37 protein-coding genes (1 of these 37 running past the window's edge) are annotated in these 57,671 nt (G+C 69.8%); 18 read left to right on the top strand and 19 right to left on the bottom strand.

The annotated features are described in order from the left end of the window. Positions 1-118, bottom strand: partial view of a TetR/AcrR family transcriptional regulator gene (locus ACIBJG_RS19540; protein WP_399308760.1) — the 5' end (the start) only. The gene continues 485 nt to the left of window position 1, outside the view; the window shows 118 of its 603 coding nt (coding positions 1-118); it begins with the start codon at positions 116-118; its stop codon lies beyond the left edge, outside the window. 177 nt (positions 119-295) lie between these two features. Here ACIBJG_RS19540 and ACIBJG_RS19535 point away from each other — a divergent pair, with 177 nt between their 5' ends. Beyond that, on the top strand, positions 296-982 hold the full coding sequence (locus ACIBJG_RS19535; protein WP_399308759.1) for an aldo/keto reductase: 687 nt from the start codon (positions 296-298) through the stop codon (positions 980-982). 656 nt (positions 983-1,638) lie between these two features. On the opposite strand, the gene ACIBJG_RS19530 is transcribed toward ACIBJG_RS19535, so the two are convergent. Next, a complete protein-coding gene (locus tag ACIBJG_RS19530) occupies positions 1,639-2,112 on the bottom strand; it encodes a MarR family winged helix-turn-helix transcriptional regulator (protein ID WP_399308758.1) in 474 nt (157 codons plus the stop codon). Positions 2,113-2,153: 41 nt separating this feature from the next. On the opposite strand from ACIBJG_RS19530, the gene ACIBJG_RS19525 reads away from it, so the two are divergent. Beyond that, positions 2,154-3,056 carry an alpha/beta hydrolase gene (locus tag ACIBJG_RS19525; RefSeq protein ID WP_399308757.1) on the top strand — a complete coding sequence of 301 codons (903 nt, stop codon included), beginning with the start codon at positions 2,154-2,156 and terminating at the stop codon, positions 3,054-3,056. Between the two features lie 51 nt (positions 3,057-3,107). Here the strand turns inward: ACIBJG_RS19525 and ACIBJG_RS19520 are convergent, their stop codons facing one another. The 4 genes from ACIBJG_RS19520 to ACIBJG_RS19505 all read right to left on the bottom strand — a co-directional run bounded on the left by ACIBJG_RS19520 (position 3,108) and on the right by ACIBJG_RS19505 (position 8,624). Beyond that, entirely contained in the window at positions 3,108-3,473 is a 366-nt protein-coding gene (locus ACIBJG_RS19520) for a KR domain-containing protein (protein WP_399308889.1), read from the bottom strand. 256 nt (positions 3,474-3,729) lie between these two features. Next, positions 3,730-7,632 carry an Ig-like domain-containing protein gene (locus ACIBJG_RS19515; RefSeq protein ID WP_399308887.1) on the bottom strand — a complete coding sequence of 1,301 codons (3,903 nt, stop codon included), beginning with the start codon at positions 7,630-7,632 and terminating at the stop codon, positions 3,730-3,732. Positions 7,633-8,303: 671 nt separating this feature from the next. Further along, positions 8,304-8,468: a hypothetical protein gene (locus ACIBJG_RS19510; protein WP_399308756.1), complete on the bottom strand. Its 165-nt coding sequence runs from the start codon at positions 8,466-8,468 to the stop codon at positions 8,304-8,306. 12 nt (positions 8,469-8,480) lie between these two features. Beyond that, positions 8,481-8,624 (bottom strand): hypothetical protein, encoded by a 144-nt coding sequence (locus ACIBJG_RS19505; protein ID WP_399308755.1) that lies wholly within the window; start codon positions 8,622-8,624, stop codon positions 8,481-8,483. A gap of 47 nt (positions 8,625-8,671) precedes the next feature. Between ACIBJG_RS19505 and ACIBJG_RS19500 the strand changes: the two genes are divergently transcribed. After that, positions 8,672-9,025 carry a phosphotyrosine protein phosphatase gene (locus tag ACIBJG_RS19500; RefSeq protein ID WP_399308885.1) on the top strand — a complete coding sequence of 118 codons (354 nt, stop codon included), beginning with the start codon at positions 8,672-8,674 and terminating at the stop codon, positions 9,023-9,025. Between the two features lie 206 nt (positions 9,026-9,231). Here ACIBJG_RS19500 and ACIBJG_RS19495 read toward each other — a convergent pair whose 3' ends face one another. From ACIBJG_RS19495 to ACIBJG_RS19460, 8 genes are all read right to left on the bottom strand, one after another. After that, positions 9,232-12,471 (bottom strand): S8 family peptidase, encoded by a 3,240-nt coding sequence (locus ACIBJG_RS19495; protein WP_399308754.1) that lies wholly within the window; start codon positions 12,469-12,471, stop codon positions 9,232-9,234. Positions 12,472-12,885: 414 nt separating this feature from the next. After that, positions 12,886-14,148 carry a nitrate/nitrite transporter gene (locus tag ACIBJG_RS19490; protein WP_399308883.1) on the bottom strand — a complete coding sequence of 421 codons (1,263 nt, stop codon included), beginning with the start codon at positions 14,146-14,148 and terminating at the stop codon, positions 12,886-12,888. Positions 14,149-14,204: 56 nt separating this feature from the next. Beyond that, on the bottom strand, positions 14,205-15,800 hold the full coding sequence (locus tag ACIBJG_RS19485) for a DUF5010 domain-containing protein (protein WP_399308753.1): 1,596 nt from the start codon (positions 15,798-15,800) through the stop codon (positions 14,205-14,207). A gap of 263 nt (positions 15,801-16,063) precedes the next feature. Beyond that, the gene (locus ACIBJG_RS19480) at positions 16,064-19,960 is read right to left on the bottom strand and encodes a discoidin domain-containing protein (RefSeq protein ID WP_399308752.1); all 3,897 of its coding nucleotides are present in this window, start codon (positions 19,958-19,960) and stop codon (positions 16,064-16,066) included. An 8-nt stretch (positions 19,961-19,968) separates the two neighbouring features. Further along, the gene (locus ACIBJG_RS19475) at positions 19,969-20,802 is read right to left on the bottom strand and encodes an NAD-dependent epimerase/dehydratase family protein (protein WP_399308751.1); all 834 of its coding nucleotides are present in this window, start codon (positions 20,800-20,802) and stop codon (positions 19,969-19,971) included. Further along, positions 20,802-21,677 (bottom strand): carbohydrate ABC transporter permease, encoded by an 876-nt coding sequence (locus tag ACIBJG_RS19470; protein ID WP_399308750.1) that lies wholly within the window; start codon positions 21,675-21,677, stop codon positions 20,802-20,804. Before ACIBJG_RS19470 ends, ACIBJG_RS19475 begins: the two co-directional genes overlap by 1 nt. Then, positions 21,674-22,672, bottom strand: a complete 999-nt coding sequence (locus tag ACIBJG_RS19465; RefSeq protein ID WP_399308749.1) for a carbohydrate ABC transporter permease — start codon at positions 22,670-22,672, stop codon at positions 21,674-21,676. Before ACIBJG_RS19465 ends, ACIBJG_RS19470 begins: the two co-directional genes overlap by 4 nt. After that, a complete protein-coding gene (locus tag ACIBJG_RS19460) occupies positions 22,669-24,024 on the bottom strand; it encodes an ABC transporter substrate-binding protein (RefSeq protein ID WP_399308748.1) in 1,356 nt (451 codons plus the stop codon). The genes ACIBJG_RS19465 and ACIBJG_RS19460 overlap by 4 nt, the downstream gene beginning before the upstream one ends. Positions 24,025-24,206: 182 nt before the next feature. Between ACIBJG_RS19460 and ACIBJG_RS19455 the strand changes: the two genes are divergently transcribed. The 4 genes from ACIBJG_RS19455 to ACIBJG_RS19440 all read left to right on the top strand — a co-directional run bounded on the left by ACIBJG_RS19455 (position 24,207) and on the right by ACIBJG_RS19440 (position 31,889). Then, the gene (locus ACIBJG_RS19455) at positions 24,207-25,001 is read left to right on the top strand and encodes an IclR family transcriptional regulator (protein ID WP_399308747.1); all 795 of its coding nucleotides are present in this window, start codon (positions 24,207-24,209) and stop codon (positions 24,999-25,001) included. 104 nt (positions 25,002-25,105) lie between these two features. Further along, positions 25,106-26,377 carry an enolase C-terminal domain-like protein gene (locus ACIBJG_RS19450; protein ID WP_399308746.1) on the top strand — a complete coding sequence of 424 codons (1,272 nt, stop codon included), beginning with the start codon at positions 25,106-25,108 and terminating at the stop codon, positions 26,375-26,377. A 225-nt stretch (positions 26,378-26,602) separates the two neighbouring features. Further along, positions 26,603-29,728, top strand: a complete 3,126-nt coding sequence (locus ACIBJG_RS19445) for an alpha-mannosidase (RefSeq protein ID WP_399308745.1) — start codon at positions 26,603-26,605, stop codon at positions 29,726-29,728. Continuing rightward, a complete protein-coding gene (locus tag ACIBJG_RS19440) occupies positions 29,721-31,889 on the top strand; it encodes an ROK family protein (protein ID WP_399308744.1) in 2,169 nt (722 codons plus the stop codon). The genes ACIBJG_RS19445 and ACIBJG_RS19440 overlap by 8 nt, the downstream gene beginning before the upstream one ends. A gap of 44 nt (positions 31,890-31,933) precedes the next feature. Here ACIBJG_RS19440 and ACIBJG_RS19435 read toward each other — a convergent pair whose 3' ends face one another. After that, positions 31,934-33,196 (bottom strand): glycoside hydrolase family 71/99-like protein, encoded by a 1,263-nt coding sequence (locus tag ACIBJG_RS19435; RefSeq protein ID WP_399308743.1) that lies wholly within the window; start codon positions 33,194-33,196, stop codon positions 31,934-31,936. A gap of 417 nt (positions 33,197-33,613) precedes the next feature. On the opposite strand from ACIBJG_RS19435, the gene ACIBJG_RS19430 reads away from it, so the two are divergent. The 5 genes from ACIBJG_RS19430 (at position 33,614) to ACIBJG_RS19410 (ending at position 41,636) form a co-directional block, all read left to right on the top strand. Continuing rightward, positions 33,614-34,291 (top strand): ThuA domain-containing protein, encoded by a 678-nt coding sequence (locus ACIBJG_RS19430; protein WP_399308881.1) that lies wholly within the window; start codon positions 33,614-33,616, stop codon positions 34,289-34,291. Beyond that, positions 34,276-35,364, top strand: coding sequence for a Gfo/Idh/MocA family protein (locus ACIBJG_RS19425; protein ID WP_399308742.1), 1,089 nt, complete (start codon positions 34,276-34,278; stop codon positions 35,362-35,364). Before ACIBJG_RS19430 ends, ACIBJG_RS19425 begins: the two co-directional genes overlap by 16 nt. A gap of 167 nt (positions 35,365-35,531) precedes the next feature. Then, positions 35,532-38,558 carry an alpha-mannosidase gene (locus ACIBJG_RS19420; RefSeq protein ID WP_399308741.1) on the top strand — a complete coding sequence of 1,009 codons (3,027 nt, stop codon included), beginning with the start codon at positions 35,532-35,534 and terminating at the stop codon, positions 38,556-38,558. A gap of 160 nt (positions 38,559-38,718) precedes the next feature. Then, positions 38,719-39,687, top strand: a complete 969-nt coding sequence (locus ACIBJG_RS19415; RefSeq protein WP_399308879.1) for a hydroxyacid dehydrogenase — start codon at positions 38,719-38,721, stop codon at positions 39,685-39,687. Between the two features lie 128 nt (positions 39,688-39,815). After that, positions 39,816-41,636 carry a glycosyl hydrolase family 28-related protein gene (locus ACIBJG_RS19410; RefSeq protein ID WP_399308740.1) on the top strand — a complete coding sequence of 607 codons (1,821 nt, stop codon included), beginning with the start codon at positions 39,816-39,818 and terminating at the stop codon, positions 41,634-41,636. 185 nt (positions 41,637-41,821) lie between these two features. Here the strand turns inward: ACIBJG_RS19410 and ACIBJG_RS19405 are convergent, their stop codons facing one another. Continuing rightward, a complete protein-coding gene (locus ACIBJG_RS19405; protein ID WP_399308739.1) occupies positions 41,822-44,002 on the bottom strand; it encodes an ROK family protein in 2,181 nt (726 codons plus the stop codon). A 286-nt stretch (positions 44,003-44,288) separates the two neighbouring features. On the opposite strand from ACIBJG_RS19405, the gene ACIBJG_RS19400 reads away from it, so the two are divergent. The 6 genes from ACIBJG_RS19400 to ACIBJG_RS19375 all read left to right on the top strand — a co-directional run bounded on the left by ACIBJG_RS19400 (position 44,289) and on the right by ACIBJG_RS19375 (position 54,260). Continuing rightward, the gene (locus tag ACIBJG_RS19400; RefSeq protein WP_399308738.1) at positions 44,289-45,266 is read left to right on the top strand and encodes an ABC transporter permease; all 978 of its coding nucleotides are present in this window, start codon (positions 44,289-44,291) and stop codon (positions 45,264-45,266) included. Further along, positions 45,263-46,204: a carbohydrate ABC transporter permease gene (locus ACIBJG_RS19395; RefSeq protein ID WP_399308737.1), complete on the top strand. Its 942-nt coding sequence runs from the start codon at positions 45,263-45,265 to the stop codon at positions 46,202-46,204. Before ACIBJG_RS19400 ends, ACIBJG_RS19395 begins: the two co-directional genes overlap by 4 nt. 73 nt (positions 46,205-46,277) lie before the next feature. Beyond that, positions 46,278-47,897: a substrate-binding domain-containing protein gene (locus ACIBJG_RS19390; protein WP_399308736.1), complete on the top strand. Its 1,620-nt coding sequence runs from the start codon at positions 46,278-46,280 to the stop codon at positions 47,895-47,897. Further along, entirely contained in the window at positions 47,897-49,885 is a 1,989-nt protein-coding gene (locus ACIBJG_RS19385; protein WP_399308735.1) for a DUF2264 domain-containing protein, read from the top strand. Before ACIBJG_RS19390 ends, ACIBJG_RS19385 begins: the two co-directional genes overlap by 1 nt. Continuing rightward, the gene (locus tag ACIBJG_RS19380; protein ID WP_399308734.1) at positions 49,878-52,976 is read left to right on the top strand and encodes an alpha-mannosidase; all 3,099 of its coding nucleotides are present in this window, start codon (positions 49,878-49,880) and stop codon (positions 52,974-52,976) included. The genes ACIBJG_RS19385 and ACIBJG_RS19380 overlap by 8 nt, the downstream gene beginning before the upstream one ends. Positions 52,977-53,126: 150 nt before the next feature. After that, a complete protein-coding gene (locus ACIBJG_RS19375; protein ID WP_399308733.1) occupies positions 53,127-54,260 on the top strand; it encodes a LacI family DNA-binding transcriptional regulator in 1,134 nt (377 codons plus the stop codon). A 43-nt stretch (positions 54,261-54,303) separates the two neighbouring features. On the opposite strand, the gene ACIBJG_RS19370 is transcribed toward ACIBJG_RS19375, so the two are convergent. Genes ACIBJG_RS19370 through ACIBJG_RS19360 form a run of 3 tightly spaced genes read right to left on the bottom strand, consistent with a single transcriptional unit; the run spans position 54,304 to position 57,529 of the window. Continuing rightward, on the bottom strand, positions 54,304-55,218 hold the full coding sequence (locus ACIBJG_RS19370; protein ID WP_399308732.1) for a carbohydrate ABC transporter permease: 915 nt from the start codon (positions 55,216-55,218) through the stop codon (positions 54,304-54,306). Next, a complete protein-coding gene (locus ACIBJG_RS19365) occupies positions 55,215-56,147 on the bottom strand; it encodes a carbohydrate ABC transporter permease (RefSeq protein WP_399308731.1) in 933 nt (310 codons plus the stop codon). Before ACIBJG_RS19365 ends, ACIBJG_RS19370 begins: the two co-directional genes overlap by 4 nt. Beyond that, a complete protein-coding gene (locus ACIBJG_RS19360; RefSeq protein ID WP_399308730.1) occupies positions 56,144-57,529 on the bottom strand; it encodes an ABC transporter substrate-binding protein in 1,386 nt (461 codons plus the stop codon). The genes ACIBJG_RS19365 and ACIBJG_RS19360 overlap by 4 nt, the downstream gene beginning before the upstream one ends. Between the last annotated feature and the right edge of the window lie 142 nt (positions 57,530-57,671).

Genomic DNA, 57,671 nt, shown 5'->3' with positions numbered 1-57,671 from the left:
GCGCCTCGTAGCCCACCTCCCGCAGCACATCGAGTGCTGCGGTCAGCAGCTCCACCTCCCGGTCCGGCGTCATCCGGGGACGTCGAACCGGGGTGCCGTCGGCGGTGTCCGCAGCCATCAAGACCTCCATATGGAACGAAACCGTTTCGTACTCTTACGATAAGTCGAGCTCGGGAGAAACGCAACCGTACTATTTGAACCAAGCCCCGTATGGTCGTTCACTTGCACGGCGGCAGGAACCGGCCCGACATGGACGGTCACCTGGAGGACACCCGCCTGCCCGGCGAGACCAACGTTGACCGGGACGATCCATCCGTTCGCCGACGCCGCCGGGCATGCGGGTTTCAGCGCGTACGACACGGCCAACACCACGGTCTACCGCAACGGGAAGAAGTACGCCTCGTACAACGACGAGCTCGACGCCGCTCGGTTCGAGCTGCCGGCGGGCCGTGCGTACTACCGGCTGGAGACCACCGTGGACCGCTCCGCGTCCGGTGTGGCGACGGCCAGTCCGAAGATCACCTGGCAGACGGAATTCGTTTCGGCCCGTACCGCCGGGGCGACCCCCGTACCGACCAGTGTGGTCCGGTACGCCCCTGAACTCGACCTCGACTCGACGGCGGAACAGGTCGCCGAGGCACAGGCGATGGCGCCGATCGTGTGCGTGCAGAACATGTACAACCTCGCCTACCGTCAGGACGACGAGCTGATCGACGATCTCGCCGACAAGGGCATTGCCTATGTGCCCTTCTTCCCGCTCGGCGGCTTCACCCCGCTGCAGTCCACGGCGCTTTCTGCCGTGGCCACCCGGCTGGAAGCGACGTCGATGTCGGTCGCCCTGTCCTGGCTGCTGCGGCGATCGCCGAACATCCTGCTTATCCCCGGCACCTCGTCGGTGGCGCACCTGCGCGAAAACGTCGCCGGCGCGGGACTCCCGCTCTCCGACGAGGACCTCGCCGAGTTGGACAAGATCGGCCAATAGGAGGACGGAGCACGGTCCCCAGCATCCTGGCCCATGGAGGTGCACGGGGCAGCGCGACCCTGACCGATGTGACCATCACCGGTTCGGCCGACGGCGATGTCGTCGTCGAACCCGGATCACAGTTCGTCATCAACGGCAGCGCCGGTACGGCGTCCGCCCGGAAGTAGCTCCGGTCCCCGCACCGGACACGACCCACCCCCGGCCGGCCCGCCATCGGAGCGCGCCGGCCGGGGCCGTCACCCGTCCTCGTGTTCGGCGACGCTCCTATTGCTGGGCAGTACGGAGTCCCGGCGCGGTCGTCGGGTTCTCCGGGGCTTTCGGGTCGTGGGCGGACGGGGGATTTCCGGTCAGCCGGCGGGTCGGGTCGGGTCGGGGCGGCGAGGCGAGGCGGTGGAAGGCCGGAGTGCGGGGTATCGGTGAGGAACACCTGATGCCGTAGGCCCTTGTCCTGGTCGAACAGGGACAGCCGTGGCGCCGGGGTGCGGACGCTCTCGGCGCACGGCGATGCGGGTGGCGCCGGTTAGCCGTCCAGATCGACTATGCCGGTGAGCTCGGTGAGCTCGGCGCCGGCGCGCAGTTCCTGGTCGCAGGGCGGTGCGGTCGGCGACCGGCTCGGTCGGCGGCCGGGCGTCGAGCCGTTGGCCGGGCTGGCGTTTTCAGCCGGTGGGGGTGCCGACCTGGTCGCGTTCGAGAGCGGAGCGCAGCTGGCGGAGGGCCTTGGCGGCGGCTGCCGTCGTGGACTGGTCGAGGGCGCCTCCGACCAGCTCGCTCAGGCCTTCGGTGAAAGTGGTCTCGGCGGCATCGAGGAGCTGTGAGCCGTCGTCGGTCAGCGCCAGGAGTGAGGACCTGCGGTCCGTCGGGTTGGTCTGGCGGACGATCCACCCCTGCTTCTCCAGGCGGTCGGCGCCCTTGCTGGTCGCGCCGGCGCCGATGGCGAATTCCGCGGCGAGGTCGGCCACCCGGGACCCCGGGTGCTCGCGCAGGAACCGCAGGAACTCGAACTGCGACGTCACGATCCCGTGCCGCTCGCGCAGGCGGTCGTTCAGCGCGTTGTACAGGCGCGTCTCGCAGCGGACAAGATCCGCGAAGAATCCCTGGAGGTCGGCGATGCCAACCGAGTTATATGCCACGGCATATAGTGTAGAGGAAGCCATTCCACAGGAGGAAGCACATGAGCAAGGAACAGCTCGCCAAGGTCGAAGCGATGCTCCGCCAGCCCCGGCCCGAGGGCCCGCGCTCCGTCGCGGAGCTGCGCGCCGGGTTCAAGGCACTCATGGACACGATGATCGTGCCGGACGACGTCCGCACCACTCAGACCACGCTCGGCGGACGACCCGCCCTGCACGTCACACCGGACAACGGCGCGCGCCCGGGCACGATCCTGTACTTCCACGGTGGCGGCTTCGTCTTCGGCTCCCCCGAGACCGCGCTGTCGCTGACCGCGCAGCTCGTCTCGAAGACCGGGTTCGACTCGTACTCGGTGGACTACCGGCTGGCCCCCGAGCACCCGTTCCCGGCTGGCCTGGAAGACAACCTGAGCGCTTACCGCGCCCTCCTCGACAGCGGCCTGGACCCGTCCGCCATCGCGTTCGCCGGGGACTCCGCCGGCGGCGGCTACTCGGTCACCACCGCCCTGGCCGCCCGCGACGCGGGGCTCCCGCTGCCCGCCGCGATCGTGGCCTTCTCCCCGGGCCTGGACGCCACCCGGACCGGGGAGAGCATGACGACCAAGGACGGCATCGATCCGATCTTCACCCGCGAGGCCGTGATGCACACCGGGGCCATGTACCTCGCCGGCCAAGACCCCGAGCAGCCCCTGCTCAGTCCGGCCCTCTTTGCCGACCTGACCGGGTTCCCCCCGCTTCTCATCCAGGTGGGCACCAACGAGATCCTCCTCGACGATTCCACCCGCCTCGCCGCCCGCGCCCGCGACGCCGGAGTCGACGTCATCCTCGACATCACCGCCGACGCCCCCCACGTCTTCCAGGCCTTCGCTGGCGGCACCCTCGACGAAGCCGACCAGGCACTCGACCGCGCCGCCCTCTTCCTCACCCAGCACATCTCCACCCCCTGACGCCCCAACCGCACCAGTGCGACGGGGCATCACCCCGAGACCATGGCCGTGTCATCGGCGAGCGGGCGCGGGCCCATGGATATGCCACGCCGCATCCGCCCTGGCGCGCAGCATGGCGGCCGGCCGCTCGGGGGTGAGTGCCGCGACCGTCGCGTCGTCGAGGATCGTGGCAGAGTGGACGACGCCGGTCAGCGGGCGCTCGGCGGGAACGCTCGCCAACAGGGCGGCGAGCGCGTCGGGCCGGCGGTGTCGCAGTCCTCGATCCGGACCTCGGCTCCGAGGCCGGTCAGCTCGGCGGCGAGGGCGTCCGTGGCGGGGCCGCCGGACCGCGGCGGCGGGCAGCAGACTGCGGACGCCGTGCCGGGCCACGAGGTGGCGTGCCACGTCGGAGCCGACGGCCCCGGTGCCACCGGTGATCAGGGCACTGCCGTCGGGAGTGAAAGCGGGGCGGACGTAGCCAGCGGCATCGCACCGGCGGGGCCAGGAGCGCCCCGTCCCGTACCGTGAACTCGGCTTCGTCAGCGGCCGGCGCGGCGGCCACGATATCGGCCGGGAGCTCTGGCGTGGCCGCTGGCACGTCGGTCAGAACGGACTTTGCCTGGCCGGTTCCCCGGCCCACGACGCAGCCGCCGAAACGTCCGACGGCCGCGTCAGTTGGCTCCGGGCCAGGGCGTCAGCCCACTGACACTCGCACCGTCGCCTCGTCGGCGTCGGTGCCGGTGAAGTCCTTCGCGATGGCGGTGAGCGTGCGCGCCCCGGCGGCCAGGGGGGTGGTCGCGGTGCAGGTCCACGCACCGTCATGGCCGGCAGTAGTGGAGCACATAGCCGTACCCTCGACCACTACGGTCACTTTCGCGTCCGGCTCGGCGGTGCCGGAGACGGTGGGCGACGTGCCGACGGTCGTGTCCGCGGCGGGGGAGGCGATCTTCACCGGCGGGGCGAAGCGCCGGGCGTCCGGAACACCGTCACCGCTGATCTCCACCGCGATGCTGTGCACAGTGACATTGCCTCCGCCGTTGCGAAGCCGGAAGTCGCCCTTGGCGTGCTGGGAGCTGCCGAAGTAGGCGTCCTGTGCTCTGAATGTCGCTGTCTTCCAGGTGTGGGTACCGGTGAGCGGGACAGCTGCCGTCGACTTGTACGGATTGGAGCTGCCGTCGTCGTACTGAACGCCGAAGGAGCCCGATCCCTGATCATAGAAGGAGACGGTGACGGCAGCCGTGTAGTAGCCCGCGGACGCGACGGAGTCGTCGATGTCGAAGTAGATGTTGCCCGAGGTGCCGGTCCGCGCCGTCACTCCGTCGATCACCGAGGCGGTGGTCGGCCCGTCGAAGCCACCCGAGGCGTCCTCGGCCTGGGTCATGCCGTACGCGTGGTTGTCCGAGCCGAGCACGGCACCGACCACCGATGTGCCGGGTGGCTGATCGGACGCGGTGAACGTAAGCCCCGGAGAGGGCAGGCTCTGGAGCCCGCCGAGATCGGTGGCCGAAACCGTGACGGTCTGCCGGCCTCTGGTGAGGCCGCCGGAGGGTGAACAGCTCCAGGAACCCCCGCTGTCCGCGGTGGTGTCGCACAGGGGGTCCGATCCCTTGCGTACGCTCACCGCACCATCCGGTACGGCTGTTCCGGAGAACGCCGAAGCGAGCTTGACGGTGGCATCGCTCGCCGGCGTGGTGAGGGCGGGAGTGGGCGGGAAGGGGTGACTGTCGACGACCCATGGACCGGTCACCGCCAGTCCTGCACTGTGCACGCTGAACGGGTTGGCCGAGTGCAGCCGAAGATCCGCGCCTGCGTTCTGGAGACCGCCGAAGTATGCCTTCTTGAGGTCGATCCGGGCCGTCTTCCACGTCCGGCTGCCGTTGAGTGTGATGGTGCCCGCAGAGTGATAGCGGTCCTGTGGACCCGCGTCGTACTGCACTGCGATCGAACCCGCGGCGGAGTCGTAGTAGGACAGGGTCAGCTCGGCGTCGTAGGCTCCGGTGGCCGCGGTGCCGTTGCCGACGTCGAAGTACATGTCACTGCCCGTACCGCCTGTTCCGGTACCGGTGGTGCGGGCGCTGTGTCCGCCCACGACACCGGCCGTGGTACGCGCACCTGACGAGCCCGCAAAGTCGAACTGGGTAAGCCCGTAACTGTGGTTGGAGGCCGCGAGCGTCGTGCCGACAGTGGCCGTACCGGACTTGACCCCGGCGTCGAGCCCGATCTGTACGCCACCGAGATGACGCGCGGCGGTCGGCGCGCTGCCGGTCACCCGGGCGAAGGGACGATCCATGGTGGGCGCGGACACCTGCTGCACGAGGTACGTGCTCCCGGCCTTCACCGGAACACTGAACAGGCCCGCGGTACCGGGCTGCACCACAGGCTTGCCGGTCTTCCCGTCGACCACCTCCACCTGCTTGCCGGGCCAGGGGCTCTTCACCTTCACGGTTCCGGTGCTGCCGGCCTCGATGGCCGCGGTGGCCAGCTGGCCGTCCTGCACCTGGACGTCGGCCTTGTTCTTCTGCTGGAGGTACACGGTGCCGCTGACGTCCCAGTCGGCAGGCCAGGCCGGCGCGAACCGCAGGATGCCGTCGAAGTCCTGCGCAAGGGCCTCGTTGACAGCCGTGGCCACGCCGGACATCTGCTCGATGTAGGGCTGATATCCGACCTTGTCGCCGATGTCGGCGAAGCCGTTCGGGTAGACCTGGTGGGCCTTGGTGATGGAGATCAGTCTGTCTCGCACTTCGGAGGGATTCTGCAGCCTGGCAGCCTGGATCGCGTCCATCGACCAGTCGTTGCCCGTGGTCACGGGCCGGTGGGCGTAGCTGCGCTTTTCAACCTCGAACAGGTTGGTGTCCTGGTCGGTCACCGTGTTCCAGGGCCAGAGCGGTTCGAGTTCGACGTTCTCGCTGTTGCGCCGCTGGGCGGTGGGCTCGTAGGACACCGCGATCATGTCCGATCCCGTCTTGTCCGCGGCGTCGGTCTCGGCCTTGGTGTAGTTCGGGTTCAGCAGCTTGGTCCGGGTGGCGGCGTCGGTGCGCGGGTACGGGGGGATCTGTTTCTCGGCCTTCGCGACCTGGGCGACGAGCGCGGCATCGGTGGTCTTGGCCGTGCCGAGCACGGCGGCGGCCTGCTGGATGACCGGAAAGAGCGCGCGGGCGGCGGCGATGTTGGTGGTGGGGTCCTTGACGTCCCACTGGGTCTCGTGGGCATTGGCGGTGGAGTGCAGGAGCCCGTCGTCACCGGGCTTCTGGTAGGCCAGCTGGAATACGGCGGTGGACTTCATGAACGGGAAGTACTTCTTCAGCGTGGCCACGTCGTTGGTGGCTTTGAACTGCTGCCACATGTACAGCGCGATCTCGGGCCCGCTGGAGATGTTGAGCGCGTTCCAGTTCGGGGCGCCGGGCGCGCTGCATGCCGCGTTGGCTCCCGCTGCCGGGTCTCCGCCGTTGCCGTTGAACCGCATGACCTCCGGAACGCACGCTCCGGGGAGGCCGCCCATTTGGGCCTTCGTCCATGTCTCGATGGCCGAAAGGTTGTCCGCGTACATGTCGAAGATCGGAGTGTTGAGGGCATAGTTGCCCGAGCTCATGTTGGCGGATATCTGGGTCCGCAGATTCCACAGCCAGAACGAGGACGGCGTCCAGGTCTGCTTGTCCTTGTTCCAGGCGAACATGTCGGCCTCACCTGCCTGGCTGCCCGGGTTGACGCCCTTGCGCATGGACGCGGCCTCCGCGTAGAGGTACAGCGTGCGCAGGTTCTCCATGTACTGGGCGCTGCCGTCGGAGGAGGCCATCGCAATCAGGCCGGAGTTCTTCCAGAAGCGGTTCCACCAGGCATCCTGATCCGCCATCAGGGCCGAGGTGGCGGCAGTGGCGTCGCCGCCGATCACGGCCGACGCAGTCTTGGCGGCGTCGCCGCCCGTCCACGTGGGGGACGCGACCACGACACGGAAGGATCCGTCGGCGTGGGGCTTGAAGGCGACTTTGATCTGGGTCGGGGAAGCTACGGTCGCCTTCACCTCACGCCCGGCGGCCGTGACGGCCGCGAGTGATCCGAAGGTCTTGCCGGTGCCGCCTGGCGGTGCCGTGTCCGGCCAGGTCTCGGCGAGGGTGCCAACGGTGCCCGAAACCGCGGCGGCCGGTTTACGCCCGGACCACAGGTTGATGGTGGCGCTCTGGGCGACATCCGGGTTTGCCCCGGACACGTCGACGATGAGTTCGTCCTTGGCGCCGGCGACCCACGCTTTCATGGACACGCCGCCGCCGGACTGCCGGAGGACACCGTCGGTGAGGTCCAGCACACCCTTGTAGTCGGCGGCGTGTGAGATCACCGACAGACCTGGGATGTTGAGCTGGCCGGGGGACTTGCGGTTCGGCAGGGTGTCGGAGCGGTTCAGCTGGGCCGTGAAACCGTCAGCTGCCCAGGCTGACACACCGAGTGATCCGTTGCCCATCGGCATGGATGCGATGGGGTCGTTGTTGGGGGCGCCGAGCACGATGTTGGACCGGCTGACGACGCCCGCCGTATCGAGCTGGAACGCACCGTTCTGCCAGGCGGTGGCAGGGGTTTCCGCGGCCTGAGCGCCGCTGGGGGCCACCAGCGCCAAGGCGGCCACTGTGGCCAGAACGGCTGGCCAGAGGGACAGGGATCGCCTGAGCGAAGATGGCCGAGCGGGGGAGGATCTTTGCATGGTGCCCTCCGTGGGGGGTGTGCGGCTTGCGTGCAGGTAGCGACGTCGAGTTACGCCATCGACCCGATGAATATGGTTGATTCTCTACTCAACTCGCCTGAATCTGGCGAGTGTTGAGTCGAGTTCCCGGGTAACATCGGATGACTGTCGTTTCTAGGGCATGTGTGGTCACGTTGTAAAGGCAAGCGGCGCAGATTGTGCCGGACTCTTGGGCCTCGGTCGACGATCCCCCGGCCCTTCGGCAGCCGTGACCAGCGGTCCTGGCTCGATGGCAGCGCTGGGGGCGTGAATCCCCTGGGGGTGGTTCTGGGATTGACCGGTACAACCGGCCAAGGTTGAAGGGCAGTTGTCCGCTTCCGGGCGTTGCGATCCGGTCGGGTCCGCTTCCGGGGCCTGCGATCCGGTCGCCGTCGAGCAGAAGGGCTTCTGGGCCGTGTCCGACAAAGCGTCAAGCCGCGGGCTCGCGCAGGTACGGGTCATCCGCGAGGTGATGGCGGTGTGTCCGGTGCCCTCCTCCGCCTTGCGATGCAGGGCACCGGACCCCGCTCCCTGATCCGGCCTGATCCAAACGAAAGAACCTAGGTGTCGGTGATGAGCGGGGCGTGCCCGAACCGGGTCGCGTCGTGGGCCTGCTGCAGGAAGAAGGTGGCGGCGTTGGCCCGGGAGAGGCGGATGCCGCCCTCGGCACCAAGGGCGCGGGCGTTGATCTGTTCGGCGCGCGGTCCGTCGGTCAGGAGCGGCACCTGGACGATCGTTCAGTCCAGGTCCGATGCGTGCATGATCTCGCCGATGCCGATGCCGATGCCGATGCCGATGCCGATGCCGACCATGGTCTGGTAGGCGTCGGGTTTGATCCACTTGCCGAGCGCGACCGGCCGCCTGACGCCGTGGGCATGCATGGGAGGGGTCGACAGACCACCACAACGGTCCGTTCCGGCGCTCCGCCCTGCCTGAGCAGGTGTGGAGAGCCCGGACGGCCGATGGGCGGGGTCGGGCTACTGTGCCGCGTAGACGTAGATCTCGTGCACGGACAGGTACTTCCCGGCCGGCCGAGGTCGGCATCGACATCTCCGCCGAGACCCCGAAGGTGCTCACCGTCGACGCGGTCCGCGAGTCCGACGTGTGCATCACGATGGGTTGCGGCGACACCTGCCCCGTCTTCCCCGGCAAGCGATACCTCGACTGGAAGCTGGACGACCCGGCCGGTCAGGGCGTGGAAGCCGTCCGCCCGATCCGCGACGAGATCAAGACTCTCGTCGAGGGCCTGATCAAGGAGGTCGCCCCCGAGGTGACGGCATGAGCGAGGTACGAGACGTCGTCATCATCGGCTCCGGACCCGCCGGCTGCACCACCGCCCTGTGTGCCACCCGCGCACAGCGTGAAGCCGCTTCTGTTCGGCGGTGGCATTCTCGTCGGCGGCTCGGAGGACGCGCCGGCTCGGCCCCGGAATTCCAGTGTGCCGTGGCGCCCGTACGGCCGAGCGGGCTCGGCCGTACGGGCGGTGGATCACTTGGTGCGGTAGGCATCGATGATGGTCTGAGAGAAGGCTGAGCCCTTCGGGCCGACGCCTTCCGCGCGGAAGGAGACCGAGCCACCTGCCGGCGGATTGGTCACCGTCACCGCACCATCTCGCGGAGAGAGGCGCCGCCAGGTCGCGCCGCCGTTGTAGGAGACGGACACCTTCAGCGCAGCGAGGTTGCGGCCCGCAGCGGAGCCCTGGATTCTGATCGGGACCGACTGCCGGGCACCGGCGGCCGCTGTGGAGTCGAGCGCGAGTTCCGGGGAATAGCGGACCACGCTCGCCGGCAGGGCGGTGGGGGAGCCGGTGTGGGACGAGGTGAACTCCGCCTGCCAGGTGACGGTCGGGCTGACCGTCGCGACGCCGGACGCGGCCCGGCTCACGGTGGTCACCAGGCGGTATCGGTCCTTGCCCGGCGGGAGTTGGAACGCGGACGTGTCCAGGATGCCGTCGGCCGTCGCGTACTTCTGGCCGTTGCGGTACAGCGTGGTGGACGCTGTCCCCTCGTCGTAGAGGCTGCCGCCGTTGTGCCCGGCGCCGTCGGCGAAGGGGCGGATCGCACCGGTCAGCTTGTTGCCGTCCCGGACCAGTCCGTCGGCGCTGCCGAGTGCGGGGCCGAACACCCCGGTGTTGAAGGTCTCGGTGGAGACGTCGCCTCCCTTGTACGTGCGCTCGGGCGTCGTGTACTGGGTCTCCACCGTACGTTGGTCGGGCCCGACCTGCTGGGTGTACTCGGCCCAGGCGTAACCGCCCTGCAGATACACCGTCCGGGTGCTCGGCAGCGCGGTGTTGTACGCCACCGCCCCGGCGCCGGTGCTGGGTGCCACGGTCCAGTTGTACCCGGTGGCACCGTCGACCGACGCGCCATTGCGCACGGTCATCCTGGCCAGGTCACCCAGGGCCACGTGCTGGGTGTGGCCGGTGTAGAACGCGTCCTTGAGCGTGTCGGCGATGTGGTACTCGGTGTCGCCGTCGTCGTCCCAGTGCGAGATGAAGTGCGACGTCAGCTCGCCCGCCGGCACCGGCTCACCGAACTGCGCGGTGCGGGCACGGTTCGGATTCGCGCCGAGACCGAGCGTGGTGTCCGCCTCTCCGGCCTTCGTCTTCACGGCGGCAGTGATGAAGGAGACGAAACCGGTGGCTTTCGGGTCCGGCACCGATACGTCGATCGGCTTCGCCCTGCGCGCGTCGACCTCGATGGTCATGTCGTGGTCGACCGTCACCTTGGGCCCGAACAGCAGGTCCAGGCTGACTCCGCCGGGCGAGGTCCGGTCGAAGTTCTTGCCGACGATCGAGTAGTCGCCCTTGGGGACGCGGACCTTCATGATGCCGTCGTCGCTGTTCCCCTGGATCACCTCGAAGATGTCGTTGCCGATGCCGTCCATGGTGGCGGCCCAGCTGTAGGGGCCCGGAACCTGGCCGTTGCGGTCGGTGGCCTTGAAGGTGACCTCGTAGGTCTCGCCCGCGCGGTCGAGTCCTCCGACGCTGCGGATGCTCGTACCACCACCGGTCGCGGTGAGGACGATGCTGAAGGCGCCGACGCTGTCACCGCCGACCCGGGTGTCCACGACGACGTCGACCGATGCCTTGCCGCCCGCCGGGACGGTGAGCTGCTCGGCGCCGAGGGTGAACAGGCCCTCGGGGGCCGCCGATCCGCCGGGACCGCTGGTGGTGGTGGCCAGGTCGAGCGTGACCGCCTGGGCACCGTCGTTGCGGTAGGTGACGGTCCGGGTCACCGGCTTGTCGTCGTTGTGGGGCCAGGACGTGTGACCGAAGTTCAGCGAGACCGGCTCGGCGACCACGGTCTGCGTCGACGCCCGGACCAGGTCGATGCGCCCGGTGCCCTGCTCGTACGGGCTGTACGCGCCGGGCTTCGTCGTGCCGACCAGTGCGGCCTTGAGCTGCCGGCCGGTCCAGTCCGGGTGCTCCTGGGCGAGAAGTGCTGCCGCGCCCGCGACGTGCGGCGTGGCCATCGACGTACCGCTCATCGCGACGTATCCGGGCACGGGGTGCGGGGAATCCGGCATCGTGCCGGCGGCCGACGCCGCGGTGATGTCGACGCCGGGGGCGGTCACGTCGGGCTTGACGCCGCCGTCCTCCGGACGTGGGCCCCGGGAGGAGAACGACGCGAGCGCGTCCTTCTTGTCCACGGCGCCCACGGTCAGCGCGCTCTCGGCGACGCCGGGGGTGCCGATGGTGGATTCGCCGCCCGCGTTGCCTGCGGCGATGACGAAGAGCGCCTTGTCGGACAGCGCCTCGACCGCCTCCTCCAGCGGGTCGTTGCCCGGCCGGTCCGTGCCGCCGAGGGACATGCTCACGATGTTGGCGCCCTGGTCGACCGCCCACTCCATGCCGGCGATGATGCCGGAATCCAGGCCGGATCCCGCGTTGTTGAGCACCTTGCCGACGAGCAGGTCAGCGCCGGGCGCAACACCCTTGAACCGGCCGTCGGACTTCGCGCCGGTTCCCGCCACGGTCGAGGCCACGTGGGTGCCGTGTCCGTGGTGGTCCTGGGCGTCCTCCTCCTCGGTGAAGTTCTGCTGGGCGACTACCTTTCCGCCCACATCGGGGTGTCCCGTGTCGATGCCGGTGTCGAGCACCGCGACCTTCACGCCCGTGCCGTCGTACCCCGCCTTCCAGACCTCGGGGGCCCCGATCTGCGGCACGCTCACGTCCAGCGTGGCCTTCGCCACCCGGTCGAGCTGCACGGACTCCACGCCCGACGCCAGTTCGCCCACACCGGACGAGCCGGCGGCCAGCGACGACCACGCCCCTGCGGCCTCCTTCGGGGTGACGACCAGCGCCTCCCCGCCCACTGCGTCGAGCCGGCGGACCGAGGTACTGGTCCGCTCGTGCAGCCGGGTCCGCGCGACCGGGCTCTTCGCGGTGTACTTCACGATGACCGGGGTCCCGCCACCCGCCAGATCGGCGTACTCGGAACGGCTCAACTCCTCGGCGTCGAACAGCGACAGGTCCAGCCGCCCGTCCGCGATGAGCGGTTCGACATCGGCGGGAATCACATACGCGTGCCCCTCGCCCTGACTGATCTGGATCGGCACCGCGGCGCGCCCCTTGCCGGGGGTCGACCCGACGACCTTGCCGCCCTTGTCCAACAACACCCGGTCACCGGTGATGAGCGTGATCGTCCGGAACGCATGTGCCGCGCCGGACGTCGCCGTGGCTGCGTCGGCGGCGTTGGACGAAGGATGAGTGAAGCCTCCGGTCACCCCTGTCGCCAGTATTGCGGCTGCTGCAATTGCAGCAGGTCTTATTCGTGTCTTTTTCAGCACTATGGGCCCTGTCTGTGGGTGTGGGGGCGAGCAGACATTCTCAGTTGGCGCGTGCGGATCTTGGGAGCATTCCATGGATGTTATGTGCATGTCAATCACATGCAAATGGCACATGGTGATGGGAAGTTCATGCAGGTCAGCGGCAAAACCCGGACGCCGCGACGTGGCAGGAAAGTACTTTTACAGGAGCTCGAATTCTTTGCATACCACCAGAAATTCCGCGGTGGGACTCCGGGCGGCAGGGCGGGAATTCGGGAGATTCGGCAACGGGCGCGGCCGAAACCCTGCCGGGGGCCGTTGGCATGGAATCCGCTGTTGTCGACCTCGCTCGGCGGGACCGGCGGTCCACCCTCAGGTCCGCATCTCCCGCGCGGTGGAGCCACCGGGCGACAGGTCGCCTTCCCGCACGTGACGTTCGCGGACCGCCGTCGCGTGCCGGAGCGTGAGCATCCGGGTCACCCCGAGCGCCTGGAGCACGAACACGGCCGCGAAGGCGATGCGGTAGTCGTCCCCCGTGACATCGAGCAGTACACCGACGGCCAGGAGCATGATCATGGACGCCGTGAAGCCTCCGATGTTCACGATGCCCGAGGCCGTTCCCTGCCGGTCTGCTGGATTCGCCGGGCGCGCGAATTCGAATCCGATCATCGACGCCGGGCCGCAGGCGCCCAGCACCAGGCAGAGCGCGACGAGCAGGGCTGTTGGCGCTCTGCCCGGCCAGAGGAGCACGGCAGCCCAGAAGGTCGCCGTGACTCCCACCGTCGCCAGCGCCAGGGCGAGCCGCACTCCCGGCCGGCGGGCGATCATCTGCCCGTAGACGAGCCCGACACACAGATTGGAGAGGACCGAGAGCGTCAGCAGTCCACCCGCCCCCGCCGCGGAGACGCCTTGTGCCTCCGTCAGGAACGGCATACCCCACAACAGCAGGAACACCGTCATCGGGAACTGCGTCGTGAAGTGGGTCCACATGCCGAGCCGGGTGCCCGGCTCCCGCCAGGCCGCAGCGACCTGCCGGCGTACGAATCCGGCACCCGCCGGACGCTGCGCGCCGGGCGGGGGTTCATGCCCCTTCGGGTGGTTGCGCAGGAAGGCCAGGACGAGCACGAAGACGACCACACCCGCGAGCGAGGAGCCGGCGAACGTCGTGGTCCACCCCCACGTGCCGAGGACCCGCACGATGACGACCGTGGCGACAAGGTTCCCGCCCAGCCCGATCAACGAAGCGGCCTGGGCTATCAGCGGCCCGCGGCGGACAGGAAACCAGACCGTTCCCAGCCGCAGCACACTGATGAAGGTCATCGCGTCGCCGCACCCGAGCAGAGCTCGGGCGGCGAGCGCGGTCCCGTAGGTCTGCGACAGTGCGAAGGCCAGTTGACCGCACGTGAACAGTGCGCTGCCGGCGACGAGTACGTGCTTGGTGCCGAACCGGTCGACGAGCAGTCCCACGGGTATCTGCATCCCTGCGTACACCAGCAGTTGCAGGATCGAGAAGGCGGACAGTGCGGACGCACCCACTTCGAAGCGGTCCTGTGCCTGCAGGCCGGCGACCCCCAGTGACGTGCGGAAGATGACTGCGACGAAGTAGACGGCGACGCCGATGCCCCACATGGACATCGCGCGCCGTCCTCCGGGACCGCTCAACGCATTCCTTTCCGCTCCGGGCGGGTGGATCAGTTGGACCAGTTGTCGAGGTTCACGCCTCCGTCGAGGAAGGTGATCCGCACGGTGTGCCGGCTGTTGTCCGCCAGCTTGTACGTGCCGGCGGGCACAGTCCGGTACGTGCCGTAGCCGCCGGTGGCGGGCACCGTGACCGTGGGGCCGGTCTTGCCGTCGATGTCGATCCGGATCCGGTGTCCGGCTGTCGCGGACGACACGCGCAGCTTCAGCGCGGTGGTGCCGCTGAGCGGGACCTCCTGCCACTGGAGCCACTCACCGGCGGCGGTCGAGCCCACCGCGTAGCCGGAGCCTCCGGCCCTGGTGATGTCGATGTCACCTGCGCGGTAGAGGTTGTTGATGTTGCCCGTGGTGGTGTCGTGGAAGGTGTCGGCTCCCTCCGCCTCGACGCGCTGTCCCTTGGGGAAGGGGTTGCGGGAGTACTGCCGCAGGATGTTGATCATCTGGTTCGGGTAGTCGTAGCGCGTCTTGTCATAGGTGTCGTTGCGCCCGCGCCATGTGGCAGCGTTCTCCGACCAGTCACTGAAGCCCTCGACCAGTGTGATGTCGGCGCCCGCTCCCACGGTGGCGTCGAGGTTCTTCCTGAACGTCTTGCCGTGGTCGGGATCGATGTCCATGTGGGTGGTGTCGCTGGAGAAGTGGAACGCAGGCACCGTCGTGCCGAACTTGCTGCCCTTGAACGGCTCGACTGTGTACGGCTCGGTCATGGAGAACCACCCGTGCACACCGTCGGCCACCTCCGCGACCGCCGGGTCGTTCTTGATCCAGCTGTCGCCGACGATGAAGTACGGGTCGACGCCGAACTCCGCCTTCGCCCTTTCCTTCACGTACGTGAGCAGGGCGGCCGAGTTGCCGTTCCCCTGGTTGACGAAGAAGCTGCTGGAGGTCGACCACTCGTAGATGACCGGCCGGCCGTTCATGGTGAAGCGCATGTCCGCCGGCACGGCCTGGAAGAACTCACGCAGGTTGTAGTCCCACATGTACTGGTAGCCGCCCTCGCCGGCACCGGTTTTGTCGGCGAGGTCGAACTTGGGGTCGTATCCACCCGCGTTGTGCTTGTTCAGGTTCTTCTTGTCGGTCAGCGACGCGGGAATGTCGTCCAGGGCGCTGATCTTGATATGGGCACCGCGCCGTTTGATGGCTGCGACCAGGTCGGCGAGCTTGGTCGTGTCGCCGCCCTTGTTGTACTGCGGCTTTCCCGGTATCGAGCCACGGATGGTCGGAGCCACGAAGTCGACGCCGGAGGCCTCCAGCTGTTCTACGTACGCGTCCCAGAAATGGGCCTCGTCACCGTCGACCTCGAACATGGGGAGGTTGTAGATGGGGTTGGTCCGGTTCTCGTACCGGCCCTCAAGGGTGCGGTCCGAGAAGCCGAACGTCACGCCGAGGAAGCCGCCGGCCCGTACGGCGCCGGCGGTGGCGGCCCGCCCGTTTGCTGCGCCGGCCTTGGCCGCGTCCTGCGCGGAGGAGGCATCCGGTGAGCCGAAGGCGAGGTGGGGGGTCAGGGTCACGGCGAGGGCGAGCGCCGCAGCCCCGCCGAGCCGGAGTGCCGGACGGCGGAGAACGCGCTTACTTCTGAATGATGTGGTCATGCCGATGAGGCCTTCCTGGCTGCGGTGTGGGGGTGCGTCATGGAAGTGCGCTGGTGATGGCGGGTCGAGTGTCGGTGCCGCCGGGAGCGCGATGTTTTACTCAAACGTTTGCGCTACGTTGAGTTCTATACGGAAATCCAGGCAACACGCAAGGGCTTGTGCTCAGTTGGTCTCTCGCGGACGGCGCGGGCACGCAGCCGGAACGACCACGCCGAATCCTCCGCTGAGGGACTCGGCGTGGCCGTCGGAGCGGACTCGGGCCGTCAGTCGAAGTGGGCCGTCACCGTCCTGTCCTGGGTGACCGAGAGAGTCAACGACGGCTCGGTGGAGATCACGCTGCCGTCCACAGTCCAGCTCACGAAACGGTGGCCGGGGCGCGGGTGCGCCTCGGCGGTGACGGTGGAGCCGCGCTCGTAGCGGCCCGGTTCCGTCTCGTTACCAGTGAGGGTTACGGTGCCGTATCCGGCCGGTTCGGCCTCGGCGGTCAGGCTGTTCTGGAGCATGTTGATCGCCATGATGTTGTACGCACGCGCCGGGCCGGCGACCGAAGCGCCGTTGTAGCGAAGGAGGTTGACCACCCTGACGTTGCCTCCGTCCGCCTTCACCGTGAAGCCGTCGGTACCCAGGTTGTCGGTGCCCAGGTTGTACGCGGTCACCTCGCCGGAGTGGACCACCAGACCGTGGTGGAAGCCGTAGGCGAAGGCGTTGAGCACCGTCAGCCGGGTGGCACCGTCGACCGTGACGATCTGCGACTGCTTGCGCATCGGGTCGTCGATGACCTGCGGGAAGATGTTCGACTCCAGGACCCAGTCCGGCAGGGCGTAGGCGACCCGCGCGACCGCGTTCCCGTTGTTGAGGACCCCCTCGATCCGGCCGCTGTCGCTGTGGCCGACCGTGATCGCCCGGTTGAAGACGGCGCCGGCCAGCTTGCGGACGGTGAAGCCGTCATTGCGGTGCGCGGCCATGTCGACGCCGTTCCAGGCGTTGGGCAGGCCCAGGTCGACGGCGTAGGTGCCCGGACCGTCGCCTCGGACGGCGAAGGGGTACGGGACCGGGCCGTCCGTGGCCGCCGGGTTGTTCTCCGGGTACAGGACCCGCAGGCCGCGTACGCCTGCCGCCTTGCCGTTCAGCGTGATCAGTGCGGTCGCTGTGTCGGGACGGGCGGTGCCGCGGCCCTCGTAGGCCATCAGCACGGTGCCGCCGCTCGCACCGACGAGGTCGCGGTTCGGCACGGACGAGGCGCCGCGCAGTTCCACCCCGGCGGGCACGTCGAGGTGGCCGTTGACGCGGTACCAGCCGGCCGGGAGGTAGACGGTCCCGCCGCCCTCGCGGCCCGCCCGGTCCAGGGTCTGCTGGATGGCCGCCGTGGCGTCCCGCTGCGGCATGATGCCGGTCTCGTGCGGCGCCCGGTCCGCGACGTACAGTGCGGACCGTGCGGGCCGGGGCAGAGGCTTCTGGTCGTAGCGGGGGACCGTGCCGGACATGCGGTGGACGATGCCCGAGACCGCTCCGGACACCTTGGTGTCGGTGAGCTTCACATACGCCTCGGACCCGTTCCGGACGGCCGCCTCGCTGCCTTCCAGGACGCTGGAGGCGAAGGACATACCCCAGCGCGAGTCGAAGCTGTCCGCCAGCAGCGCGACGTTCGTGCGGCGGATCTCGCTCTGCACGAAGCTGCCCGTGAACGACGCCCGTTGGCCGGCCACGATGTGGATGCCGGTGCGGTAGTCGGCCGCCTTGATCCGGTAGAACTGGTCCCATTCCAGGTCACCGAGGACGAAGCCGGTGCCGTGGGTGCGGGTCCAGGTGTCGAGCGCGGCCCGCTTCGGCGGGTGGTACGCCGCCGGGGCGTCCGCCCAGTAGCCGTTGTCCAGGGTGATGTTCTCCCAGGTGCCCACATCCGCGCCGTTGAAGGCGCGGAAGCCCTCGGCCAGGACGGTCCCCTTGATGTTGCGGAGCGTCGCCGACTCGTGGACCTGCCCGGAGGAGGCGGCCACGCCCTGGTCGTTGGGCATGGTGCTGATGCCCACGCCCTTGTACGAGTTGAGCATCGTAACGTCCGAGACGGTGGCCATCATGTAGTTCTCGTTGCCGATCCACGCACCGCCGGGGATCTCGAACGTCGAGTTGTACGCGACGGGCGAGGCCGCACTCTGGCGCGGGTAGTACGTGGTGAGCCCCATGACGCCCGCGCTGCCGCCGATCCGGAACAGGACCGGCCCGTCCGCGCCGGCGGGCAGGTCGGCGGAGATCACCGTGCCGTACCCGCCGCTGCCGCGGTCGGGGTCGCGCCGGTCACCGCGCACCGTGCAGAACGAGTGCACCTCGACGGTGTCGGTCACCCGGTACGTTCCCGAGGGCAGCCAGACCGCGCCGCCGCCCGCGTCGTAGCAGTCGTAGAGGGCCTGTTGGATCGCGTGGGTGGAGTCCTTGCGGCCGCTCGGGTCGGCGCCGTAGTCGCGGGCGTCGAAGTCGGCGACGACCGGGGACTCCACCGGGAAGTCCGTCTTCACCAGGTGCGGCTTCGGCTGTACCGCCCGTTCCTTGCGTACCTCCAGCTCGCGGATCGTGACGTTCTTGGCGCCCGACGCGTAGTCCTTGATAGCGACCCGCACGTAGCGCGCTGTCGTGGTGGCGAAGCGGGAGCGGATCGTCTTGGTGGCGATGGCGCCGTTGCGGCCCACCGTCGTGAAGTCCCGGCCGTTGCGGGACACCTGAACCGTGTAGTCCAGGGAGAAGGACGAACCCCACTGGATCCGGACGTCGTTGACGGGTTTCGCGGTCCCCAGGTCCGTCTGGATCCACTCGCCCGTGCCGCCTTCTCCGCTGGTCCAGGCCGTTGAGGCGTCCCCGTCGACTGCCGCCGCGGGCACTCCGCTGCTCGCGGTAACCTTCTTGCCCCGGGCCAGGTTGGTATTGACCGCCGACTTCCGGAAGTCCTGGAGTGACGTGGCGAGTGCCTCCAGGGCCGACTTCAGCTGTGCCTCCGTCGCTCCGGAGGTGTCGGCGGTTTTCTGCGCGGCGGTGATCGAGTCCAGCAGCACGGCCTTCGCGCCCGGCGGGTACTGCCCGTCGCGCTCGCCCTCACGCGCGGCCGTCCAGGCCCGGCGGGCGTCCGCGACGAGGAGTCGCAGGCCCTCGGCGGGCTTCAGCTCGGCCGGGACGACCGTGATCCGCACAGCGGCGACCTTCAGTTCGGCGGTCCCGCCGTCCGTCGTGATGCGGAAGTCGGAGCCGTTGGAGCGGTTGGTCATGATCGCGTCGTCGAGGGCGAAGGTGTGGGTCTTCCATGTCTTCGTGTCCCCGTTGGCGAAGACCTCGGAGGGCTTGAACATGTCGCTCGTCGCGCTGCCCGGCGAGTCGTAGTGCAGGCCGAACTTCCCGTTGCCGGCGTCGAAGTAGTCGACGCTGACGAGCACCTTGTCCCGGGTGTCGTAGAGGAAGGTGTCGGAGACGTTCATGTAGAAGAAGTTCAGGCCGGGGGCCGGGGCGGTCCGGTCGGTTCCCCAGTAGCCGCGGCCGGCCTCCACACCGGTGACGAGGCCGCTGCCGGCGTCACCCGCACGCGGGGTGATCCCCGAGGGCTGCGGCGCTTCACCGAGCGTCACGGAGGCGCCCGAGGTGCCGACGCGTACGGCAGCGACCGTGATGTCGGCCGGCTCCGTGCCGTCCGTGCCGTCCGTGCCGTCCGTGCCGGAAAGGCGCAGCACGGCGGCGTCGGCCGTGGCCACGTCGAAGCTGCCGGTCTTCCAGGTGTCGCTGTCGGTGAGCCGCAGCGGGGTGGCGCCGCCGAGCACGAGCGAGCCGGTGCCCGTGTCCCGGTAGGTGACGCTGACGGTCACCCCGCTGTCGTCGATCCCCTTCAGATAGTCCGCGTCGAGGGTGAGGTCGAGGTGGCCGGTGCCCTTCGCGACGTCCGTCCGCCAGTACGTGCGGCCGTCGAGTTCACCGGTGCGGAGCCCGGCGGGGTCGTCGCCGGCGCTCGGTCGGATGCCGAGCGTCTTCGGGGTGGGGCCGAGATCGGCCCCGACCCCGTGCGGGTACATGCCGGGCGTCGCGGCGAACGCGGCGGGGGCGGGGGCGAGGAGTGCGGCTAACAGGAGCAGGACGAGAACGGCGAGCCGTCCGCGTCTGCTGCCGGCGGGATCTCTGCGGGGCATGAGGGCCTCTATTGGGGTCGGTGGGGCGGATGGAATCCGAGCAGCTCGAAGCACGCCCGGGTGTCGAACAGGGAGGTGCGGCCGGAGAGTTCGGAGAAGGCCGGCACGCCGGGGTGGAAGCGCTCCATGAGTTCGGCGGTGGGCAGCGGGGAGGAGGTGTCGGGCGCGGCGACGTTGATGATGTGGCAGCCGGCCAGATCCCGCTCCAGGGCCAGACGTACGGCGGTTGCCGCGTCCCGGGTGTCCAGCCAGCCCCAGAGGTCCATGCGGTGGCCGCCGGGGTCCTCGCGCACGGCGGCCAGCTGCCCGGCCAGCCGCTCGCCGGTGCCGGTGAACGGGAAGCGCATGCAGACGATGCCGGTGCCCCAGCGCCGGTGGGCCGCGCGCGCGGCCTCTTCCAGGGCCAGCTTGGACAGCCCGTACGGGTCCTGGACGAGGGTCGGATGCTCCTCGTCCAGGGGCACGTACCGCGGGGACTGGGGTACGGGCGACCAGGCCAGCCCGATCGCGGCCGCGCTGGACGCGGCGACGACCCGGCCGACTCCGGTGCGGCCCGCCTCGTCCAGCACGCGGTGCGCCGTGAGGCAGTTGGTGGCGTACAGGGCGCTGGGGTCGGGGCCGTTGGGGTGCGGGATCGCCCCGAGGTGGACGACGGCCTCCACGCCGTCCATGGCCTTGCGGACCACCTCCGGATCGCGGAGGTCGCCGGTGTGCACCCCGTCCAGGCGCGTATCGTCCACCGGGGTCAGATCCGTGGCGACCACCTGGTGCCCGTGTGCCAGCAGGTCGTCCAGGACATGGCTGCCGATGTGCCCGGCGGCACCGGTGACCAGGGCGCGCATCAGCCCTTCACCGCCCCGACCAGACCGTTGACGAAGTAGCGCTGGAGGCTCAGGAAGAGCACGACCACCGGGATGACCACGATCAGGGATCCCGCCATCAGGTTGTTGTAGTGCGGGACGTTCTCCGCCGACAGCGTCTGGAGGCCGAGCGGGAGGGTGTACGTCGAGGGGGCGTTCAGGGAGACCCGGGTCAGGAGGTACTCGTTCCAGGTAGGGATGGCCGTCAGCAGGGCCACGGTGATCAGGGCGGGCCGGGCGAGCGGGACGTAGATGCCGGTGAAGATGCGCAGCTCGCTCGCACCGTCGACCCGTGCCGAGTCCCGCAGCTCGGTCGGCACCGCCATGAACGCGCCGGTCATCAGCAGGATGGACAGGGGCGCGCCGCCGTTGACGAACGGCAGGACCAGCCCCCAGTGACTGCCCAGGATGCCGAGCTTGTTCTCCAGCAGCACGATCGGCAGCATCACCGTGACCCCCGGCACGAACAGCAGGGAGACGAAGAGCTTCTGGAGCAGGCCGCGGCCCGGGAAGCGGAGCACGGCGAAGGCGTAGCCGGCGGCCGCGTACACGATCAGGGTCAGCACCACCGTGTACAGGGTCACCAGCAGGCTGTTCATGAAGAAGTCGAAGAAGTGCAGCTTGTTCCAGGTGTCGACGAGCGTCTGGAACGTCGGGTTCTCGGGAATCAGATGACCGCCGCGCACGACTTCGACCTGGTCCTTGAAGGCCGCCGACACCATCCACAGGAACGGGTAGACACTGACCAGCCCGTAGATCAGCAGCAGCGCTCCGACGACCAGGCGCGCGGCGGTCCTGCCCGCCGCCGTCCTGCGGGGTGTTCCGGCTGTGCCGCCACCGAGGGAAATCGTTGTCATGTCTTGCTCCGCAGCGCTCGCAGGTTGATCAGGGCCAGGACGAGGGCCAGGGCGAAGAGGATCCAGCCCAGTGCGCTGGCCAGGCCCAGGGTGGGCGAGAGGTTCTTGAGGAAGGCCAGCCGGTAGGCCTCAAGACCCAGCACGTTGGTGTGGTCGCCCGGTCCGCCGTTGGTCATCACCAGGAAGGTCTGGAAGCCCTGCAGCGACTCACGGAGGTTGAGCAGCACCACGATGGCGGTGATCGGACGTACGAGCGGCCAGATCACCGACGCGTTGGTGCGCCACCAGCCCGCGCCGTCCAGTTGCGCGGCCTCCAGCACACTGCGGTCGATGCCCTGCAGCCCCGTCAGGTACAGCAGCATCGCCACCGGGACATGGCTCCACACCGTCACCATGATCATGGTGGGCATCGCGGTGGTGGGATTGCCCAGCCAGCCCTGCGGCTGGGCGAGCGAGCCGAGCCCGAGTGAGTCGAGCAGGGAGTTGATGGCGCCGTCCGGCTGGAGGATGTACTGCCAGGCGAAGAAGACCGCGATGCCACTGGTGACGTACGGCAGGAAGTACACCGAACGCAGCACGGTCTGCATCCGCTTGACCTGGTTGAGCAGGACGGCCAGCGGGAACGACACCAGGACGGTCAGGGCCGGGGCGGCGAGCATCACGTACAGGGTGTTGAGGGCTGCGTGGCGCAGCCGCGGGGCGTAGACCGGATCCCGCCACAGCAGGTCGGCGTAGTTGTCCAGGCCGACCCAGGTCCAGTTCGGGGTGAAGCCGTTCCAAGTGGCGAAGGAGAGCAGGAAGCCGTAGCCGACGGTGTACAGGCCCAGTACGCAGAACAGGATCACGGCGGGCGCGACGAACAGATAGCCGCTGATCGCCTCGGTGCCGATCCGGCGACGCCTCGTGCGGAGCGGTGCCGGTGCCCCGGCCGGGAGCGGGCTCCTGCTGCCGCCCCCGGCCGTTTTCGGTGCCGCCGGTCGGGAAGCGGTCGTCACTGGCCGGCCGCTTTCCAGTACGCCGCGTTGAGTTCACTGAGCTTCTTCGCGGTCTCCGGGACCGTGAACTGTCCCAGTGGGGTCAGGTCGGCGAGGATGGTGCCCGCGTCGTCCTGCTCGTAGCCGGGCGCGCGGAACTCGTTGCCCCGGGCGGGGTCGTAGGTGTTCTGCGGGGTGCCCTTGGTGCTTTCGACCAGAGCGGTGAGTGTGGGGCCCAGCACCTTGGCGGAATCAGCGCCCAGTTCGGTGGCGGGAATGTCGGAGGCGTCCTTGGCGAAGTCCGCCGCGACCTTCGGGTCGGAGAGGAACTGCATCCACTTCTTGGCGTTGTCCGGCTGCTTGCTGGTAGCTGTGACGCTGAGCCCGGTCAGGGCGAGGGCGCCCAGGGCCCGGTCGGGTACGGCGCCGTTCTTCGGAGCGGGCAGCCCGAACGCGAGAACATCCTCCGGCTTCATGCCGTTCTCCTTGAGGAAGGCGAGCGTGAACGTACCGCCGATGTTGAAGGCGGACTTCCCCTGGGCGAACGCCTGATCGGCCTGGTCGATGGTCAGGCTCTGGCTGCCGGCCATCCAGTAGGGCGTGAGCTCGTTGTACATCGACAGGACCTTGAGGCCGTTCGGGGAGCCGAAGTCGGCGCTCTTGTCCTTGCCGAACAGCTTCTCGTAACCCTGCTGGCCGAGCTGGGCGAAGGCGAGCGGCTGAAGCACCCAAGTAAGCCCGGTGGACTGCACCTTGAGGCCGAGTGAGAGCCCTCCGGCCGTGCTGTCCTTGGCCTTGGTCGCCTTCAGCGCGGCGAGGAACTCCTCCCAGGTGGCCGGGGCCTTCGTGATTCCGGCGGCGGCGAGCTTCTTCTTGTTGGCGTAGACGGTGCCGAAGGTGCCGACGGTGAGGGGCACGCTGTAGCGGGCGCCCTTCACGATGCCGTGGTCCTTGGCGGTCTTGGGCTCGGCGTCCTTGAACCGGGCCTCGGTGATGAGCCCCGACTCCTTGACGGCCGGCTGGATGCGGTCGGCCCAGGCGCCCTTGAAGTCGCCGGCGAAGTCGGAGACGATCCCGGCCGCACCGAAGACCCGTTCCTCGCCGTCGGAGTGGATCTCCAGTACGTCGGGCAGGTTCCCGGTCTTCGCCGAACTCTGGATCTTCGTGGCGTACGCGTCGTCCGGCGTGTACGCCTGGATCTTCACGTCGATACCGGTCTGCTTCTTGAACTCCGATGCCGCGTGCCGGAGTCCGGCCACATGCGACTGCTTGAACGTCCACATGGTGAGGGACTTGGAGTCACCGGAGCCGGAGGAACCGCCACAGGCGGCGAGGGAGCCGACCGAGAGCACGGTGGCTGTGGCAAGGGCCACAAAGCGGATATTTCTGGAGAATGACGTACGCATGAGCCCTACCTAGGGGTTCGACCGTTCAGATAGCCGAATGGCGTTGGAGTGACCGAACTTAGGCTCGACGTGATATAGCGTCAAGAGACAGTTGAGAATTGGTGGTCGTCCGGAGGGCCGTAGGGCGCCGGTGCGGGAGCGGAGGTTCTGTGGAATCGGTGGCGGGAACGGCGCGGGCGCGCAAGCCGGAAGAGGTCAAGTCCGCGGCTCGGGTACTGGAGGTCCTGGAACTTCTCGGAGCGGAAGGCGCGTTGCTCTCCCTGGCGGAGATGGCCCAGACCATGGCGGTGCCGAAGAGCAGCTTGCACGCGATTCTGCGGACGATGGAGGCGCACCGCTGGGTGGACGTCGATCCCTCGGGCACGCGCTACAGCCTCGGTCTCAAGGCGCTGTTGACGGGCACCGCCTATCTGGAGGGCGACGACGTCGCGAGCCTTGCGGGGCCGGTGCTCGACAGTCTCGCGGAGGAGACGGGCGAGACCGTGCACCTCGGCAGGCTCGACGGCACGGACATCGTCTACCTGGCCAAACGCGAGTCCCGGCACGCTCTTCGGATGCACTCGGCGGTCGGTCGCCGACTGCCGGCCCACGCCACGGCGCTGGGCAAGGCCGTGCTCTCGCAGTACGACGCCGTGGAGGTCCAGCGCAGGCTCAGCTGGCCGCTGGACCAGCTGACTCCGGACACCGTGACCGACCCCGACGCGCTCGTCGCCCAGCTCGCCGAGGCGCGGCTGCGCGGCTGGGCGAGCGACGACGGTGAGAACTCGGTGGACATCCGCTGCGTGGCCGTCGCGCTGGATGCGGCGCACGGCGGTGGCGACGCGATCTCCTGCTCCGCGCCCCGCAGCAGGATGGACGATGTGCGGATGGCCGAGATCGCCCGGACCGTCACTGATGCGGCCCATTCGCTGCGGACGCTGATCAAGAGACTCGGGCAGCACTGAGGGGCGTGCGGACCGGATTCATCAGTTCCGTTGACAAACGTGTGCGGCTCTCCGTACGTTCGAATGGCTGTACATCATTCGGCTATCTGCATGCGGGAGTTCGCATGGCCCCGTCCGATGCCCGTACCGGCACCCTGCTCGCCCCGGCCCCCTGGGTCGACGGGCGGGGTGACCGGATCCGCATCACGGCCGTCCGCACCTTTCTGACGGCCCCTCACGGTTGCCCCCACCTCATCGTCCGCGTCGAGACCAGCGATCCAGGACTCTACGGCCTCGGCTGCGCGAGCGATCCGCAGCGTACCCTCGCGGTCCGTTCGGTCCTCGACGACTACCTCGCCCCCATGCTCGTCGGCCGCGATCCGGACGACATCGAGGACATCCACCGGCTGATGCTCAACAGCGCCTACTGGCGGGGCGGTTCGGTCACGGGAAACGCTCTGGGCGGGATCGACGTGGCGCTCTGGGACCTCAAGGCGAAGCGGCTCAGGGCGCCGCTGCACTCCCTGTTCGGCGGCCGGGTCCGCGCCTTCGCCGAGGCATACACCCACGTCGATGGCGCCGACGCGCACGAGATCGCCGACAAGGTGACAGCGGCCCGGGAGCGCGGATACCGGCATGTGCGCATCCAGGCGGCCGTCCCCGGATCGGACACCTACGGTGCCGCCGGCGTCGGATCGCCCGACCGCTCGGTTCCATGGAACTCCGCTGCCTACCTCAAGACCGTGCCCGGAGTGCTCACACGGGTACGTGAACGCGTGGGTGACGAGGTGGAGTTGCTCCACGACGTCCATGAGCGACTCGATCCGCGGCAGGCCAGGGACTTCCTGCGCCGGGTCGAGGGCGCCGCGCTGTACTTCGTCGAGGACCTTCTCGCCCCCGAGGACGCCGGACACTTCCGCCGCCTGCACGCGAGCAGCCCCGTGCCGCTCGCCGTCGGCGAACTCTTCCATGACCTGCGCCAGTTCATGGAGGTGCTGGAGGGCCCGTCCATCGACTTCGCCCGCATCCGCGTCCCCACCCTCGGTGGCCTCACCCCCGCACGCAAGCTGGCAGCCGTCTGCGAACTGCGCGGTGTGCGCCTCGCTCCGCACGGGCCCGCCGATGTCAGCCCGGTCGCCCAGGCCGCGACCCTCGCCCTGGACATCAGCAGCCACGCCTTCGGCGTACAGGAGGCGGCGGTCTTCAAGCCGGCCGTCCATGAGGTCTTCCCGGGCACCGTCGTGGCACACGACGGCGGACTCGTGCCGAACGAGGCGCCCGGGCACGGCGTCGACTTCGACGAGGTGGCGGCGCGCCGCCACCCGGTACCGGAGCCGGGCGTGCACGACCGGTGGGCGCTGCTGCGCCACACCGACGGGAGCGTGGGCCGGCCCTGACCAGGAGGACCCGGCGTTGAAGGGGCGGCTCCCGGCCGCCCCTTTTTCCGTTCGGAATGGTCAAGTGAATTAGTTTCCGAAATGAGCCGGAGATGTTTATTTAATTGCCTGACAAAGCCTCCTCCGCAGGTCAGGACCAGGCACGGGAATGTCAGGGGAGGAAGCGTTGACTTGATAACACACATGGTTTTACATGGCTGTTACGCCTGGACAGGGAGGGCAGTCATGCATGATCGATGGACAGCCGAAGAGGACCGCATTTACCGGTTCCTCGACGGAATCCTGCGCCCCGCACTGCACCCGCAGCGGATTCCCCTGGAAATCAGCGCATGGCATGCGCCGGGGGAGCCCGTTCCTGTACGGATCGCGCTGCGGGCCGACTATGCGCCCTTTCTGACCGGCGACGCCTGGGGGCGCCCCTGGTCCACCACCTGGTTCCGGCTCGAAGCCCGCGTACCCGAACGCTGGGCCGGCCGGCGCGTCGAAGCGCTCGTCGACCTCGGCTCGGTCGACTCCGGCACCGGCCCCGCCCGCCCGGCCGAGGCCCTGGTCCACGACGCCTCCGGCATCCCGCTCCAAGGACTGCACGGCGCGGGAGAACCCGTCACCATCAGCGCCGCGGCAGACAGCGGAGAACACGTACGTCTCCTCGTCGAGGCCGCCGCCACACCGTTCGTGGACACCCGCACCGGCCCTGTCGCCAGGTTCGGGAACCCGGCCACCGCCGGAGGCGAACCGCTGTACCGCTTCCGGGCCGCCGACCTCGCCGTACGGGACGAGGGTGTCTGGCAGCTCATCCACGACATCGAGACCCTCGGCCGGCTCATGCGAGAGCTCCCGACGGCCGAGCCGCGCCGCCACCGCATCCGCACCGCTCTCCTCCGGGCCGTCGACGCGGTCGACCCCCACGACATCGCGGGAACCGCGCACCGCGCACGTACTCTCCTGGCACCCGAACTGGCACGTCGGGCCCATGAGTCGGCGCTCCGGGTGATCGCCTTCGGTCACGCCCGCATCGACACCGGCCGGCTGCCGGTTCATGAGTCGGTCCGCCGGGCCGCCCGGGCGTTCGCCACCGCGGTCAGCCTCGCCGAGGAGTACCCGGAACTGGTCTTCGCCGCCTCTTCGGCCCAGCACTACGCATGGATGCGCGACCATCAGCCGCACATCTTCGAACGGATACGCAAGGCGGTCGCCGACGGCAACTGGGCCCCGGTCGGCGGGATGTGGGTCGAGGCCGACCCCGGCGTCCCGGGCGGCGAGTCACTGGTGCGGCAGTTCGTCCACGGACACCGCTTCTTCCGGGACGAGTTCGCCGTGGAAACCGACGGTGTCTGGCTGCCCGCCGCGCCGGAGCTGAGCGGCGCTCTCCCGCAGCTCGCAGCCCTCGCCGGGGCCCGCTGGCTCCTCGCCCCGTCTCCGGGCACCGGGGACGGGACGCCCGAAGGATCTGCTGCACCGCCCGGCTCCGCCTTCCGCTGGGAGGGCATCGACGGGACCCGCATCCTGTGCCGCCTCGCACCCACCGGCCCGGACGGCGCCGGGCCGGCCGCTCTCGGGCCCGCCCTCGGATCCGCAGCCGTCCCGGCCGTTGAAGCCGGAGCCGACGCCCCCGCGCTGCTGCCCCTCGGCGCGTCCGGGGCGGGTGGGGCGCTCCCCACCCGCGAGTTGCTGGAGGCGGTCCGCAGGCTCCACGACCTCGAAGGATCACCGCGCGTCACCATGGGCCGTCCGGCAGACGCCTTCAGGCATCCCTGCGGCAACGACAACAGGGGCAGCAGTGACGGCCCCGAAGCTGCCGCAGACGACGGATCCGCCCCGACGCACCGCGGAGTGCTCCGCCTCGCGGCGCACCACGGCACCTACTCCGCGCAGGCCCGGACCAAGCGGGGCAACCGCCGGGCGGAGGCGCTGCTGCGCGAGGCCGAACTGTGGTCGGTGACAGCGGCCGTCCATGGCGGTGTGCCCTATCCGTACCAGGAGCTCGACACCCTCTGGCGGCGGGTCCTGCTCCATCAGGCGCAGGACACCGCCGCCGGGACGGGCATCTCCTGGGTCCACCAGGAGACCGAACAGGAGCACCGCGACATCCACCGCCGCCTGGAGGCCCTGATCAGTCGCGTCAACGGAGCCGCCGACGGACCGACGGTGCTCAACGCGGCCCCGTACGACCGCCGCGAAGTCGTCGTCCTCGACGCCGACCCCCTGATCCCGCACGGTCAGGACATGGCCGACGGGCGCCGGGCCGTCCTCGCCGAGGCTCCCGCACTCGGGGCCGGCCGGGCGGGGCTGCCGTTCGACGGCACCGCACCGGTCACCGTCCGGCGCACGCCGGACGGCGGGCACCTTCTGGAGAACGGGCTGACAGCGGTCCGCATCGACGCCCGGGGCCTGGTCGGCTCCGTGTGTGAACTCGCCACCGGCCGCGAGGCCATCGCCCCCGGCCGCTTCGGCAATCTCCTCCAGCTCCGGCCGGACGATTCGGCGGAGCTGCGGCCCGAACCGGGCGGCGCCCGCCGGGAGCTCACCGAGGCGCTGAGCGTACGGCTCGCCGACGAGGGCCCGCTGCTGGTGCGGCTCCGGGTCGAACGGAGCACGGGGCGCTCCACCGTCGTACAGGAACTGTCCCTGGCCGCGGGAAGTCACGCCCTCGCGATCGACACCACCATCGACTGGCGGGAACGGGACACCGCACTGGAGGCGCTCTGGCCCCTCGACGTCCACGCGGAACACGTCCTGGGAGACATCGCGTTCGGACTCGCCGGTCACCCCACCGACGTCGCCACCGCGCCCCCGACGCACCGTTGGCTCCACGTCGGTGAGCACGGCTGGGGCGTCGCCCTCGCCTCGGACACCGGTCATGGATACGCCGTCGTACGGCAGCCGCGCGACGGCGGCGGCTCCACCACCGTCCTCCGGCTCACCCTGCTCGGAGCCGCGCACGGCCGGGACCCGCACGCCGACCGGGGCCCGCAGCACTTCCGCCACACCCTCAGGCCCGGCGCGGACCCCGGCGACGCGATCACCGAGGGCTACCGCCTCGATCTCCCCCTCAGACCCGGCCGGTCCGCCCGTCCCCTGCTCGCGGTCGATCACCCCGACGTCGTCGTCGAGGCGGTCAAACTGGCGGACGACCGCTCCGGCGACGTCGTGGTGCGGCTCTACGAGGCACGCGGCGGACGGGCCCGTGCCACGCTGACCGCGGGCTTTGCCCTGGCATCCGTGCGCGAGACGGATCTCCTGGAGAGGCCACTTGCCGAACACCCCCACCACGACGGCGACGTCACCGTGTGCCTGCGCCCCTTCCAGATCCTCACGCTGCGCCTGACCGTCGGAGGTACCGGTGCCTGACCTCGAGCCCGAAACCCGGGCCGTCCTGCGCCGCTGGGAGAGCAGCAGCGGCCCCCTCGCCATCCGCGCACGGGTGGTCCTGCTGGTCGCCGGCGGGCTGCGGGACGCCGAGATATCGCGGCGGCTCGGGGTGTCGAGGCAGACCGTGGGCACATGGCGCCACCGCTGGCAGATCGCGGGGCTCGACGGGCTGGAACAACGTCCGCGTACCGGAAGGCCGGTCACGGTGGACGAGGGGGAGGTCGTCAGCCGCGCACTGCTGGCGCCCGGATCCAGTGGCGCCACCCGGGCCGTCGCCCGAGAACTCGGCCTGTCGCACGCCACCGTGGCTGCCGTCCGCCGGCGTTGGCGGCTGAACCCGGACGATTCCCCGGCACCGCAGGTGCCGACGAGACCGCCCCTGCCCTGCGCCGAGGTGTGGGTGATGGGGCTGTACGTCGACTCGGTGCGGGCGCTCCTGCTCATCGGGACCCGTCCGCCCGCCACGGCGGCGGTCGCGGACACCCCCATCGGTCAGGACGTGCTGGACGGACTGGACCGGGCGCTCGTCACCGCACACGACACTCCGGCGCCGCCGGCCGCCGGCTCACCGGACACCGACGCTTCCGTGCGGGCCCTCACCGACTATCTCGCTGCGGCCGCCGAGAGCCATCCGGACATCGGCCTGCACGCCGTGATGCTCTGGGACCGGGGGGAGGAGCCACCTGCGGCCGGTCCGCACGGGCGGGCCGTGACCTGGCATCAGCCACCTGCCCGCTCCACCTGGCGAAGCTTCGTGGGCGCCATGGCCGCACTCGACTCCACCCGGCACCCCGAGTCGTCCCGGCGCGTCTACCTCGACCTGGTCGCGGCCCTGGAGCGGTACGGCCGGCCGGTGCCCGTCACCTGGCTGCGGGAGACGGTAGCGGGGCGCCTGCGTGGCGGGCCCGCCACCCAGGGCCTTGCGCAGCCCGCACAGTCGGCGAGCGGCGTCAACCAGATCGACCTCGGCTCGTTCAACGAGTGCGTGGTCATCGAGGCGGTACGGCTCGCGGGGACCATCACCCGCGGTGAGATCGCCCACCGCACGGGCCTGACCCAGCAGTCCGTCTCCCGCATCGCCCGCTCCCTCCTCGACCGCGGCATCCTCATCGAGGACGCCCAGCGCCGCGGCACGTCCGGCAAGCCGCGCACCCCCGTCCGCCTGCGGGGAAGCGCGGCCCACGCGCTGGGCATGCACATCGACCCCGAGGTGATCACCGCCGTCGTCATCGACCTCGACGGAGCGATCGTCTGCACCCGCAGCCGGCCCGTGGCCCCGGACACCGCGCCCGGCGAGTTCGTCGAGCAGGTGGCGGAGCTGGGCCGCCGGACGCTGGAGCAGGCACAGGGGGCGGTACGTGGCGACGGATTCCTCGGCGTGGGGGTCGCCGTCCCGGGGCCCGTGGACATCGCCTCGGGCACAGTCCTCGCGCCACCCCTGATGTCCGCCTGGCAGGATCTCCCCCTGCAGTACCTCCTCCAGGAACGGTTCCCCTGTCCGGTCATCATCGAGAAGGACTCCACCGCGGCCGCCGCGGGGGAGCGCTGGACCGGCCGGGACCGCAGGGCCAGGGACTTCGCGTACATCTACCTCGGTACGGGAGTCGGTACGGGCCTCTATCTCAACGGCGACCTCTACCGGGGGGTCAGCGCGAACGCGGGTGAGTTCGGCCAGCTCTGTGCGATCACCCTGGGGCGGGTCGACGCGCAGGGGTGTCCGGAGATCCTGCCCGAATGCAACCCGCCGTTCTCGGTCCCGGATCTCGCGGTGCGCGGCGGCCTGGACCGGGAGAACGCCACCTACCGCACGGTCGCGGCCGCGGCGGCCGCCGGTGACCCGGCTGCGACCGCGGCGGTCCGGGCGGTGGCCAGGGCCGTCGGGCAGGGCGCGCTCGGACTCGTCGACCTGCTGGACATCGACCTCCTGGTGCTCGGCGGCCCCTTCTTCACGGACGACGTCGCGGGCTTCTACCTCGAGGAGATCAGCCGTATGGTCAACGACTTCCCCACCGCCCGGCGGCTGCGCCGGGTCGACGTCGAACCGTCCGTGCTGAGCGCCGAGGCGGCGGCCGTGGGCGCCGCCTCGACCATCTTCCACGCCACCTTCACCCCGCGGCTGCGCGGACGGGAGGGCCAGTAGTGGGCGCCCATGCGCAGCCACGGGGGACCGTGACGGGACCGGGATCAGACCTGCGGCGGCGTGGGGCGGGTGGCCGTCAGGGCGATCTCCTTCTTCAGCATCCGGCCGCCGTCGCCGGTCAGCCGCAGGTAGTAGTCGGCGGAACACCTGGTGCCGTCCTCGTCGAGGGCCCAGATGCCGGAGCCGGCGGGCACCTGGGCGGAACTCTCGGCGGTCTTGGCGATCTGGTTCCCCTCGTTGTACTCGTCGAACATCGAGATATAGATGCCTTGGGCGCCTACCCGCACCATGTTGTAGAACTGCCGCCACATGAAGTCGCCGTGCGCCCGGTGCCGTTCCTGGAGGTCACCGGGCATGACACAGGGCTGGTAGTCGATGCCATGGGCGTCGCAGTCCGCCTGGTCGGGCGTGTTGACGTTGGTGAAGAACTCGTCGGACTGCGCGGCGCTGCCGATGCGCCCCACCATCCAGGGGGAGATCATGTCGAACGAGTGGTACACGTCGGAGAACCCGGGCCTGGAGTCCCCTTCGCCCTTGCGCCAGTGGGTGGGGACGCCGCCGATGACGTAACAGCCTTGATTCTTGAACCAGTTGATGACATCCAGACAGGGGGCCGGCGCGAAAGGCCGCTTGTCGTCGTTGAAGCCGAAGCCCCAGATGCACACGACGGGCTTGCCGTTCTGGTGCGCGTACGCGCCGGAGGCCGTGTGCGTCTCCATCTTGGACGTCCAGTCGTCCTTGATCTGCGACTGCATGGACGCCCAGTCGGTGACGTCGTACATGATGTAGAACTTCCGGCCGGTGGCCTCCGCCGACTGACGCACCTTCTGCGCCATGGCATCGCGGGTGGGGCCCTCGGAGCCGAAGGGGTTGAAGCGCTGGAGGGCGGCCGTGTCGATGGCGTTGTCGCGCATCCAGGCGAAATGGGTGTCGACGCTCTGCTGGTCGTACGACGAGAACAGTGCCGCGGGCCGCCCGTCGTTGAGGTTCGGGAGGTCCGTCGGATAGGTGCGGGAGTAATCCCGCGCATCGGGCCACGACTTGATGCCCGTGTTCGTCGGAGAGGGCGCCTTCTTCGAGTCGGGGGACCAGTGCCACCAGGCGTTGATCGGTGCACCGTCGCCGATGCACGCGAACCAGCCCTGGTAGCCGACCGTGATCTTCCCGACGACGTCGCCGGGACCGCTCGCGGAGACCGGCGGGGCGGAGGGTGCCGCGCCGTAGGCGGCGCGGCCTCCGGCGATCACGCCGGCACCCGCGGTGGTGGCGAGGGCGGACCGTATGAGGGCACGTCTGGAGAGGGTCATGGGGGGACTCCTTCTGAGTGGGTCTGCCTCGGTGCGTGGGGGTGCGTGTGGGGGTGGGCGGCAGGAGCCCGCACCGCTCCAACGGGCCCGTGCCGCAACGTAGTCGTGCCTTCATCAACGCGCAAGAGGTGATATGTCAGGCTATTTACTTTCCGAAATAGGCCGATTGGGGCGGTCCGTTCCGCTGTGACGGAAGGCGGGGAGATTCCTGTCGGGCCAATTCGTATGGCCCCTTGACGAATTGGTCCGAAGCTTCGTAGGTTCGAGTGGCGCTTCGCCGCAGCGCCCCGTGCAGAGGAATTCACCTGCGACGGTCCCATGCCTGGCCGGCTCCCCGGCCCACGGCTCAGCGCGGCCTCCACCACCACCTTGGTCATCATCCGACAGCCGACCGCTGCGCCCTGCCGCGTGGCGTCGATAGGAGTGTGCAGAACCTTGACCACCGATACCCGAAGGGCGCTTGTCGTCCGTGGTGGCTGGGACGGGCATCAGCCCGTCACGATCACCGACATGTTCCTTCCGTTCCTCAAGGAACAAGGCTTTGCCGTCGAGACCGCCGAGGATCTCGCGGTCTACGAGGACGCCGAACTCCTCGCCGCCACCGACCTGGTGGTGCAGTGCTGGACCATGGGCACCATCACCCGCGAGCAGACCGCGGGACTGTCCGCGGCAGTCCGTGCCGGCACCGGACTCGCCGGATGGCACGGCGGCATCGTCGACTCCTTCCGCGGCGAGCTCGACTACCAGAGGCTGACCGGCGGCCAGTTCCTCATGCACCCGCCCGGCTATCACGACCACACGGTGCGGTTGCTCCCTGAGCACGCGAGCCACCCGGTCATCGCCGGCCTCCAGGACTTCACCGTCCACACCGAGCAGTACTGGATGTCCACCGACCCGCTCGTCGAGGTCCTGGCCACCACGACCTTCCCGGCCGACGAGATCCACGACCGCCCGGCCGTGATGCCCGCCGTATGGACCCGGACCTGGGGCCGGGGCCGCGTCTTCGTATCGACGATCGGCCACAAGCCGGACGACTTCGATGTGCCGGAAGTCCGGACACTCACCGAGAGGGGACTGCTGTGGGCGAGCCGTTGAGGATCGGCATGGTCGGCGCGGGAAAGATCAGCGGCGCCTACCTCTCTACGCTGGCGCGACTGCCCGGCCTACGGCTGACAGCCGTCACGGACCTCGACCGGGGCCGCGCCGAGACGGCCGCCGCCGAGGCCGGGGGAGAGGTGGCCGTGGTCCCGACCGTGGCCGACCTGGTGGCGCGGGACGATGTGGACGCGGTCCTCAACCTCACCGTGCCCGCCGTCCACGCGGAGGTCGCCCTGGCCGCGCTCCGGGCGGGGAAGCACGTATACGGCGAGAAGCCGCTCGCCGCCGACCGCAAGGAGGCCGAGAGCGTGCTGGCGGCGGCGCGCGCGGCCGGGCTGCGCGTGGGCTGCGCGCCCGACACCGTCCTCGGCACCGGAACCCAGACCGCGCGCAAGGCCGTCGACGACGGACTCATCGGCACCCCGGTCGCGGCCACCGCCTTCATGACGACCGCGGGCCACGAGGCCTGGCATCCGGACCCGGAGTTCTACTATCGGCCGGGCGGCGGGCCCCTGCTCGACATGGGCCCCTACTACCTGTCCGCGCTGGTGCATCTGCTGGGCCCGGTCGTCCGGGTGACCGGTGCCTCCTCACGGCCCCGGGCCGAACGGGAGATCGGCAGCGGCCCGCGTGCCGGGCAGCGCTTCCGGGTCGAGGTGGACACTCACATCACCGGCGTCCTCGAACACGCCGGCGGCGCCCTGTCCACGCTCGTGATGAGCTTCGACATCCGTGCCGCACGGCTGCCGCGCATCGAGGTGCACGGCACCGCGGCCTCGCTGTCGGTGCCTGACCCGAACGGCTTCGACGGCCCCGTCGAGATCCACCGCAACGGCGCGTGGGAGACGCTGCCCGTCTCGGCGGGCTACCCGGACGGGGGACGCGGAACGGGTCTCGCCGACCTCGCCGACGCGCTGGTGGCCGGACGGCCGCACCGGGCCTCCGCCGAGCTCTCCGCCCACGTCCTGGACGTCATGCTGACGCTCATGGACGCGGCGGACCAGGGGGCCGCACGTGCCGTGACGAGCACCTGCGAGCGCCCCGCCCCCGTGGAGCCCGCCGGCAACTGACCCGGCCGGCGGCCCGCCGCCCGCCCACCGCAGCCCCACAGGGCATTAACCGCTCGCGCGATTCGGAGTATCCGACGCGGGAGAGACTCTCTCTCGTCTCCATCAGGCCACCACCACCCGGCCGTCAGACTCACCACGCATGTCTGCAGCTACAGGAGACTGTCCTCATGCACGATGACCGCAATCTGGTCGAAGCACGTCTGGAGCGCGTCCTCAGGGAGCGCATCCGCCCCGCAATCCACCCCCGGACCACGCCATTGGACGTGGAGATCTGGTCCACCACAGGTGAGCCGGTTCCCGTCCAGGAGGGGCTCGCGGCCCCCACCCGTCCCATCGCCCCGGGCACGCCGTGGGGCGCGCCCTGGGGAACGAGCTGGTTCAAGGTCAGCGGCAAGGTCCCCGTGGAGTGGGCAGGCCTCACCGTCGAGGCCGTGCTCGACCTCGGATTCTCCCCACGCACCCCGGGCTTCCAGTGCGAGGGGCTCGTCTACCGGCCCGACGGCACGCCGGTCAAGGGGCTCCACCCCCGAAACTCCTATGTCCGTGTCGGCTCCCCGGCCGTCGGTGGGGAGCAGATCCGCTGGCACGTCGAGGCGGCCTCCAACCCCGATCTCGAAGTGGGCGGGGTGCCGTTCCAGCCGACGCTCATGGGTGACCGGCTCACCGCCGGCGACGCCCCGCAGTACGTGCTCGGCCGGATGGAACTGGCCGTACGCGACGAGACCGTGTGGAACCTCGTCATGGACCTGGAGGTGCTGGGCGAGCTCATGGTCGAGCTTCCCGTGGACGGCGCACGCCGCTGGGAGATCCTGCGGGCCGTCAGCAACGCCCTGGACGCCGTGGACCTCCAGGACGTCAACGGCACCGCCGCCGCCGCCCGGCAGGAACTGGCCGGGGTGCTCGCAGCCCCCGCCCCGGCGACGGCCCACCGCATCAGCGCCGTCGGCCACGCCCACATCGACTCGGCCTGGCTCTGGCCCTTGCGCGAGACCGTACGGAAGGTGGCCCGTACCACCTCCAACATGACGGCCCTGCTGGAGGAGGAGCCCGACTTCGTGTTCACGATGTCCCAGGCCCAGCAGTTCGCCTGGATCAAGGAACACCGCCCCGAGGTGTACGCCCGGGTGAAGAAGGCGGTCGCGGAAGGCAGGTTCGTGCCCGCCGGAGGTATGTGGGTGGAGTCCGACACCAACATGCCGGGCTCCGAGGCCATGTCCCGGCAGTTCGTGCACGGCAAGCGCTTCTTCCTCGACGAGTTCGGCGTGGAGAACGACGAGGCGTGGCTGCCCGACACGTTCGGTTTCGCCGCGGGTCTGCCGCAGATCATCAAGGCGGCGGGCTCCAAGTGGCTGCTCACCCAGAAGATCTCGTGGAACCGGACCAACAAGTTCCCGCACCACACCTTCGACTGGGAGGGCATCGACGGCACCCGGATCTTCACCCACTTCCCACCCGTCGACAGCTACAACTGCGAGATGTCGGGACGTCAGATCGCGCACGCAGCAAGGAACTTCAAGGAGAAGGGTGCCGCCACCCGCTCCCTCGCGCCGACGGGCTTCGGCGACGGAGGCGGCGGTACGACGCGGGAGATGGTCGCCAAGGCGGCCAGGATGCGCAGCCTCGACGGATCGGCCATGGTCGAGTGGGAGGAGCCGGCTGCCTTCTTCGCGAAGGCCGAGGCCGAATACCCGAACCCGCCCGTCTGGGTGGGCGAGCTCTACCTCGAACTGCACCGCGCCACGTTCACCAGCCAGGCACAGACGAAGCAGGGCAACCGGCGCAGCGAGCACCTGCTGGTGGAGGCCGAACTGTGGGCGGCCACGGCGACCGTACGGACCGGGGCCCCCTACCCGTACGAGCAACTGGACCGGATCTGGAAGACGGTGCTGCTGCACCAGTTCCACGACATCCTGCCCGGCTCGTCGACCTCGTGGGTCCACCGGGAGGCACGGGCGACGTACGCACGTGTGGCCGAGGAGCTCGACGCGATCATCGCCGCCGCGCAGGGCGCGCTCGCCGGTGATGCCCCGGGCACCACCGAGCTGGTGTTCAACGCTGCCCCGCACACCCGCGGGGGAGTCCCGTCCGGCGGTGCGTCCGGCGTGTCCGGCCCGGGCGGGCCGGTCGCCCCCACCGCACGCGACGGCGGCGGCTACGTCCTCGACAACGGCCTCCTGCGGGTCGAGATCGACGCGCGGGGACTGGTGGTGTCCGCCTATGACGTCGCGGCGGGCCGGGAAACGGTCGCACCGGGGCAGGCGGCCAACCTGCTCCAGCTCCACCCGGACTTCCCGAACCAGTGGGACGCGTGGGACGTCGACGCCTTCTACCGGAACGTCGGCAGCGACCTCACCGACGTTGCCGAACTGACCGTCGACGCGGACGCGGTGCGAGTGGTCCGTGTCTTCGGCGACTCCCGGGTCACCCAGCACCTGTCGCTTCCGGCGGGCGTCAAGCGGCTCGACATCGACACCGAGGTGGACTGGCACGAGACGGAGAAGTTCCTGAAGCTGGCCTTCCCGCTGGACGTGAAGGCCGACCGGTACGCCTCCGAGACCCAGTTCGGCCACGCCTACCGGCCCACCCACCAGAACACCAGCTGGGAGTGGGCCAAGTTCGAGGCCTGCAACCACCGCTTCGTCCACTTCGACGAGCCGGGCTGGGGCGTGGCCCTCGTCAACGACGCCACCTACGGCCACGACGTCAGCCGTTCGGTGCGCACTGCCGACGCGGGCACCACGACGACCGTGCGGGCGTCGCTGCTGCGCGCCCCGCGCTATCCCGACCCTGAGACCGACCAGGGCGTCCACCGCTTCCGGCACGCGCTCGTGCCGGGCGCCACGATCGGTGACGCCGTGCGCGAGGGCTTCCGGGTGAACGTGCCCGAGCGGCGGGTTTCCGGATCCACCGTGGTGGTCCCGCTGGTGACCGTGGACAACGACGCCGTGGTGGTCAGCGCGGTGAAGCTGGCCGACGACCGCAGCGGCGACCTCGTCGTCCGGGTCTACGAGGCGAACGGCGGGCGTGCCCGGGCCACCGTCACGGCCGACGGATTCTCCGCCGGGCGGGCCGCTGCAACGGATCTGCTGGAGCGCCCCCTCGCCGACGCCGGGCAGCCCCGGTTGGCGGGGGACGGCGTCGAGCTGTCCCTCCGGCCTTTCCAGATGGTGACGTTGCGCCTGCCGCGCGTCTGAGCCTCATGGCCGGCCACCGCTCGCGCCGCTCCTGCCCCCGGCACACGGGGACAGGAGCGGCGCCATGGGGCGGGGCCGGCTGCCCTCCGCCCGCAGTGCCTACCGAAAGAGGACCGCACACGTGACTGACCGACCCGACCGACCCACGGCGGTGCTGGCGATGGGGCCGGAGGTGGCAGAGCTGGTGTTCCCCACCGCGGTGCGCGACCGCCTGAGCGAGCATGTCCGGCTGATCCCCGGGCGGGTGAACGCGCAGCCCGACGATGCCTCCCTCGCCCTTCTCGCCGACGCGGAGATCCTGGTGAGCGGCTGGGGCTGCCCCCGGCTGGCCGCCGACGTGCTGGCGCGTGCACCACGGCTGCGCGCCGTCATGCACGCGGCCGGCACCGTCAAGTCCCTGGTCAGCGACGCCATGTGGGAGCGCGGGATCGTCGTGTCGTCGGCGGCCGACGCCAACGCCGGCCCTGTCGTCGCCCACACCCTGGCGCTCATCACCCTCGCCGCCCGGCGCACCCTCACCGCCGCCGCAGGTTACCCGAAGGGCTGGCCCGCCTTCAGCAGCCGGACCGGTGCCGACGGAAGCACCGTGGGCATCGTCGGCGCCTCGCGCATCGGCCGCGGGGTCCTGGCCGGTCTGCGCGGCTCGGACGCGGGATACGAACTGCTCCTGAGCGACCCGTACGTGACTGACGAAGATGCCCGTGCGCTGGGAGCGACCCGCGTCGGACTGGCGGAGCTGTGCAACCGGTCGGCCGTGGTGAGCGTGCACGCGCCCCTGCTGCCGGAGACGGAGCGCCTGCTCGACGGCAGGATGCTGGCGCTCATCCCTGACGGCGGGGCGGTCATCAACACGGCGCGCGGCCCCATCGTGGACACCGACGCACTGACCGCCGAGTGCGCTTCCGGGCGGCTGGAGGCGTACCTCGACGTGACGGATCCCGAACCCCTGCCGCCCGAGCACCCGTTGCTCGCCCTGCCCAACGTCCTGGTGACCCCTCACGTCGCCGGCGCGCAGGGCAGCGAGCTGCGCCGGCTCGGGGCGTACGCGGTGGACGAGGTCGCCCGCTGGGTGGCGGGCGAGCCCCTGCGCGGCGAGGTCGGCCGCCGGTCACTGGACCGCCTGGCCTGAGGAGCCGGGGCGTCTGCCGAACCGCTGCACGGGGCGTGCGGGCCCTCCGCTTGCCGTTGCCCCGGAGCCGCCCTGGCCTCACCGCCCGACGCCCTCCACGTTGTTCATCCCCTATCAAGAGGTGACACATGTATCGCAGGACCCGACGGATCCCCGTCTGCCTTCTCGGCGCGGCCGTACTCGGCGCCGGCGCCCTGACTGTTCTGCCCGGGGCCGAGAGTCATGCCGACACCGTCGGCGCGAACCACGGGGTGACCATCCCGGCCGGCGCCCGGACACCCTTCACGACCGTCGAAACCGAGTCCGGCCGGCCGGCGGGCGGTGCCGACATCCACTCCATCGAGCCGGGGGACCCAGCACCCACGAAGGCCACGCTGGAGACCGAGGCCTCCGGCTACGCCTATACGCGACTGGATGTGACCGGCGCATCGGTGTCGATGCCGAACAGGACCGGCAAGCAGGCGAACAGCCTCGTCGTGCGTGCCGCGATTCCGGACGCACCGGAGGGCGGCGGAATCACGGCCTCGCTCAACCTCTACGTCGACGGCAAGTACCGTCAGGCGATCAGATTGAGCTCCGAGCAGGCGTGGAACTACCGAGGCGCGGGCACCAACCCGGACGACCCGAACGCCGGCGGGGTGGCCTACCGCTTCTACAACGAGTTCCCCGTCAGGGTGAAGGGCGCCCCCATCCCGGCAGGCAGCACCCTCACGCTCCGGAAGGACTCCGGCAACAAGGCATCCTTCTACGCCGTCGACTCCGTCGACCTGGAGAACGTCGGGCCCGCGCGGACCCGGCCGGACGGTTCGCTCTCCGTCGTCGACTACGGCGCAGACCCGACGTTCGAAAAGGACTCGACGACGGCCGTCCAGCAGGCAGTGGACGCCGCCCGGGAACAGGGCAAGTCGGTCTGGATCCCGGAGGGCAAGTACCTCACCAACAGCTTCGAGGGGGCCGCGCCGCTGAACTTCACCGGCGTGACCGTGCGCGGCGCAGGCATGTGGTACTCGACGATCTACCGTCGGCCCCCGCTGCCCGCCAAGCAGCGCACGCAGATCCTGGTCGGCTCCGACACCGAGCTGAGCGACATCCAGATCGACTCCAACGCCGTCTGGCGGGATGTCCGCGGCCCCGGCGGCGCGGACTACGGCATCAACGCCAGCGGCGCCAAGGGCTGGCTGGTGGAGCGGATCTGGACCCGGCACACCGACGCGAACTGGCTGTCCGGCACCGGCGGCACCATGCGCGACAGCCGGACCGGGGACTCGTACGGCGACGGCTTCAACATCAACAACAGCAACAAGCCCGGCCCGGACACCAAGGGCGACAACATCACGGTCCAGAACAACTTCGCCAGAGGCACAGGCGACGACTCCTTCGCCGTGTACTCCGACTCCGGCACCAATGGGGACAACGGACAGCTGAGCGGTGCTCGGGTGCTGAACAACACGGCGATCGCCCCCTGGTGGGCCAACGGCCTGCGCATCGCAGGCGGCGAGGACATCCAGTTCAGGAACAACCTCGTGAAGAGCGTGTCCTCGAACAGTGCCCTGGACATCAGTGTGTTCGGCGACTCGGGGCACCCACTCGAGTCCGCCACGGTCAGCGGCAACGTCCTGATCGGTGGCGGCGGCTGGAACGGCGTCCGGCATGGGGTACGGATCGGCTCCCCCGCCCCCACGTCACGATTCCCTGACGCGTACACGAACGTCACCATGACCGACAACGTCATGCGCGGCGCCCTGCGTGCCGGCTTGTACATCGACAGGAAGAACATCAGGGCGACGCTCACGGACAACACCATCGATGGCCCCGCCAACCAGGGCATCTGGATCGCACCCGGTGTCACCGGCGTCGGTGCGTTCCGGAACAACACGGTGAAGAACCTGCTCCCGGGTCAGGTCGCAACCCGGAACGATTCAAAGGACACATTCACGGTCACCGAGTGACACCTCCGGCCTGAGGGGTCATGACACCAGGCATGCGGCCGCCGAACGGTCCCGGTCACCAGGCCTGCGGCCGCCGAACGGTCCCGGTCACCAGGCCTGCGGCCGCCGAACGGTCCCGGTGGGGATGACAACCGAGGGCCGCGGGCCCATCGAGCGATCCGCCGGCACTGCCCTCAGCCCACCCCTCACGCCCCGGGTGGGCTGAGCGCCCCTGCCCGTGGCGTCCGCACGGGCGGGGGAGTGAAGGTCGAGTGGAATACGCCGGCCGCCGCTCCGACCGCCGCCGCCCCGTCGTGGAGCGTCGAGTGCGTCACGCGCACCCGCCGGACGCGGCGCGCCGTCGGGAAGTCGTTCACGGCTCGGGAGATCTCCGAGAGGTAGAGCGGTGCCACCTCCGGCGGCACAGCCGGGCCACCGACGACCAGCAGGTCCGTGTCGTACAGGTCCGTCACTCCGGCCGCACCCCGGGCCACCACCCGCGCCACCTCGCGGACGGCCCGCACGGCTCGTGGATCGCCGGCTGCGGCCGCCCTGCACACCGCCGCGTGCGCGCCGTCCCGCGGCAGCGTCATGCCCGCCGCGGCGGCCCTTGCGACCACCGTGGACAGCGGGGCGCACTCGGTGACCAACTGCGGGCTGCCGTCGGGTTCCAGCCGCCCCGTCGCATAGGCCGTCAGCTGGCCGATCTCGCCCGCGTTGCCGGAGGACCCGCGGAACACGTCCCCGTTCAGGAAGGCTCCGCTGCCCGCGCCCGTGCCCAGGTACAGATAGACGAAGTCGCCCGAGCTCTCCGCCGCGCCGAGCCACCGCTCACCCACGGTCGCCGCTGTCGCGTCGTTCTCCAGCAGCACCGGCAACCCCAGGGCCCGGCCCAGCCACGCTCGCAGTGGCACGTCACCCCAGCCGGCGAAGAGCGGCGGATCCAGCAGCATCCCCGCGTGGAAGTCCAGCGGCCCCGGAACGGCCACCCCCACGCCGAGCAAATTGTCGGCCAGCGCTCCCACGGCCCCCCGCGCTGCCCGGACCATCTCCGTCAGGCGCGCCACACACCACTCGGGGTCACTCGGCCGTGGCAGCGCCAGCCGGCGGCGGTCCCGTACGTTGCCGCGCAGGTCCACCAGGACCTGAGTGATCACCTCCGGGTCGACATGGAGCCCGATCGCGCATGCCGCGTCCGGACGCAGCTCCAGCGGCACTCGCGGCTTGCCCGTGCCCCGGACCGGCGTGCGGCGCCGGCTCTCGGACAGGAATCCCGTGGTCAACAGATTCCGGGTGATCCCGGACACCGCCTGCGGGGTGAGCCCAGTGCGTTCGGCGATCTCCACCCGGCTGAGTGCGCCCGCCACCCGGATCGACTCGATCACCAGCTTCTCGTTGTACGAACCCAACGTGAGCTGGTTGAACGACCGGTGAGCTGTTCCGGCCGACGAGGTGTCGGCGGCTCCGCTCTCGGCGCGGAACCACCGGAACGGCTGGCCGTCCCGCGCCCCCGCCTGTACGCGGGTGGCCGCCGCGAGTGAGTCCAGCGCCCCCCGTGCCCGGTGCGGCTGGTGCCGCAGCTCCAGCTGTGCCACCACGCAGACCGTCGCCACCCAGCTCATCGTGGGCGACGCGACGTGCCGTTCCGCGCCGGGCGGCAGCGGTATCGATTCCGCACCGTCGCCCCAGAGCACCACGTGGGTCTCCCGGCCGGGGAACCGCTCGGCCAGCCGGGCCAGTTCCGCCGGGACCCATGCGGCGGCCTGCCCGTTCTCTGCGCGCAACTGCGCCTGGCTCAGACCCGCGGTCATCGTGGCGTAGCGCTGCCGTCGTTCCTCGGTATCGGCCGGGACCGTGCTCAGCCGCTCCGGCCGGTCCGACTCGGCGACGACCAGCCCTGCTCCGCCTGTACCCGCCCACACCCCCAGCAACTCGGGCCGGTGGCACGCCAGGGGGGTCTCCGTGGCGAGCAGCACCGGCCCTCCTGGGGTGCCCGGCTGCGCACCCCACCGCTGCCACACCTTGCCGAGCGCCGAGTGCGCGACGCCGAGGTGTTCCGCAAGCGCGCGGGCCGACCAGCGGGCAAGCGGCGGGGGCGGACCCGCCAGCGTCATCGCCACCGCGTCCGCCTCGTCGATCCGGGGAGGCCTGCCGCTGCGCCGGCGGTGATCGAGCCCGGCAAGGCCCGCCTCCATGTACCGCCGGCGCCACGCCATCACCGTGGGGCGGGAGACCCCGAGCCCGCGCGCGCTCTGCGCCACGGAGACGCCCGCCGCCGCGTCCCGCACGATGGCGGCCCGGATGCCCCGGTCCGCCCTGTCGCCCGCCCAGTTCGCGAGCTCGGCGAGGTCGCGGTCGGACGGAGAGATGTCGCCGGATCCTTGCATGACGGCCTTCCGTATCCAGATCTGTAAAAGTACTTAGCGAACACTCACACGGTTGCGTTGCTCCGGTTCTTCGGAGATGTGTTCATTCCTTCCTGTCCTGCCGTCACCAGCAAGAACGCGCTTTCTGTCGTGTTTTTGCAGTACGGAAGGGTGCTTGCGCAACAGATGATCACAGGTTTTACCTGTTGGAAGCATTGACGTAAGGCAACGCGTTGAATTTACATGACCCCGCTGGTCCTGGTGGTGGCCGGAGACGCCCGCATCCCTATGAAAGGGCTTTCGTGGCATGACAACGCTTGATGAACCGGCCGTCCGGCCGAAGGAGGCGGAGGCGCCCCGCGGCTCCCGCAGCCGCAAGGCGCGCCGCTCGCGGCCCCGCCGCAACATGGCACTGTTCTGGTTCCTGATCCCGGGACTCGTGGTGCTGCTCGTGTTCCACTACATCCCTCTGCTCGGCAACGTCATCGCGTTCCAGGACTATCAGCCGTACATCGGCATCATGCACAGCCGCTGGACCGGGTTCGACAACTTCGACGTCATCTTCAACGGCGACGAGCAGTTCGTCCACGCGCTGGTCAACACGCTCGAACTGACCCTGATCCAGGTCATCTTCGTCTTCCCCGCGCCGATTCTGCTGGCCCTCGCGATGAACAGCCTGGTCAGTGAGCGGATCAAGAAATGGGTGCAGAACGTCCTGTACCTGCCGCACTTCCTGTCGTGGGTGGTCGTCGTCTCGCTGTTCCAGCAGATGCTGGGCAACGACGGGATGCTCAACCTCTTCCTCAACTCCCACGACGCGGGCTCCTGGAACATCATCGGCAATCCCGACCTGTTCAAGACCCTGCTCACCTCCCAGGTGATCTGGAAGGACACCGGGTGGGGCACGATCCTCTTCCTGGCCGCGCTCTCCCGCGTCGACCACAACCTCTACGAGGCCGCCGCGATGGACGGCGCGAGCCGGCTGCGACAGACCTGGCACGTCACCCTGCCGGCCTTGCGCGGACTGGTGATCCTCCTTCTGATCCTGCGCCTCGGGGATGCCCTGAGCGTCGGTTTCGAACAGATCATCCTGCAACAGGGCGGCGTGGGGCTGGAGAACAGCCAGGTACTCGATACGTACGTGTACAACAACGGGCTCATCGGCGGGCAGTGGGGCGTCAGCGCCGCGGTCGGCCTGGTCAAGGGCGTCGTCGGCGTCGTGCTCGTCCTGGGTGCCAACAAGATCGCCCATCTCTTCGGCGAAGAAGGTGTCTACCGCTCATGACCACACTGTCGCCCAGCCGCCCGGTGAGCCGCCGGCCGCAGCGCTCGTACAGCGCCATCCCGGGTGAGACACCCGGTTCGCCGCCGTGGCGTGCCCTCAAGTCGCTGATCCTGCTTGCCTGTGTGGTCCTGGTACTGCTGCCGTTCGTGGCGATCATCTCCACCTCACTCGCGGACGCCAACCAGATCAACAAGGCCGGCGGCTACGTCCTGTGGCCGGACAGCCCCAGCTTCACCTCGTACAGCGCACTGCTCTCCGGCGGGCTCGTCTCCAAGGCCATGATGGTCAGCGTCGGGGTCACCGTCGTCGGCACCACCCTGAGCCTCGGCTGCTCCATCATGCTGGCCTACGGCCTGAGCCGGCCCGGCTCCTTCGGCCACAAACCCGTGCTCATGCTGCTGCTGATGACCATGCTCTTCGCCCCAGGTGTCATCCCCAGCTACCTGATGGTCAAAGAGCTGCATCTGATCAACAGCTACTGGTCGTTGATCCTGCCCTCACTGATCAACGCCTTCAACGTCATCGTGCTGCGCTCCTTCTTCATGAACCTGCCGGGAGAACTCATCGACGCGGCCCGCGTCGACGGGGCGTCCGAATGGACGATCCTGCGCAGGATCGTGCTGCCGCTGTCCAAGGCGTCCGTCGCTGTCATCGGCCTGTTCTACGCGGTGACGTACTGGAACGCGTTCTTCAACGCCCTCCTGTACATCAACGACGCGTCCAAGTGGCCCATGCAACTGGTGCTGCGGACGTACGTCGTCAACAACGCCGCGCTCAGCGGAGGCCAGGTCAACGCCGCAGCCGGCGCGCCGATTCCGCCGACCCAGTCGCTGCAGGCGGCCATCCTCGTCCTGTCGATCGTGCCCATCGTGATCGTCTACCCCTTCCTCCAGCGGCACATGAACAAGGGCGTCATGGTCGGGGCGGTCAAGGGATGAACGCCCGTACCCGCGCGCACCGCGCCCCGGAGCGCCACGCACCACGCACCGCACGTACCGAGAGGAGACTGCCGTGAACTCGGCACTCAGCCGCCGGGGCTTCCTCGCCGGAGCCGCCGGCATCACCGCCGGGATGACCCTGGCGGGCTGCGGGGACGGCGGTCCGTCCGTTCCGCTGTCGGCCAACGCCGATGTGAGGCTGCCCACGTACATCCCGTACGAGGGCGTGCCCACCTCGATGCCCGGTACCCCCGAGGGCATCACACCCGCCTACCTGCACTACCCCGCCGACCCGGTCAAGGCGTTCCCGGACGGGCCGCCCGCCAAGGGTCCCGGCATCGACATCATGACGCTGATCTTCAATCCGGTCCCGCCGCCGGTGAACCGCAACGTCATGTGGCAGGCGCTCAACAAGTCCGTCGGCACCGATCTCGACTTCATGATCACCCCGGTCGGGGACTACCCGAACAAGTTCGCCGTGACCATCGCCGGCGGCGACCTCCCGGACGCCATGCTGATGCTGCTCACCAGCGCCATCGCCACCCCGGAGATGCTCGGAAGTCTCTTCCAGGACCTCTCCGAGCACCTGTCCGGCGACAGCATCCGCGACTACCCCTACCTCGCCAACATCCCCACGGCCTCCTGGGCGCCCTGTGTGTTCAACGGCGGCATCTACGCCCTGCCCATGCCGCGCCAGCTCTCGGGCAACCCCAACTACACGCGGCTGGACCTGTTCAAGAAGGCGGGTGTCGACCCGAATCCGAAGAGCTGGCACGAGTTCGCCCAGATGTGCAAGGACATCACGGACCCGAAGGCCAACCGCTACGCGATGGGCGACTCCGTCACGGCATTCAACTTCGTGATGCAGATGCTGAACGGCCCCAACAAGTGGCGCGAGGAGAAGGGCAAGTTCACCTGGTCCTACGAGACCGAAGAGGCCAAGGAGACGCTGAACGCGGTCCGCTCGCTCACCAAGGCCGGCACCTTCCACCCCGACACCTACACCGTCACCGGGAAGGTCAAGGAGTGGTTCGGCAGTGGACGGATCGCCATGACCTGGGACGCCCCCTCGGCGGCCAACGACTTCTACACCAACTACGCACCGGCCACCGAGGGCTTCGAACTCGGCTACATGAAGGCACCCGGCTGGGACGGCGGCGACGCCGCCCAGTGGCAGGGTGGCGCCAACTACGCCGTCCTCATCATCAAGAAGGCTCCCAAGGAGCGCATCAAGCAGATCCTGCGCGCCATGAACGCCCTCGCGGCGCCGTTCGGGACCGACGGCTACCTGCTGCGCAAGTACGGCGTCCACGGCACGGACCACACGCTCAAGGGAACCGACCCGGTGCTCACCACGCAGGGGCAGGCCGAGGTCACCCTCCCGACGATTTTCGCCACCGACGCGCCGGCCGTCCAGTACTACCCGGCCAAGCCCGAGAGCGTGCCCGCCCAGTACGTTTTCCAGAAGAAGGTCGTGCCACATCTGGTGCCCGACCCCTCGGAGGCGTTGCGCTCGCCGACCAACTCCCGCAAGGGCGGACTGTTCCAGTCCACCCTCGATGACACCCGCATGGGCATCATGCAGGGCCGCCTTCCGCTCAAGGAATGGGACGAGCTCATAGGCCGGTGGCGCAGGGAGATGGGCGACACGATCCGCGCCGAGTACGAGCAGGCATGGGAGGCCGCACACTGATGTCCCGTACCCCCAGCGAGGACCGCGCCCACTGGGAGCGGACCGCGGACCGGATGCTGCTCGCCGTGCGGCCTTACGCCACCGGCCGGCACGCACTGATCAACCTGCCCGGCGTCCCGAGCCACAGCGGTCCGTGGAGCGACGGACTCGAAGGGTTCGCCCGCACCTTCCTGATGGCCGCCTTCCGGCTCGCCGGAGCGGACGGCAAGGACCCGCACGACCTCGCCGGGTGGTACGCCTCCGGCCTGGCCGCGGGCACCGACCCGGCGAACCCCGAACGCTGGCCCACCTTCGCCGAGTGCAACCAGGCCAAGGTCGAGGCCGCCTCTGTCGCGCTCGCGCTGCACGAGACCCGGCCGTGGATCTGGGACCGTCTCGACGACCAGGTCAGACAGCAGGTCCTGGACTGGCTCGCCCCGATGGTCGGTGACCCCATGCCGGGCAACAACTGGATCTGGTTCCAGGGCGTCACCGAGGCGTTCGCCCGTACGGTGAACGGCAGTTGGCGGCAGCAGGACCTCGACCGCACGATCGCGCTGACGGACGGATGGTACGCGGGCGAGGGCTGGTACTCCGACGGACTCACCGGTGGCGAGCACCGCAACTTCGACCACTACAACGGGTGGGCGATGCACCTCTACCCGCTGTGGTTCTGCCGCATCCTCGGCGACGCGGCGCCGCCCGGACTCCTCGACCGCTACCGCGCACGCCTGCACCGCTTCCTGGAGGACCAGCGGCTCCTGATCGGAGCCAACGGCTCACCGCTGATCCAGGGCCGCTCGCTCACCTACCGGCACGCCGCGCTCGCACCCCTGTGGACCGGGGCCCTGTTCGACGCGACACCCCTCGCGCCGGGGGAGACCCGGGCGATCGCGAGCCGGATGCTGGACCATTTCACCGACCACGGCGCCACCGACGAACACGGCCTGCTCACACTCGGCTGGCACCGGCCCCACCGCGGCGTCCTCCAGGTCTACTCGGGACCGGCCTCCCCGTACTGGGCGAGCAAGGGATTCATCGGTCTCGCGCTGCCGCCCGACCATCCCGTGTGGACACAGCAGGCCACGGAACTCGCCGTCGAACAGAGCGACTTCACCCGCACCCTGAAGGCTCCCGGCTGGCTCGTCTCCGGCACCGCGTCCGACGGTGTCGTCCGTGTCGTCAACCACGGCGGAGACCACGCCGACCCGGCCAGACCGCACACGGACGACCCCTGCTACGCACGGTTCGCCTACTCGACGCACACCGCGCCCGAGACGCCCGGCGACCCCACCGCGGGACCCGGCGGCTGCCCGGAAACCGGCCCGCTCGACAACGCCGTCGTCCTGATCGACGCGGCCGGCCGGGCCTCCCACCGGCGCCCGGTGACCCGAATCTCCGCCGACGGCGCCACAGCCGTCTCACGCAGTCGCGCCCACTGGCCGGCCGACGCCCGGTGGGACCCCTTCGGCGGACCGGACACCCCGTACACGCTCGGCCCCTGGATCACCGTCGGCTCCGCGCTGCGCGGATCGGTCGAGGTACGGGCCGTACGCGTCGATCCGGCATCCGACGACGGGGCGGAGCCCGGCACCACGCTCCGCATGGGCGGCTGGGCCCTGGCGGTCGACCCGGCACAGGAACCGGCCACAGGTTCCGACCCTGTCACGGCCCGGATCGGCGGGGCCGGCGGGCTGGTCTCCCTCGTCATCGGCGTACAGGGCCTGGCCGGCGCCGACGTCGTGCGCTCCGAGGACAGCAACGCCCTGGGCGCCGCCTCCGCCACTCCCGTCCTGCACACCACGGGCCCGGTCACCCACGGCACCGCGTACATCGCCCTCGTCCACCTCGGCGGGACCGACCCCGCCGCCCTCCCGCACATCACGACCGGCAACGACGGCGCAACGCTCGTCGCCGAGGCCGTCTGGCCCGACGGGACACGGGACACCATCCGTCTCCCCGCCCCGGACGGCGCGCATCCCCTCTGGAAGGACCATCACCGTGCATGACGAACGCCGGATCATCGAGCAGCGCATCCGCAAGGTGCTCGATCGCGTCGTCCGCCCCGCCCTCTACAGCTCCGCCCTGCCGCTCACCCTGGCCGCCTGGTACGTCGAGGGCGAGCCCGTGCCAGTCGCCCAGGCCCTGGACGCCGCCTACGAACCTTTCGCGATCGGCGCCTCCTGGGGAGGCCCCTGGTCGACGACCTGGATGCGGGCGACCGCGGAGATCCCCGCCGCATGGGCGGGGCGCCGCGTCGAGGCCGTGTTCGACCTCGGCTTCGACCCCAACCGGGGGCCGGGCGGCCAGGCCGAGGGTCTGGTTCACGACGCCCACGGCTCGCCCATGCAGGGGCTGCACCCCTACAACCGCAGCGTGCTGCTGACCGATTCCGCCACCGGGGGTTCGGCCATCGACCTGCTGATCGAGCTGGCCGCCAACCCGCCGATCATCGGGAGCGCCGGCCACCACACCCACCACGGATCGCTGGAGACCGCCGGCGACGCCCACATCTACCGCCTGGAGCAGGCCGAGATCGCCGTCCGTGAGGACGACGTCTGGCACCTCATCCACGACATGGAGGTGCTGGACGAGCTGATGCACGAGCTCCCCGAGGGGTCCTCGCGCCGCCACGAGATCCTGCAGGCGCTGCGGCGCGCCGTGGCCGTCGTCGACCCCGACGACGTGGCGCACTCCGCGGCCGGGGCCCGCAGCCTGCTCGCCGACGTGCTGTCCCGCCCCGCACACGCCTCCGCGCACACCCTGAACGCCGTCGGCCACGCGCACATCGACTCTGCCTGGCTCTGGCCGGTCCGCGAGACCGTACGCAAGTGCGCCCGCACCTTCACCAACATGACCACGATGGCCCAGGAGTACCCCGAACTGGTCTTCGCCTGCTCCTCCGCGCAGCAGTACGCGTGGATGAAGGAGCAGCGGCCGGAGATCTTCGCCCGGATGCAGAAGGCGGCGGCCGACGGCAACTGGGTCCCGGTCGGCGGCATGTGGGTGGAGGCGGACGGTAATCTGCCCGGCGGTGAGGCCCTGGCCCGCCAGCTCGTCATGGGGCGGCGCTTCTTCGCCGAGGAGTTCGGGATCGAGCAGGACGGCGTCTGGCTGCCCGACTCCTTCGGCTACACCGCCGCCTATCCGCAGCTCGCCAAGCTGGCGGGCGCCAAGTGGTTCCTCACCCAGAAGCTCTCCTGGAACGAGACCAACAAACTGCCGCACCACACCTTCGCGTGGGAGGGCATCGACGGGACCCGGATCTTCACCCACTTCCCGCCCGTCGACACCTACAACGCCTCCCTCACCGCGAGCGAGAACGTCCACGCCGAGGCCAACTTCGCGGACAAGGGCGTGGCGACGCGTTCGCTCGTCCCCTTCGGCTACGGCGACGGCGGCGGGGGTCCCACGCGCACCATGCTGGAGAAGGCGCGCCGTCTCCGCGACCTCGAAGGATCACCGAAGGTCGAGATCGTCCCACCCTCCGAGTTCTTCGCCGAGGCCCGGGCGGAACACGACCGGCTGCCCGTGTGGCGCGGCGAGCTGTATCTGGAGAACCACCGGGGCACCTACACCAGTCAGGCCCGCACCAAACGCGGCAACCGGCGCAGCGAGGCCCTGCTGCGGGAGGCCGAGCTCTGGGCCGCCACGGCGTCGGTCCTGGCCGGTGCCCCGTACCCGTACGAGCAGTTGGAGACGGTCTGGCGGCGGGTACTGCTCAACCAGTTCCACGACATTCTGCCCGGGTCCTCCATCGCGTGGGTGCACCAGCAGGCCGAGCGGGAGTACGGGGAGATCCGCGCCGAGCTGGAGGCGGTGATCGAATCCGCCGCCCGCAGCCTGCCGGGGGATCCCGCGCTGCTCAACGCCGGGCCCTACGCGCGCCGTGAGGTCGCCGTCGTCGCCGGCGGCACCGGACTGCCGCACGCGCAGCAGCTCTCGGACGGCAGGGCGGCGATCCTCGCCGACGTGCCCGCCCTCGCCACCGGAGGCACCCTCGCCGGCCCCCGGGCGGTCGTCACCGCACGAGCCGCGGACGGCGGATTCGTCCTGGACAACGGCCTGCTGACGGTCGTCGTGGACAACAGGGGCCTGGTCACCTCGGTGTACGACCGCACCGCCCGGCGCGAGGCGATCGCGCCCGGCGCCGCGGGCAACCTGCTCCAGATCCACCCGGACGACCCGAACCTGTGGTCGGCGTGGAACATCGACCGGTACTACCGCGACACCGTGCACGACCTCGACGTCGCCGACTCTGTGACGCTCACGGACGAGGGTCCGCTGCTGGCCTCCGTGCGGGTCGAGCGCACCCACCGGGACACCACGATCGTTCAGCATCTCGAACTGACGGCTGAGAGCCGGCAGCTGACCGTCCACACGGACATCGACTGGCAGGAGCGCGACGTGGTACTCAAGGCGGCCTGGCCGCTCGACGTGCACGCCGAACGGGAGAGCTCCGAGATCCAGTTCGGCCATGTGCAGCGGCCCACGCACGAGAACACCAGCTGGGACGCCGCACGCTTCGAGCTGTGGGCGCACCGCTGGGTTCACGTCGGCGAACGCCACTGGGGCGCCGCTCTGATCAACGACTCCACGTACGGACACGACGTCGGCCGCGACACCCGCGAGGAGGACGGCGGTACCACCACCACGGTCCGCCTCTCCCTGCTGCGGGCCCCGCACAGTCCGGACCCGCAGGCGGACCGGGGGCGACACTCGTTCAGCTACGCACTGCTCGCCGGCGCCGGGATCGAGGAGGCCATCGCGGGCGGGTACGCGCTCAACCTGCCGTTGCGTTCCGCGTCGGCCGAGGCCGGGGCACTGGTCGCCCTCGACACGACGGACGTGGTCGTGGAGTCGGTCAAGCTCGCGGACGACCGCAGCGGCGATGTGGTGGTGCGCCTGTACGAGGCGTGCGGGGGAGCGGTCACGGCGCGGCTGACGGCCGGATTCCCCGTCGCCGGCATCTACGACTGCGACCTGCTCGAGGAACCGCAGCAGGCGCTGATGTCGTCACAGGCGGAGCCGTCCGTGGCGGAGCTGCGGATGCGCCCCTTCCAGATCCGCACCCTGCGGCTGCGTCCGGCAGGTGCGTAGGTTCACGCAACTCCTATTCTGAGGCGGGGCGTTGGATGGCGACTGTGCTGTTGTGGCACATTGTCCCTCCGACGCCCCGCCCTGCCGGGGGGCGTGGGCTAGGGTGCTCAAGCGATGTGATCAGACTGCTGAAAATGAAGAGGGTCCAGCGTGCCTGAAGAGACTTCCGGCGGCGCCGGCCGCCGGGCCGCCCCAGGCGCCGGCGACAGCCCGGACCGCACCGGGGCGCGCGACCCCCGGAACGGGGCCCGGGTCCGCCACCGTGCGGGACAGGCCTCCGTGACGGTGAAGGACATCGCCGCGCTGGCGGGCGTGACGCCAGGCACCGTCTCCCGCGTGGTGAACGGCCGTCCCGGGGTGGGCCCCCGGATGCGGGCCCGGATCGAGGCGCTGATCGCCGAGCACGGCTACCGCACCGACTCCAGCGCCCGCCAGCTGTCCACGGGCCGCAGCAGCACCCTCGCGGTCGTCTTTCCGCTCCAGGCGTCGGAGATGGCGCTGCATCACACCTATCCCGAGCTGCTGGGGGCGATCGGCGACGCGGCCGATGCCGCGGGCCACGACCTGCTGCTGATCTCCATCACCTCGCCCGACAAGCTCGACCGTGCCGTGGACACGCTCGTCAGACGGCGTGTCGACGGCGTCGTCCTGCCGGCGGCCGGCCCCCGCGACGGGGTGCGCGCCGCGCTCGTCCGCGCGGGAATTCCCTGCGTGACGATCGGCCACCGGGCCACGGCCGCGGGCAGCTGGTGGGTGGACACCGACCACGACCTGGCCGCGGCAGAACTGACCCGGAGGCTCATCGCCACCGGGCGCAGACGGCTGCACCTGCTCAACGGCCCCCCACAGGTGGCAGCCTGCACCCTGCGAGCCAAGGGGTTCAGGACGGCGGCCGCCGAGGCGGGCGGCGTGGACTTCAGCGAATCGCACGCCGACTTCGACGAGCACGCGGCGAGGGATGCCGCCCGGGCCCTGCTGTCCGCCCCGACTCCTCCCACGGCCGTGGTGGCCGGCTCGGACCTCATCGCCGCCGAGGTCATCGAGGCGGCCCGTAGCGAAGGTCTGCGCATCCCGGAGGATCTGGCCGTCACCGGTTTCGACGACCAGCCCCTTGCCCGCTACGTCGTTCCCGGCCTCACCACCGTGAGGATGCCGCTGCACGACCTCGGTACGGAGGCCACCCGGATCCTGATGAGTTCCGTGCATGACGGAGGCCGACAGCGGCGGCATCTCGTCCTTCCCTCGGAGATCGTCGTGCGCGGTTCGACACCGCCGGGATTCTGAGCGGCGCCGGCTTCCACACCGCGCGGCCTCCGGCCGGCCCGGCCTACTCCTTGGTCGCGCCTGCCAGCATCCCGGACACCAGCGTGCGCTGCGAGAAGAGGAACAGCACCAGCACGGGCAGGATCGCCACGAGAATCGCCAGGGCCAGCTCCGGAATGGTGATGTTGAGCCCTGCGCCGGCCACCGGATTGAACGAAGGGGTCGAGGTCAGCAGCTGGTTCAGGCCCACCTGGATGGGGAACTGCTCGCTGCTCGGCAGCACGAGGTACGGCAGGAAGAAGTTGTTCCAGTTCCCCACGAAGCTGAAGAAGGCGACCAGGCCCACCACCGGCTTGGCCAGCGGAAGAGCAATGCGGGTGAAGAGCTGCCACTCCGTACAGCCGTCTATCCGTGCAGCCGACAGCAGGTCCCTGGGCAGGCTGCTCCCGAAGTAGATGTACACCAGGTAGACCCCGAACGGATAGAACGAGAAGGGCAGGATCACCGACCAGACGGTGCCGATCAGATGGAAGCGGTTGAGCTCCAGGAAGATCGGCAGCACCAGGGTGGCCTGCGGCATGATCATCGTGACCAGGGTGATGGTCAGAAGAGTCTTGCGCCCCTTGAACTCCGTCAGAGCGAGCGCGTACCCGGCCGGCACGCTGACCGCCAGGGTCAGGATGAGTGAACCACCGGAGTAGATCGCCGAGTTGCCCAGCCACGTGGCCATGGCGCCGTCCTGGAAGCTGAACAGATGCTGCCAGGCCGTGCCGATCTGCTGGAACGAGCCGAAGGAGAACGGGTTGTCGTGCACGACCTCCCCGGCGGTCTTCGACGGCGCGAGGAGCAGCCAGATCACCGGCAGGACGAAGAACACCAGAAGCAGCGCCAGCAGGAGGCCAACGATCAGGAAGGAGACGGCTCGGGAGGACCGGAGGCGTCGGGCCGCCGCTTGTGGCGGGAGCGTGAGTTGCGTCATTTCTCATCCAACTTGAACAGGTTCGACCGGGCGACCAGCAGACCGGCGGCCACGAGCCCCAGGACCAGCAGGAAGACCGAGATGGCGGCGGCACCGTTGAAGTCGCCCTGCTGGAAGGCGTAGACGTACGCCAGCTGGTTGGGCGACCAGGTGGGGCTCACCCGGCCCAGGCTCGCGGTCTGCAGCAGCTGGGGTTCGACGAACAGCTGGGTGCCGGTGGCGAAGGCCATGATGGCCATGTAGACGATCCACTGCCGGATCATCGGGATCTGGATGTGCCAGGCGGTACGCCAGGGCCCCGCCCCGTCCATCCGGGCGGCTTCCAGCACCTCGTCCGGGATGTTGTTCAGCGCCCCGTACATGACGACCATCCAGCCGCCCGCACCCGTCCAGAACGCGATCAGTACGAGGATGACCGGCAGGTTGCCGGGGGCCAGCACGGCCGCGAAGCTGTGCATGCCCATGCTCTCCAGCAGCCAGGACACCGGGCTGACGTCCGGGTCCAGCATGAACAGCCAGACCAGGACGCTGGCGACCCCGGCGAGTGCGCCGGGAATGTAGTAGAGGAAGCGGAACAGCGCCGACGTGCCCGGCCGCACCCGGGTGCGGAGCACCAGCGCGACGAGTACGACGAGTACGACGAGCAGGATCAGCCACATCACCAGGTAGAGCAGCATGTGGGCGAAGGCCGGCACGAACCGGAAGTCCTGGGCGACCTTCACGAACTGGTTGAAGCCGGTGAACTGGCCCCGGTCGTTGGTGAGCGCCAGATAGAACGAGTACAAGGTGGGGAAGATGCCGAACGCGGTCAGCAACAGCGCGTATCCGGCGACGAAGTAGTAACCGACCTTGCTGCGGCCCCGCCGCCGCGGCGCGGTGCCGCGGCGGCGGGAGGAGACAGCGAGGGGCTCGGTCTCCAGCACGGTCATTCGTTGACCACCTGGTATCCGTCGGCCTTCGCCTGGTTGCTGATCTCGCGCTGCCATGCGGGCAGCGTGGACTCCAGGCTCTTGCCGGCGGTCAGCGCCGGCAGGACCACGCTCGACCAGGCCGTGGCGTCGGAGAACTTGGTGTTCGACCAGCCGGTCCACACCTGGTCCGCGGCCTGCTGGAACGGCTTGCTCACGTCGTTGGCGAAGTAGTCGCTGTTGGCCGGGTTGGCCAACCAGGCCTGTGCCGCCTTGGTGTACGCGGGGTACGTGGGCGCCGACGCCTGGTTCTCGTCGGAGGTGGCCAGCCAGGTCACCAGATCCGTGGACGCCTTGAGGTTGGCGCTGTGCGAGGAGACCATCCACACACCGCCGCCGACGTTTCCGGTGGCGGGCGTCGACTCGCCCTCCCAGCCCAGCGGGGCACCCACCGCGATCTCCTTGGCCGGTGTGTTGAACGCGGTCTTGAAGACGTACTGCCCGTACCAGGACGGTCCGTACGCCATCAGGACCTTGTCACCGCTGTCCTTCGCGAAGCCCTGGCTGAAGAAGCCCTTCGTGGTGACGGCCTTGGCCGAGACCAGGTTGTCCAGCATCTTCGCCATCCGGACGCACTTCTCGTCCTTCAGGTCGCTGCGCAGGGTGTCCGGCTCGACCAGGCTGAACGCCGGGCACTGGCCGGACCAGAAGTACGACTCGTGGGAGTTGGTGTCACCGATGGAGCCGACGAGGTAGCCGGGGTGCTCCTTGGCGACCCGCTTGCCCAGCGCCTCGTACTGCTCCCATGTGGTGGGGGCCTTGTAGCCCCACTTGTCCATGAGGGGCTTGTTGTACCAGAGGACGACCTGGGCGATGTCGTTGCGCAGGCAGTACGTGTGATCGTTGAACTGGCACGGCGTGAGGGAACCCTTGGCGAAGCCGTCCAGGGTGCCCTTGGGTACGAGCTTGTCGTCCAGCGGAGCGGCGAATGCCTTGGCGCCGGGCTTCGTCGGCTCCGACGCCCAGGTCACGTCGGTGGGCGAGCCGAACACCACGTCCGGCCACCCGCTGCCGGTGCGGTCGAAGAGCTGCACCTTCGACTGGAGGTACGAGGAGCCGTCGGCGCCTCCGTCGTACGTGACGACCTTCATCTTCACGTCCGGGTGCGCCTTCTGGTACGCCTTGACGGACGGCAGCCGGGTCGAGTCGGCCCACACCGTGATCTGCGAACCGTCCTTCTGCGTGACCGGCTTGAACGCCGATTGCGAGGAGGAGGTGTCGGTGGAGGAGTCGGCGCTGGCGCAGCCGGCCAGCACGGCCGTCGTGGCCAGGGAGAGCGCGGCCGCCGCGGTGCGCAGCACGGTGCGGCGTCGGCCGTCTCTCGGAGATCCGGAAGACCTCATCGTCTTGCCTTTCTTCTTCTGCGAAACAGGTACGGCCCAGGGGGCGGGGCGGGGGGGGGGGGGGGGGGGGGGGGGCCCCCCCCCCCGGGGGGGGGGGGGGGGGGGGGGGGGGGGGGGGGGGGGGGGGGGGGGGGGGGGGCGT

Source organism: Streptomyces sp. NPDC050422 (assembly GCF_044458665.1).
GTDB lineage: Bacteria > Actinomycetota > Actinomycetes > Streptomycetales > Streptomycetaceae > Streptomyces.
Note: the sequence above shows the minus strand (reverse complement) of the source record. Positions and strands in the feature narration are given on the sequence as shown.

What these genes read in the sequence shown, in the direction of transcription:
- ACIBJG_RS19505 (WP_399308755.1), bottom strand. Translation starts at nt 8,624, where the DNA reads ATGCATGCCCACGGCGTCAGGCGGCCGGTCGCGCTCGGCAAGTGGATC.
- ACIBJG_RS19445 (WP_399308745.1), top strand. Translation starts at nt 26,603, where the DNA reads ATGCATGATCGATGGACAGCCGAAGAGGACCGCATTTACCGGTTCCTC.
- ACIBJG_RS19450 (WP_399308746.1), top strand. Translation starts at nt 25,106, where the DNA reads ATGGCCCCGTCCGATGCCCGTACCGGCACCCTGCTCGCCCCGGCCCCC.
- ACIBJG_RS19415 (WP_399308879.1), top strand. Translation starts at nt 38,719, where the DNA reads ATGGGGCCGGAGGTGGCAGAGCTGGTGTTCCCCACCGCGGTGCGCGAC.
- ACIBJG_RS19435 (WP_399308743.1), bottom strand. Translation starts at nt 33,196, where the DNA reads ATGACCCTCTCCAGACGTGCCCTCATACGGTCCGCCCTCGCCACCACC.
- ACIBJG_RS19370 (WP_399308732.1), bottom strand. Translation starts at nt 55,218, where the DNA reads ATGACGCAACTCACGCTCCCGCCACAAGCGGCGGCCCGACGCCTCCGG.
- ACIBJG_RS19365 (WP_399308731.1), bottom strand. Translation starts at nt 56,147, where the DNA reads ATGACCGTGCTGGAGACCGAGCCCCTCGCTGTCTCCTCCCGCCGCCGC.
- ACIBJG_RS19485 (WP_399308753.1), bottom strand. Translation starts at nt 15,800, where the DNA reads ATGACCACATCATTCAGAAGTAAGCGCGTTCTCCGCCGTCCGGCACTC.
- ACIBJG_RS19395 (WP_399308737.1), top strand. Translation starts at nt 45,263, where the DNA reads ATGACCACACTGTCGCCCAGCCGCCCGGTGAGCCGCCGGCCGCAGCGC.
- ACIBJG_RS19480 (WP_399308752.1), bottom strand. Translation starts at nt 19,960, where the DNA reads ATGCCCCGCAGAGATCCCGCCGGCAGCAGACGCGGACGGCTCGCCGTT.
- ACIBJG_RS19405 (WP_399308739.1), bottom strand. Translation starts at nt 44,002, where the DNA reads ATGCAAGGATCCGGCGACATCTCTCCGTCCGACCGCGACCTCGCCGAG.
- ACIBJG_RS19360 (WP_399308730.1), bottom strand. Translation starts at nt 57,529, where the DNA reads ATGAGGTCTTCCGGATCTCCGAGAGACGGCCGACGCCGCACCGTGCTG.
- ACIBJG_RS19470 (WP_399308750.1), bottom strand. Translation starts at nt 21,677, where the DNA reads ATGACAACGATTTCCCTCGGTGGCGGCACAGCCGGAACACCCCGCAGG.
- ACIBJG_RS19385 (WP_399308735.1), top strand. Translation starts at nt 47,897, where the DNA reads ATGTCCCGTACCCCCAGCGAGGACCGCGCCCACTGGGAGCGGACCGCG.
- ACIBJG_RS19525 (WP_399308757.1), top strand. Translation starts at nt 2,154, where the DNA reads ATGAGCAAGGAACAGCTCGCCAAGGTCGAAGCGATGCTCCGCCAGCCC.
- ACIBJG_RS19420 (WP_399308741.1), top strand. Translation starts at nt 35,532, where the DNA reads ATGCACGATGACCGCAATCTGGTCGAAGCACGTCTGGAGCGCGTCCTC.
- ACIBJG_RS19475 (WP_399308751.1), bottom strand. Translation starts at nt 20,802, where the DNA reads ATGCGCGCCCTGGTCACCGGTGCCGCCGGGCACATCGGCAGCCATGTC.
- ACIBJG_RS19410 (WP_399308740.1), top strand. Translation starts at nt 39,816, where the DNA reads ATGTATCGCAGGACCCGACGGATCCCCGTCTGCCTTCTCGGCGCGGCC.
- ACIBJG_RS19490 (WP_399308883.1), bottom strand. Translation starts at nt 14,148, where the DNA reads ATGTCCATGTGGGGCATCGGCGTCGCCGTCTACTTCGTCGCAGTCATC.
- ACIBJG_RS19400 (WP_399308738.1), top strand. Translation starts at nt 44,289, where the DNA reads ATGACAACGCTTGATGAACCGGCCGTCCGGCCGAAGGAGGCGGAGGCG.